A 57,671-nucleotide genomic window follows, 5' to 3' on the forward strand; every position below is an offset into this window, starting at 1 on the left:
ATCGAGCACGTCGAGCTGCCGCTTCGCCTCCATCGCGTAGCGGTCGATCGCATACTCGATCTTGGTCGGGGCATAGGCGTAGAAATGGCCGAAGCCGCCGCCCAGCAGCGGCCCCGCGCCCATCTGCCAGAACAGCCAGTTGAGCGTCTCCGTGCGCCCGGCATGGTCGGCCGGCAGAAACGCGCCGAACTTCTCGGCGAGGTAGAGCAGGATCGCACCCGATTCGAACACGCGCACGGGTGTGGGATCACTGTGATCGACCAGCGCCGGGATCTTGGAATTGGGATTCGCGCCGACGAAGCCGCTGCCGAACTGATCGCCCTCGCTGATGCGGATCAGCCAGGCGTCGTACTCCGCGCCGGCGTGGCCGGCGGCGAGCAGTTCCTCCAGCATCACCGTCACCTTGACCCCGTTGGGCGTCGCCAGCGAGTAGAGCTGGAGCGGGTGCTCGCCCAGCGGCAGCTCGCGGTCGAAGCGCGGCCCCGCGGTCGGCCGGTTGATCGAGGCGAAGGCGCCGCCGTTCTCGCCGGTCTGCCGCCACACCGTCGGCGGCTGGTAACCCTTGTTGCTCATACCCGTGCACTCCCGTGTGGCGGCGGTGCCCGCTTGCGCGCGCCGCCGATATCTGGTCCCGTCCGCCCCAAGATCAGGAGAGAGAAGCCCATGAACAAGATGTTCGCCGCGCTCGTCGTCACCGCGCTCGCCATGCCCACCGCCGCGGTCGTCGCGCAGAAGGCCTCGCCCGCGATCGCCGCGGCCGTCGCCGACGCCCACCGCACCCCCGCCAACCGTGCGCGCGACCGGTATCGCCACCCGGCCGAGACGCTCGCCTTTTTCGGCATCCGCCCCGACCAGACGGTGGTCGAGTTCCAGCCTTCGGGCGGCTGGTACACCGAGATCCTGGCACCGATGCTCAGCGCCAAGGGCCGCTATATCGGCCTGACCGGCACCTCGCAGCGCGCGCGCGACGGCTTCGCCGCCGTGCTGGCGAAGGGAGGCGACCGCTACCGCGGCGCCACCGCGGCGACACTGGACGCAGGCGCGGGCACCTCCACCGTTCCCGACGGATCGGCGGACGTGGTGTTGACCTTCCGCAACGTCCACAACCTCATCATGGCCGGCGGCGGCAACGCGGAGAATGCGTTCAAGGCGTTCTACCGCATGCTGAAACCCGGCGGCACGCTGGGCGTCGTCGACCATCGCCTGCCCGAGAATGCCGATGCAGCGGCCGAGATGAAGAGCGGTTACCTCAAGCGTTCCACCGTCGTGCGGCTGGCCGAGCAGGCCGGATTCCGCTTGGCGGGCGAGAGCAAGGTCAACGCCAACGCTCGCGACACGCACGACTGGCCGGAAGGCGTGTGGACGCTGCCGCCCTCGCTGCGGCTGGGCGACAAGGACCGGGCCAAGTACCTCGCGATCGGCGAGAGCGACCGGATGACGCTGCGCTTCGTGAAGGCGCGCTGAACGTTCCCATCTCGGTCACCCCGGGCTCGATCCGAGGTCCAGGGTCAAGCAGCGGCGGCGCTTGTGGCTCTGGATGCCGGGACGAGCCCGGCATGACGGGAGTGTCAGCTGGTGTCCTTCGCCAGCGCTGCCCTCACCAGCGGCGCCACCCGATCGGCGATGCGGTCCACCCCCGTCGCGTTGGGATGCACCCGGTCGGCCTGCATCAGCGCCGGATCGCCGATCACGCCGTCGAGGATGAACGGGTACAGCACGCCGTCGTACCGCTTGGCGAGGTCGGGCCAGATCGCATCGAACGAGGCGACGTAAGCCGGCCCCAGATTCGGCGGCGCCTTCATCCCCGTCAGCAGCACCGGGATCTTGCGCCGGCGCAGCTCGTCCAGCATCGCGGTCATGTTGGCCCGCGTCTCCGCGACCGGCAACTGGCGCAGCACGTCGTTGCCGCCGAGACCCAGCATGACCAGTTCGGGCGGCTTGTCCATGTTGTCGAGCACGAAGGCGAGCCGCTGCCGCCCGGCCGCAGTGGTGTCGCCCGACACGCCGGCGTTGACGACGCGCGCGTTGATCCCCTCGGCGCGCAGCCGTGCCTCGATCACCGCCGGCAGGCTCTGCCCACGGTCGAGCCCGTAGCCGGCGTAGAGGCTGTCGCCGAACGCCAGCACCTCTCGCTCCGGCCCGATCGGCGTTGCCGCCGCCGCGGGCGTCGCCGTCCCGCTCGGGACGTCGCTCGCCGCGGGGAGCGGTTGCGACGGCGGCGCGTTGCACGCCGACAGCGCCAGCGATAGCGCCATGACGGTTGCCGCATCGCGGCGCATCCTCTCGACCAAGGCAGACCCTTTCCCAATGACCACGTCCGACATGGTGATCGACGCGCACGATGTCACGCTGACGCTGGGTGAGACCGCCATCCTGCGCGGCGTCGATCTGGCCGTCGCGCGCGGCGAGAGCGTCGCGCTGCTCGGCGCGTCGGGATCGGGCAAGTCGTCGCTGCTCGCGGTGCTGACGGGGCTGGAGCGCGCGAGCGGCGGGCAGGTGACCGTGGACGGGCTCGATCTCGGCATCCTCGGCGAGGATGCGCTGGCCCGCGCGCGGCGGGGGCGGATCGGGGTCGTGCTCCAGGCCTTTCACCTGCTGCCGACGATAACCGCGCGCGAGAATGTGGCGGTGCCGATGGAACTCGCCGGCCACGACGACGCGTGGGACCGCGCAGGCGAGGAGCTGACCGCGGTCGGCCTCGCCCACCGGCTCGACCATTACCCCGCGCAGCTGTCCGGCGGCGAGCAGCAGCGCGTCGCGATCGCCCGCGCGCTCGGCTCCCGGCCGCCGCTGGTGTTCGCCGACGAGCCGACCGGCAACCTCGACACTGCGACGGGCGAGGCGATCATGGACTTGCTGTTCGAACGGCAGGCGGCGCTGGGCACGACGCTGGTCGTCATTACACACGACCATGCGCTGGCAGCGCGCTGCGGCCGCGTCGTGACGCTGGTCGACGGGCGGGTGGCATGAGCGGCTGGGCGCTGGCGTCCCGCTGGGCGCGGCGTGAGCTTGACTGGCGGTTCCGGGGCCTGCGGCTGCTGGTCGCCTGCCTGTTCCTCGGTGTCGCGGCGCTGGCGGCGATCGGCGGCCTGGCCGACGCGGTCGGCGGTGAGCTGGCGGCGCGCGGCGCGACGATCCTGGGCGGCGACCTGGAACTCGCCACCTCGCAGCGGCTGGCGACCCCGGCCGAGCGCGCCGCCTTCGCGCGCGTCGGCACCGTGTCGGAGACGGTGCGGATGCAGGCCAACGCCGTCGCCGGCACGCGCGCGGCGCCGATCCAGCTGAAGGCGGTGGACGGCGCCTATCCGCTCACCGGCGCGCTGACGCTCGCCGATGGTCGCCGCGTCGGCGCGCCGCCGGTGGGACAGGTGTGGATCGCGCCGGCGCTCGCCACCCGGCTAGGGCTGGCGAGCGGCGGACGGCTGGCGATCGGCGGCGCGGCGCTGACCGTCGGCGGGATCATCGCCGACGAGCCGGACCGGCTGGGCGAGGGTTTCACCCTGGGGCCGCCCGCGATCGTGTCGATGCCCACGCTGAAGGCGACCGGGCTGGTCCAGCCGGGCAGCCTGTTCGAGGCGAAATACCGGCTGCGACTGCCGCCGCATGCCGACCCGGCCGCGAGCGGCCGGCGCCTGACCGCCGCCTTCCCGGCCGGCGGGTGGGAGGTGAAGACGCGCGACCGGGCATCGCCGGGGGCGTCGCGCTTCGTCGACCGGATGGGCGAGTTCCTGACGCTGGTCGCGCTCGCCGCGCTCGCCATCGCCGGCATCGGCGTGGGCGGCGGCGTCACGTCGTTCCTGGCGGCGCGGCGGGGGACGGTGGCGACGCTCAAGGTACTCGGCGCCTCGACGGGTGACATCGCCCGGCTCTACGCGATCGAGATCGGCGTGGCGGCGCTGGTCGGAATCGGCACGGGGCTGGTCGCGGGCGTGCTGGCGGTGCCGCTGCTGGTCGGGCTGCTCGGTGACGTGTTGCCGGTGACGGCGACGCTGTCGGTCGCGCCGTGGCCGCTGGTGCGCGCGGCGCTCTACGGCGGGCTGATCGCGCTCGCCTTCGCTGCAACGCCGCTCGCCGCGGCGGGGGCGACGCCCGCGGCGGGGTTGCTGCGCGGGGCACTGGCGCCGCTTCGCCCGGCGACGTGGCGGGCGCGGATCGTGTCGCTGCTCGCCGGCGGGGCGGCGGTGGCGCTGGCGATCGGCACCGCGCGCCAGCCGATGCTCGCCGCGGGCTTCCTGCTCGCGGTCGCCGGGGCGCTGCTGCTGCTCGCCGGCATCGGCCGCGCCGTGGCCGCGCTCGCCGCCCGGGCGCCACGCGCGCGGCGGCCGCTCGTCCGGCTGGCGGTGGCGGCGCTGCACCGGCCGGGCGCGCACACGACCGCTCTGGTGGTCGCGCTCGGCCTCGGCCTGACGCTGTTCGTTCTCCTCGCCGGCATCCGAACGAGCATCGACGCCAACATCGCCACCACCGTGCCCGCGCGCGCGCCGGCGCTGTTCGTGCTCGACGTGCCGCGCGACCGCGAGGCCGAGTTCCGCCGGGTGGTCGCGCACGCCGTGCCCGGTGCCGACGTGCGCACGGTGCCGCTGCTGCGCGGCACGATCACCGCCTACGGCACGACCCGCGTCGCCGACCTCAAGCAACTGCCGGAAGGGGCGTGGGCGCTGCGCGGCGAGCGCGGCCTGACCTACGCCGACGCGGTGCCCGACGGCAGCACCGTGACCGCCGGCCGCTGGTGGCCGCGCGGCTATGCCGGGCCGCCGCTGGTGTCGGTCGACGAGCGGCTGGCCAAGGCGCTGTCGCTCAGGATCGGGGACCCGCTCACCGTCAGCCTGCTCGGCATCGAGCGCACCGCGCGCGTCACCTCGTTCCGGCGGATCGACTGGGACACGCTGGGCTTCAACTTCGTGCTGGTCTTCTCGCCCGGCACGCTGCGCGGCGCGCCGCACAACCTGGCCGCGACGATCGACGTGCCGAGCGGGCGCGAGGAGGCGGTCACCGCGGCGCTGCTCGGGCCTTTCCCCTCGTCCTCAGCGATCGAGGTGCGTGGCGTACTCGGCCAGGTGCGCACCATCCTGGGCCAGGTCGCCGCCGCCATCGCTGCGGCGGGCGGCGTGGTGGTGGTCGCCGGCATCGCAGTGCTGGTCGGCGCCATCGCCGCCGCCCGCGAGGCGCGGACCTACGACGCGGTGGTGCTGCGGATGCTCGGCGCGACGCGCGGGCAGCTGCTCGCCGGGCAAGCGATCGAATACGCGCTGCTCGGCGCGGTGGTGGCGGTCGTCGCGATCGTATTGGGCCTGACCGGCGCATGGTACGTGGTGACGCAGAGCTTCGATTTCATCTGGGCGCCCGACTATGCCGCCGTCGGGGTGACCGTCGCGGTGGGCCTCGGCGCGCTGATCGCCATCGGCTTGGCTGGCGCGTGGCCGATCATGAGCATCCGGCCGGCACGCGCGCTTCGCTCGATCTGACCGCCGCCGCCTTGGCCCGCGCGCGGAAGGCGTGGAGCAGCGGTTCGGTATAACCGTTCGGCTGCTTCGCGCCCTCGAACACCAGCGCGCGGGCCGCCTGGAAGGCGAGGCTGTCGGGCGTCAGCGGCCGGTACTCGGGATCGCCCGCGTTCTGCCCGTCGACGACCGCCGCCATGCGGGTGAGCGCGGCATCGACCTCCGCGGCCGAACACACGCCGTGCATCAGCCAGTTGGCGAGGTGCTGCGAGGAGATACGCAGCGTCGCACGGTCCTCCATCAGGCCGATATCGTCGATGTCGGGCACCTTGGAACAGCCGACCCCTGCGTCGATCCAGCGGGCGACATAGCCGAGCAGCCCTTGCGCGTTGTTGTCCAGCTCGCGCGCGACCTCCTCCGCGGACCAGTTGGTGCCGCCTGCGAGCGGGATCGTCAGCAGCGTCTCCACCGCCGGCGCCGGCGTCGCGGCGATGGTGGCATGGCCGGCGAACACGTCGTGCGCGTGATAGTGCATCGCGTGAAGCGTCGCCGCAGTCGGGCTCGGCACCCAGGCGGTGGTGGCGCCGGCGCGCGGGTGTGCCGCCTTCTGCGCGACCATCGCCGCCATCAGGTCGGGCGCCGCCCACATGCCCTTGCCGATCTGCGCACGCCCGCCGAGCCCGCAGGCGAGGCCGATGCGCACGTTGCGATCCTCGTACGCGCCGATCCACGCCGACACCTTCATGTCCGCCTTCCTCACCATCGGCCCGGCGCGCATCGACGTATGGATCTCGTCCCCCGTGCGATCGAGAAAGCCCGTGTTGATGAAGGCGATCCGGTGTCGCACCGCGTGGATGCACGCGGCGAGGTTGGCGGACGTGCGCCGCTCCTCGTCCATCACCCCGATCTTGATCGTATGACACGGCAGGCCGAGCAGGTCCTCCACCGCGTCGAACAGCCGGTCGGTAAAGGCGCACTCGTCGGGCCCGTGCATCTTGGGCTTAACGATGTAAACGGAGCCGGCAGCACTGTTGCGCCGCGCGACTTTGACATCGTGGAGCGCGATCAGGCTGGTCATCACCGCGTCGAGGATGCCTTCGGGTGCCTCACCGCCGTCAGGCAGCCGCACCGCCGGGGTGGTCATCAGATGGCCGACGTTGCGCACGAAAAGCAGGCTGCGACCGGATAGGGTGAGGCGATCGCCGTCGGGCGTCGTCCACGCGCGATCCTCCGCCAATCGCCGCGTCAGCGAGCGATCGTTCTTGTCGAACGTCTCGACCAGGTCGCCCTTCATCAACCCCAGCCAGTTGGCATAGCCCGCAACCTTGTCGTCGGCGTCGACCGCCGCGACCGAATCCTCGAAATCGATGATCGTGGTCAGCGCCGATTCGAGGATCACGTCGGCGAGGCCCGCCGGATCGGTGCGCCCGATCGGGTGGTCGCGATCTACAATCAACTCAATGTGCAGGCCGTGGTGGCGGAGCAGCAGGCTCTCGCCGCGCGTACCGACCAGCTGCGACGGATCGCGCAAGCTCGGACGGCCGCCGGTCCAGTCGGCCCAACGGCCAGTGGCGAGCGGCACTGCCTCGTCGAGGAACGCCTTGGCGCGCGCGACCACCGCTGCGCCGCGATCGGCATCGTAAGGCCCCGGCGGCAGCGGCGGCGCGAGCGCGTCGGTGCCGTAGAGCGCGTCGTAGAGGCTACCCCAGCGCGCATTCGCCGCGTTGAGGACGAAACGGCGGTTGAGCACCGGCACCACCAGCTGCGGCCCGGCGATCGTCGCCACCTCCGGATCGACGCCGGTCGTGTCGATCGTGAACGGCGCGGGCTCGTCGACCAGGTAGCCGATCTCGCGCAGGAAGCCGACATAGGCCGCCTGGTCGATCGGCTGCCCCGTGTGCTCGTCGTGCCACGCATTGATCGCGGTCTGGAGCGCATCCCGCCGGGCGAGCAATGCCGCATTCTCCGGCGCGAACCGGGCGAACAGCGCGGCGGTCCCCCGCCAGAAGGCGTCCGCCGCGATCCCCGTTCCCGGCAGCACCTGCTCCTCCACGAAGGCGGCGAGCGGGGACGCGACCGTCAGGCCAGCGCGATCGACTGTCGTCATGCCGTCAGCCGAGCCGACCGAGGCGGTGGTATAGATTGCTGTACTGGACCGACGCCGGATCGTCCTCGATCGTGCGGAGATGCGTCAGGACGGCGGTGCGCAGCAGCGCGAAGTCGGCGGTGGAGAAGATCGGCCGCGCCGCGGCGGGGCTGCCGCGCTTCAGGCCGTCGGTCGCGGTATCGGCGGGGCGGGTCTGGGTGTCGATGGTCATGATGCTCTCTCCTCCAAATGGGTTCAGGCGAACTGGTTCATCGTGTTGTGGACGCCGCCGGCCTTCAGCGCGGCCTCGCCGGCGAAATATTCCTTGTGGTCGTCGCCTAGGTCCGAGCCCGACATGTTCTGGTGACGGACGCAGGCGATCCCCTCCCGGATCTCCTTCCTTTGCACGTCGCGGACGTAGCCGAGCATCCCGGCCTCGCCGAAATACTCGCGTGCCAGATTGTCGGTCGACAAGGCCGCCGTGTGATAGGTCGGCAGCGTAATGAGATGGTGGAAGATGCCGGCACGCGCCGCCGCGTCGCGCTGAAAGGTGCGGATACGCTCGTCGGCCTCCGCCGCCAGTTCGGTCGTGTCGTAAATGACGCTCATCAGCGCATCCCGGTCGTACGCCGCCACGTCACGACCCGCTTGGCGCCACGCGTCGAACACCTGCTGGCGGAAATTGAGCGTCCAGTTGAACGACGGCGAGTTGTTGTAGACCAGCTTGGCGTTCGGGATCACCGCGCGGATGCGGTCGACCATCGACGCGATCTGCTCGATATGCGGCTTCTCCGTCTCGATCCACAGCAGGTCGGCGCCGTTCTCCAGCGAGGTAATGCAGTCTAGGACGCAGCGGTCGGCGCCGGTGCCGGGGGCGAACTGGTACAGGTTGGACGGTAGCCGCTTGGGCCGCATCAGCCTGCCGTCGCGCTCGATCACCACGTCGCCGCGCAGGGAAGACAGGTCGGTCACCTCCTCGCAGTCGAGGAAGGCGTTGTACCGGTCGCCGAGATCACCCGCCTCGCGGCTATAGGCGATCTGCTTGGTCAGGCCCGCACCCAATGAGTCGGTGCGCGCGACGACGATGCCGTCCTCGACCCCGAGTTCCAGGAAGGCGTAGCGGCAGGCGCGGATCTTCGCCAGGAAGTCCTCGTGCGGCACGGTGACCTTGCCGTCCTGATGGCCGCACTGCTTCTCGTCGCTGACCTGATTCTCGATCTGGAGCGCGCAGGCGCCCGCCTCGATCATCTTCCTGGCGAGCAGGTAGGTCGCCTCGGCATTGCCGAAGCCCGCGTCGATGTCGGCGATGATCGGCACGACGTGCGTCTCATATCCGTCGATCGCGTCGGTCAGTTCCTGCTCCCGGGCCGAGTCGCCGGCCCCGCGCGCCTCATCGAGGTCGCGGAACATCATACCCAGCTCGCGCGCGTCGGCCTGGCGGAGGAAGGTGTAGAGTTCCTCGATCAGCGCGGGCACGCTCGTCTTCTCGTGCATCGACTGGTCGGGCAGCGGCCCGAACTCGGAGCGGAGCGCAGCGATCATCCAGCCCGACAGGTACAGATACCGGCCCTTGGTGGTGCCGAAATGCTTCTTCACCGCGATCATCTTCTGCTGGCCGATAAAGCCGTGCCAACAGCCAAGCGACTGCGTGTAAGCAGCCGGATCGGCGTCGTAGGCGGTCATGTCGGCGCGGATGATCTTGGCGGTGTGGCGTGCGATGTCTACTCCGGTGCGGAAACGGTTCTGGAGGCGCATGCGAGCGACCGCCTCGCTGTCGATCGCCGACCAGGGCGCGCCCGCCCGGCGGATCGTGGCGGCGGCGTCGGACAGCTGTTGTGCGTAGCTCATGTCGATGGTTCCCGTGATGCTGGCACCGGGATAGGTCCGCGTCCGCGCTGCCCGGAAGTGCCCGCACCGTCGAACTGTGGATATTGACAGGTATCCGCTGTAAAGCTGTCGAGCTTTTACAAAGGTAATTGTCGATGGCGATGGAGCGCAGCGTGTACATGGGCCCTCGCCTGCGTCGCCTGCGTCGCGACCTTGGCCTCACGCAGCCGGGCATGGCCGCCGACCTCGACATCTCGGTATCCTACGTGTCGCTGCTGGAGAGCAACCAGCGACCGCTGACCGCCGATCTGCTGCTGCGGCTGGCGCGGACCTACAAGATCGACGTGGCGGATTTCGCGGGCGACGGCGGGGTGGAATATACCGCCCGGCTCCAGGCGGCACTACGCGACCCGCTGTTCGCCGACATCGACCTGCCCGCGCTCCAGGCCGCGGACGTGGCGACCAACTACCCCGGCATGACGGAGGCGTTCCTGCGCCTCCACGCCGCATACGGCCAGGAACAGGCGGCGCTCGCCGATCGCCAGGCGCGCGTGGGTCAGGAGGGCGGCGCGATCGACGCGGTCGCCGATGCGCGCCGCTTTCTCAGCCACCATCGCAACAGCTTCCCCTCGCTCGACGACGCGGGCGAGCGGCTCGCCGACGCGATCGGCGATGCAGGGAGCGGGGGCGGCATGGCGGCGTACATCACCGCGCGCTTCGGCCTGCGCGTCCGGCCGCTGCCGTCGGACGTGATGGCGGGGATGGTCCGCCGCTACGATCCGCATCACCGTGCCGTCTTCCTGGACGAGTCACTCGATCACGCGAGTCGGCAGTTCCAGATGGCGCTCCAGATCGTCTATCTGCAGCTCGGCCGCGATCTCGACCGGGTGCTGGCGGAGGGCGAGTTCGCGAGCGACGACGGCCGCCGGCTCGGCCGCCGCGCGCTCGCCAATTATGCCGCGGGGGCGATCGTCATGCCCTATGCCGCGATCGCCAGGGCGGCGGAGGACAAGCGCTACGACGTGGAGGCGCTCGGCCGGCAATTCGGTGCGAGTTTCGAGCAGGTCGCCCATCGCCTCACCAGCCTCCAGAAGCCGGGGCACGAGCGGGTGCCGTTCTTCTTCATCCGCGTCGACCAGGCGGGCAACGTGTCGAAGCGGCTCGACGGCGCCGGCTTCCCCTTCGCCGGGCACGGCGGCGGATGCCCCTTGTGGTCGGTTCACCACGTGTTCCGCAGGCCGGGCGAGGTGGTGACGCAGTGGCTGGAATTGCCCGACGGCCAGCGCTTCTTCTCGATCGCGCGCAGGGTGGTCGCGGGCGGCGGCGGCGCCGGCCTGCCGCGGGTCGAGCGCGCGGTGGCGCTGGGCTGCGCGGCCGAGCACGCCGAGCGGCTGGTTTACGCGAGCGAGGCGCCGGTGTTCACGCCGATCGGCATCGCCTGCAATTTGTGCCAGCGCGACCGCTGCACCGCCCGCGCGGTGCCGCCGATCGGGCGGCCGATCCTGCCGGACGACGTTCATCGCCGCACGGCGCCGTTCGGGTTCGCGGATAGTTGAAGATGGCTTCTTCTTCGTCACCCCGGACTTGATCCGGGGTCCATGGCTCCACACTCTCGCCGGCCGATTGTCTCGCGGCACGATGGACCCCGGATCAAGTCCGGGGTGACGGATGTGAGGCGGATGCAGTCTACCGAGAAGGTTACGCCGCCCGGCGCTGCGCCTGTCCGAGCCACGCGCGTGCGGCGGCCTGGGCGCAGGCGATCTCGCGCGGGGACATGTCCACGGCGACTTCGGAGCGCGCGTCCTGCGCCTCGACGAAGCCGCGCACGGCGGCGAGATTGAACCATTTGTGCGCCTCGATCAGGTCGATCGCCACGCCGGCGGTGCCGGTCTGGTAGCAGATGCCGAGATCGTACAGCGCGGCGGTGTCGCCGCGGGCGGCATCCGCCAGCCGGTTATCGATCAGGAACGGCGCGTTGGTGATAGTGGTGCCCATGACAATCCCCATTGTTCATGAGGATGTGTCTGAACCGAGTCGCGTCACCAAATGGTTAACGCAGTTAACCTCGTTCGATAGGCACGTTGTCGATCAGCCGCGTCGTCCCCATCCGGGCCGCCGCGAGCAGCCGGCGCGGACGATCGGCGGCGGGGTTGGGCACCAGCGTCTCCGCGTCCGCCACCGCGACGTAATCGACCTCGAACCCCGCCGCGATCAGCGTCGTGCGCGCGTCCTCCAGCACCGCCGCCGCCTCCTCGCCCCGGCCGATCGCGCGCGCCGCGACGCCGAGCGCGCGCGGCAGGGCCACCGCCTTCGCCCGCTGCTCCTCGTCGAGGTAGATGTTGCGGCTCGACAGCGCGAGCCCGTCGTCGTCGCGCTGCGTCGGCACGCCGACCACCTCCAGGTCCATGTCGAGGTCGGCGACCATTCGCCGGATCACCGCCAGTTGCTGGAAATCCTTCTCGCCGAAATAGGCGGCGTCGGGGCGGACCTGGTTGAACAGCTTGCACACCACCGTGGCGACGCCGTCGAAATGGCCCGGTCGCGCCGCGCCGTCGAGATGGTCGGTGATGCCCGCCACGCTCACCGTCGTCGCGAAACCGTCCGGATACATCACCTCGACCGGCGGCATCCACAGCAGGTCGCACCCCGCCTCGGTCAGCAGCCGCGCGTCCGCCGCCTCGCGCCGGGGGTAGCGGGCCAGATCCTCGTTCGGCCCGAACTGCTTCGGATTGACGAAGATCGACGCCACCACGCGCGTACCGGAACGCCGCGCCGCCTCCACCAGCGCCAGGTGCCCGGCGTGGAGCGCACCCATCGTCGGCACCAGCGCGATCCGCGCGCCGCCATTCTGCTCCTTGGCGTCCCGCCATTCGGCCAGCGTTTGCCGCAAGTCGTTCAGATCACGGACGGTACGCAAAGAAAACTCCTCTCGAAACGGCGGGCGCGGGGTTCTATGAAGGGGGTAGCTCCTAATCAATAAGGAAACCATGTTGGCGTCTCCGCACGTTATCGTCTTCGCCAACGAGAAGGGCGGCACCGGCAAGTCGACCACGGCGGTCCACGTCGCCATCGCGCTCGCCGCCAAGGGCGCGGCGGTGTCGTGCATGGACCTCGACCATCGCCAGCGCACCGTCGGCCGCTATCTCGACAACCGGGCGGAGACGATGCGCCGCAAGGGCATCGACCTGCCGATGCCGCGCCACGCCACGCACGACGGCGTCAGCGAGGATTTCTTCGAGGATACGTGGCATGCGCTGGCGGAGGGCGCCGACTTCCTCGTCGTCGACACGCCCGGCCGCGACGACGCCTTCGCGCGCACCGCGGCGACGCTGTCGAACACCCTGGTCACGCCGATGAACGACAGTTTCGTCGATTTCGACCTGATCGGCCAGGTCCATCCCGACACCTATCAGGTCACCCGCCCCTCCTTCTACGCCGAGCTGATCTGGGACGCGAGGAAGCAGCGCGCCCGCGCCGACGGCACCACGATCGACTGGGTCGTGCTGCGCAACCGCCTCCAGCATATCGAGGCGCGCAACATGCGCCGCGTGCAGGACGCGCTCGCCGACCTGTCGAAGCGCGTCGGCTTCCGCATCATTCCGGGTCTCGGCGAGCGGGTGATCTACCGCGAGATGTTTCCGCAGGGGCTGACCATGATCGACGCCAAGCAGTTCGGCGCGATGGGCCTGGGCCATGTCGCCGCTCGGCAGGAATTGCGCGAGATGATGGCCGCGCTCCAGCTGCCCGAAATCGAGCAGCCCACCGGGGTCGCCGCGTGAAGTGGATCGTCGCCGCCCTGCTGATCTGGGCGGCGTGGCATTATCTGAAACCCTCCGGCAAGCGGCGGATGACCGCCGACGAGGCGCGCGCGCGCGAGACGCTGGGCGTGGGGCCGCGCGCCGACGCCGCGGCGATCCGCGCCGCTCACCGGCGGTTGCTGGCGGGCGTCCACCCGGACCGCGGCGGCTCGGCCGAGCTCGCGCGCCGCGTCAACGCCGCGCGCGACCTACTGGTCGGGCGGCGGTCCCCGGACGAGTGAGCCACCGCTTCCACCGCTCGGTGCTTCGCGAGTACGACATTCGCGGCATCGTCGGCCGGACGCTGGGCGAGGACGACGCGGTCGCGGTGGGCCGCGGCTTCGCCACCCGCGTGCGCCAGGCGGGCGGCAGCCGCGTCGCGGTCGGCCGCGACGGGCGCACCACCTCGCCGATGCTGGAGGCGGCGCTGGTCCGCGGGCTGACGGCGGGCGGCGTCGACGCGGTGCGGATCGGCGTCGGCCCCTCGCCGATGCTCTATTATGCCGAGGCCACCCTGGGCGTCGACGGCGGCATCCAGGTGACCGGCAGCCACAATCCGGCCGATCACAACGGCTTCAAGATGGTACTCGGCCACCGCTCCTTCTGGAGCGCCGACATCGCCGGGCTGGCCGCGCTCGGCCCCGCCGGCGACTGGAGCGAGGGCACGGGCGCCGTCACCGACGCCGACGTCCTGCCCGCCTATGTCGAGCGGCTGATGCGCGGCTATGACGGCGGCGCGTTCCGGATCGGCTGGGACTGCGGCAGCGGCGCGGCGGGGCCGGCGGTGGAGGCGCTGTGCGCGCGGCTGCCGGGCGAGCACCACCTGCTCTTCACCACCCCCGACGGCAATTTCCCGCACCACCATCCCGATCCCAGCGACGAGGCGAACCTCGCCGACCTGAAACGGCTGGTCGCGGACGAGCGGCTCGATTTCGGCCTGGCCTTCGACGGCGACGGCGACCGGATCGGCGTGGTCGACGCGCGCGGCCGCGTGCTGTGGGGCGACCAGATCCTGATGCTGCTGGCCGAGCCGCTGCTCGCCGAACTGCCCGGTGCCACGATCATCGCCGACGTCAAGGCGAGCGCCGCGCTGTTCGACCGGGTCGCGGCGCTCGGCGGCCATGCCGTCATGGCGCGCACCGGCCACAGCGCGATCAAGACGCGGATGGTGGAATGCGGCGCGCCGCTCGCCGGCGAAATGTCGGGGCACATCTTCTTCGGCCAGCATTATTACGGCTTCGACGACGCGCTCTACGCCGCCGTGCGGCTGATCCGCGCGGTGCATCTGGCGGGCCGCTCGCTCGCCGAACTGGTCGACGCGATGCCGGTCCTGGTCTCGACGCCCGACCTGCGGATTCCCGTCGACGAGACGCGCAAACTGGCGGTGGTCGAGGAAGTCCGCGCCCGTCTCACGCAGGCGGGCGCGCGGGTCGACGACACCGACGGCGTCCGCGTGACGACCGCCGACGGCTGGTGGCTGCTGCGCTCCTCCAACACGCAGGGCGCGGTGACGGTGCGCGCGGAGGGCAGCGACCAGCCGGCGCTCGACCGGCTGCTCGCCGAGGTGGATGCGGCGCTGGCCGCCAGCGGCGTCCGCCGCTGATCTCGCTTTTGCGGCCGTTCGCCCCCACATGGCGGGGATGCCTGCCCCCCAGCCTTCCATCATCCGCGTCATCGATCTGGAGACCACCGGTAATGCGCCGCCCGCGCACGCCGTGATCGAGATCGGCTGGCAGGACGTGGCCCTCGGCTCCGACGGGCGCTGGGAGCTGCATGGCGAGGGCGGCAACATCATGGTCAATCCCGGCCGCCCGATCCCGCCGATCACCATGGCGATCCACCACATCCGCGACGAGGACGTGGCGGACGCGCGCTGGTGGCATGACGTCGCGCGGCCCGTGCTCGATCCCTGGCCCCGTCGCGTCGCGCTCGCCGCGCATCGTGCCGCGTTCGAGGAACAGTTCTGCACGCCCGCCCTGACCCGCGGTGCCGACTGGATCTGCACGTGGAAATGCGCGCTCAGGCTGTGGCCCGACAGCCCGAGCTTCTCCAACCAGGTGCTGCGCTACTGGCGGAAGCCCGAGGGGATGGTGCACGAGCGCGGCCTGCCGATCCACCGCGCCTTTCCCGACGCCTACGTGACCGCGCACCACCTGCGCGACCAGTTGAACGAGGCGTCGGTCGCGCAGCTGATCCAATGGTCGAACGAGCCCGGCCTGCTGCCGCGCGTCCGCTACGGCCCCGACCGCGGCAAGGAATGGCGCGAGATCGAGGAGGAGAGCCTGGCCGGCTTCCTGACGGATCGCGACCCCGACATCCGCTTCACCGCCGAGACCGAGATGGCGCGGCGCCGGGGCGGCGGCCATGTCGGCCGGCTGACGCCGCAGGAATTGCTGCTGTAGGGGAAAGGCCGTCCCCGCTCCGTCATGCCGGGAAGCCTAACGACCACACCCACCATCGCTCGCCAGCGCCTCCTTCGCCACGCGCTGCAAGGCCGCCGCCCGATCGGGCGACAGGCCCAGATCGGCCGCCGCCTTCTCGTCCCGCCCCAGCGCCGTCGGATCGCGCCCGGTCACCGCGCCGAACACCACCAGCGCCTCCAGGTAATAGCCGGCGGTGCTGCCATGGTAATGATCCCCTCCCCACAAATCGACCTGACCCGCCGCGATTCCGTCATAAGGGTTTGGATCGGCCACGCCGCCGCGGATCGCGCAGGTGAACGCCTCGCCCACCGGCATCACCCGCGCCCGCGCCGCTTCCGCCGCCCTGTCCGCGCCGACGCGCAGGTCGCGCGCCATGCGGTCGATCGGCGTGCCCGACCAGCGGCTGCCCGGCCGATAGACCAGGTCCGGCCGCGACCAGGTCGCGGTCAGCCGCAGGTCGACCCCCGGATTGCGCGCCCGCAACAGCGCCGCCAGCGACTGCGCCGCCGCGATCGTCCGCGCCGGATCGCCCGGCCGGTCGGGGTCGAGCGTGCTGTATTCCTGCAGCACCACATGGTCCCACGCCCGGTCGATCCGGTCGCGGCGCTCCGTCAGGTGCCAGGCCAGGCTCCTGCCCGGCGCCGTTTCCAGCGACACGCGATAATCCAGCCCCGCCTGCTCGGCGAAACGCGCGAACAGCGCGGGGACGCCGCCCACCCCCTCGCCGTTCAGGTCGGCGACGCTGCCCGGCCGATAATCCTGCACTGCCGAGGTCGCGCCGAAGGTGAAGCTGTTGCCGACGAACAGGATCGTCTCCGCCGCGGCGGGCGAGCCGAGCAGGGCGGCGGCGAGGAGCAGCATCCGGATCATCGCGGACTTGTAGCACGGAACGTTCGCCCCCGCTCCGGCGCTTGGCACGGTGAAGAGGAGATCGATGATGGACGACGCACGCGTATGGGCATTCGAGGGCAGCCTGTGGGATGCCAGCGACGAACATTATCAGGAGCGGATCGACGACGAGATCGTCATGGTCCTCCCCCGCCCGCCCTACGTCTTCCAGGGCCAGGAGGCGAAGGACGCGGTGAAGCAGACGCCCGACTGGGACTCGGTCGATCTGTCGGACAAGCGCGTGTCGCGTCCGCAGGAAGGGCTGATCGTCGTCGCCTACACCGCGACTTGCGCCAAGGGCGACGAGAAGTACGAGGCACATTGCACCTCGACGCTCCGGATGCGCGGCCATGACGACTGGCTGGTCGTCCAGCACCAGCAGACGCCGCCCCTGACCGCCGCCGTCGAGAAATAGGCATATTCTGCGCTCGCGTTGCGTGGAGCAAAGCGGCGCGGCATGAAACCTCCGGGCGTGGCCGGAGGTTTCCCCTACGTCGCATCGCAACAGGAGGGAGAGTGCCATGACCGATGATCGCAACGACCGCGTCCGTCGCCGCGCCTACGAAATGTGGGAGCAGCAGGGCGGGGAACATGGTCGTCACGAGGATCATTGGCACAGCGCCAGCGCCGAGATCGACGCTGCGACCCAGGCGGAGGAAGCGTCCACCGCCGCGCCCGACGGCACGACGCTGACCTCCCCGGCCACCGACGAACCCGCCGGCGGAGATGCAGCATCAGCCGCGTCGCCCGAGGAGAAACCCGCGCGCAAGCGGGCGGCGCCCAAGGCGGCCGCCAAGACGTCCCCTGCCGAGAAGGCCCCGGCCAAGCCGCGCAAGGCCAAGTAAGGAACATCATGGTCGACGCTTTCCTCGCCGCCCCCTCCGCGCGGCGCACCGCGGCGGTGCTCGCCCCCGCGCCGGTCCCCGCCGAAGAGTTCGCCACGATCAACCCGCGGCTGGTGGTCGAGGAGGTGTCCCCCACCGTCAACGGTGGCGACTTCGCGGTTAAGCGCATCGTCGGCGAGGTCGTCCATGTCGAGGCGACGGTGTTCACCGACGGGCACGAGCAGCTCGCCGCCGAACTGCTGTGGCGCCCGGTCGACGAGACCGAATGGCGCCGCCAGCCGATGACCGCGCTGCCGACCGACGTGTGGGAGGCCGACTTCGTTCCCGATCGGCTCGGCCGGCACGAGTTCCTGGTCGAAGGCTGGCTAGACCTGTGGGGTGGGTTCCGCCGCGATTTCCGCAAGAAGCTGGACGCCGGGGTCGCGCTCGCGGTGGACGCGACGGAGGGACGCCAGTTCGTCGAGGCCGCCGCCGCGCGCGCGTCCGGCGACCTGGCGACGCGGCTCGGCGACTGGCACGCGCGCGTCGAGGCGAACGCCGACGACCACCGGCTGCTTCTCGACGACGATCTGGCGGCGCTGATGGCCGAGGCGGACGATCGTCCCTTCGCACTCCGCTCCCCCCGCCAACTGCTCGATGCCGAGCGGATCGCGGCGCGCTTCTCCTCCTGGTACGAACTGTTCCCCCGCTCGATCACCGACGACGCGCAGCGGCACGGCACCTTCGACGACGTGATCGGCCGGCTACCGCAGATCCGCGACATGGGCTTCGACACGCTCTACTTTCCGCCCATCCACCCGATCGGCCGCACCAACCGCAAGGGGCCGAACAACACGCTGACCGCCGGCGAGGGCGACCCCGGCAGCCCCTACGCGATCGGATCGAAGGACGGCGGCCACGACGCGGTCCATCCCGAACTCGGCGGCTTCGAGGCGTTCGGCCGGCTGGTGAAGGCGGCGCGCGAGCACGGGCTGGAGATCGCGCTCGACTTCGCCATCCAGGCGTCCCCCGACCATCCCTGGCTGACCGAGCACCCGGGATGGTTCGCGTGGCGGCCTGACGGGTCGATGAAATACGCCGAGAACCCGCCCAAGAAGTACCAGGACATCGTCAACGTCGACTTCTACGGCCCCGACGCGGTGCCGGGCCTGTGGGTGGCGTTGCGCGACGTCATCCTCACCTGGATCGATCACGGCGTGAAGGTCTTCCGCGTCGACAATCCGCACACCAAGCCGCTGCCCTTCTGGGAGTGGATGATCGCCGACGTGCGCGCGAAACATCCCGACGCGATCTTCCTGGCGGAGGCGTTCACCCGGCCGACGATGATGTACCGGCTCGGCAAGATCGGCTTCTCGCAGAGCTACACCTATTTCACCTGGCGCGACACCAAGGCGGAGCTGACCGACTATATCGAGGAACTGACGACGGAGGCGCCGCGCGAATTCTACCGCCCGCACTTCTTCGTCAACACGCCCGACATCAATCCGATCTTCCTCCAGACATCCGGCCGCCCCGGCTTCCGCATCCGTGCCGTCCTCGCGGCGACGCTGTCGGGCCTGTTCGGCGTCTATTCCGGCTTCGAGCTGTGCGAGGCCGCCGCCATTCCGGGCAAGGAAGAATATTACGACAGCGAGAAGTACATCGTGAAGCCGCGTGACTGGAACGCGCCCGGCAACATCATCCTCGACATCGCCATGCTCAACCGCATCCGGCGGCAATATCCCGCGCTCCAGACGCACCTCAACACGCGCTTCTTCGTGGCGGAGGACGACAACATCATCTGGTACGGCAAGCCCGATCCCGACGGCCGCGGCATCATCTGCGTGATGGTCAACATGGACCCGCACCATGGCCACGAATGTGGCTTCCACGTGCCGCTATGGGAACTCGGCCTGCCCGACGACGCCACCGTCCAAGTCGAGGACTTGGCCGAGGGCTATCGCTTCCAGTGGCACGGCCGCGACCAGTGGATCAGGATTGAGCCCGACCAACCCTATCGCATCTGGCGCCTGACGCCTGGAGGAGCCGCGTGAGCGCGACCAGCATGGACGAAATCACCGGCAACCACGACGGCGAGCCCATCACCGACACCGATGCGGGGCAACCCGACCAGAACCCGCTCTGGTACAAGGACGCGGTGATCTACCAGGTCCACGTCAAGTCGTTCTACGATTCGAACAACGACGGCATCGGCGACTTCAAGGGCCTGCTCCAGAAGCTCGACTATATCGCCGATCTGGGCGTCACCTGCATCTGGCTGCTGCCCTTCTACCCCTCGCCCCGCCGCGACGACGGCTACGACATCGCCGAGTATGAAGGCGTGTCGCCCGATTACGGCACGATGGAGGACGCGCGCGCCTTCATCGCCGCGGCGCACGAGCGGGGCATCCGCGTCATCTTCGAACTCGTCATCAACCACACGTCGGACCAGCATCCCTGGTTCCAGGCGGCGCGCAAGGCCCCCCCCGGCTCGCCCGAGCGCGACTTCTACGTCTGGTCGGACGACGACAAGCTCTATTCCGGCACGCGCATCATCTTCCTCGACACCGAGAAGTCGAACTGGACGTGGGACGAGGAGGCGGGCGCCTATTTCTGGCACCGCTTCTACAGCCACCAGCCCGACCTCAATTTCGACAACCCGGCGGTGCTGGCCGAGGTGCTGCGGGTCATGCACTTCTGGCTCGACATGGGCGTGGACGGCCTCCGGCTCGACGCGATCCCCTATCTGATCGAGCGCGACGGCACCTCCAACGAGAACCTGACCGAGACCCACCAGGTCCTCCAGAAGATCCGCGCCGACCTCGACGCGCATTATCCCGACCGGATGCTGCTCGCCGAGGCAAATATGTGGCCGGAGGACACGCAGCAATATTTCGGTGGCGAAGGCGTCGGCGACGGTGGCCCCGAGTGCCACATGGCGTTCCACTTCCCCTTGATGCCGCGCATGTACATGGCGGTCGCGCAGGAGGATCGCTTCCCGATCACCGACATCATGCGCCAGACGCCCGACATTCCGCCGGAGAACCAGTGGGCGATCTTCCTGCGCAACCATGACGAGTTGACGCTCGAGATGGTCACCGATGCCGAGCGCGACTATCTCTGGAACACCTACGCCGCCGACCGGCGCGCCCGCATCAACCTGGGCATCCGTCGTCGCCTGGCACCCCTGATGCAGCGCGATCGCCGTCGTGTCGAGCTGATGAACGCGCTGCTGCTGACGATGCCCGGCACCCCCGTCCTCTATTACGGCGACGAGATCGGGATGGGCGACAACATCCATCTCGGCGACCGCGACGGCGTCCGCACGCCGATGCAATGGTCGCCCGACCGCAACGGCGGGTTCAGCCGCTGCGATCCGCCCGAGCTGACGCTGCCCGTGATCCAGGACCCGCTCTACGGCTACGAGGCGGTCAACGTGGAGACGCAGGAGCGCGACCAGCACTCGCTGCTGAACGCCGTCAAGCGCATGCTCGCCGTCCGTCGCGAACACCCCGCCTTCGGTCGCGGCAGCCAGCGCTTCCTGCGCCCCGCCAACCGCAAGATCCTCGCCTATCTGCGCGAACAGGGTGAGGACACGATCCTGTGCGTCTTCAACCTGTCGCGCACGGCGCAGGCCGTCGAACTCGAACTTCCCGAATTCGACGGCCGCACGCCGATCGAGCTGACCGGCGGCACCCCCTTCCCGGCGATCGGCGCGTCCCCCTATGTGCTGACGCTGCCGCCCTACGGCTTTCTCTGGTTCGCGCTGTCGACCCAGGCCGACGCGCCGAGCTGGGCGACGCCGCCGACTGCGCTGGAGGCCGATCGCTACACCTTCGTCCTGCGTCCCGATTTCGCCGACATCGCGGTCGGCTCGAACCGGTCGGTGCTGGAGCGCGACGTGCTGCCCGCCTATGTCGCGCAGCGCCGCTGGTTCGGCGCCAAGGACGAGGGTGTCGAGAGCGTCAGCCTGCTCCGGCTGGACCCGCTGCCCGGCGTCGACGACCTGCTCCTCACCGAGATCGAGGTCGCGACCGATGCGGGCACCTACCGCTACGCGCTGCCGCTCGGCATCGCCTGGGAGGGCGACGCGCAGAGCCGCTTCGCCGGCGGCCTCGCGCTCGCCCGCGTCCGCCGCGGCCGCCAGGTCGGCCTGCTTACCGACGGCTTCGCGGTGCCCGACTTCGCACGCTCGGTGATCGCCGCGATGCACGGCAACGTCACGGCGGGCGACGGCGACGCCGCCCTCGCCTTCTCGTCCGACGGTCTCGACATCGAGGCCGATGCCGAACTGGAATGGCTGACCGCGGAACAGTCGAACAGCTCGATGATCCTCGGCCAGTCGGTCGTCCTCAAGCTCCTCCGCAAGCTGGAGGCGGGCATCCACCCGGACGCCGAGATGGTCCGCCACCTCGTCGCCGGCGGGTTCGAGGCGGTGCCCCCGGTGCTCGGCGAGGTGCGCCGGATCGCCGACGACACGCTGGTGATGCTGGCGCAGCGCTTCGTCCACAACCAGGGCGACGCGTGGAGCTGGACGCTTGCCGCGCTCGACCGGATGGCGACCAACGAGGAGGGGACGTTCGCCAACTACGCGCACTTCGCCGAGACGCTGGGGCGGCGCCTCGCCGAGATGCACGCCGTGCTGGCGGCGCCCACCGACGACGCGGCGTTCGCGCCCGAGACGATGGACGCCGACGCGGCCACCCGCCTCGCCGCCGACGTGCGCGGCGACGTCGACCGTGCGCTGCGTCACCTGGACGGGATCGAGGGGGAGGCGGCCGAGTGGCTCGCCGCGCACGGCGATGCCGTCGCCGCACGGATCGACGCGGTCGCCGCCGCCGCGACGGGCGAGCGCATCACGCGTATCCACGGCGATCTCCACCTGGGGCAGGTGCTCGTCACCGGCGGGGACGTGATGCTGATCGATTTCGAGGGCCAGCCCGCGAAACCGCTCGCCGAACGCCGCGCCAAGGATTTGCCGCTGCGCGACGTCGCCGGCATCCTGCGCTCGTTCGACTACGCCACCGCCGTCGCCGACCGCGCCCGCCCGCCCGGCCCGGATACGGAGGCCCTGCGCGCCGAGCGCCGCTACCTGCGCTTCTGCACCGACGCGCGCGCCACCTTCCTCGACGCGTACCGCGCGGCGAGCGACACGGAGGTATCGCCCGAGCTGCTCGACCTGCTCCTCGTCGCCAAGGCGGCGTACGAGGTCGGCTACGAGGCGGCCAACCGCCCCGACTGGATCGAGGTGCCCGTGGACGGCCTCTACCGCGCGGCCAAGAGGTTGGTGGGGGAATGATCGTCACGCCGGGCTCGTCCCGGCATCCAGGGTAACGAGACGCATCTCCCGTAACTCTGGATGCCGGGACGAGCCCGGCATGACGTGCATTGCATACGCATGCATTCCCGTCCGATCCGGGAACATCGCAGGCCGCGCCCGGTTCATCTCCCCGCAACCAACGGGGCTCTCCACCACATGTCACTTCCCGACCGGCTCGAAGCCGGCTCGCCTTATCCGCTCGGCGCGACCTGCGTGGGCGAGGGCGTCAACTTCGCCGTCTTCTCCGCCAATGCCGAGAAGATCGAGCTGTGCGTCTTCGACAGCCAGGGCAAGCGCGAACTGAAGCGCTATCCGCTGACCGAGTGGACCGACGAGGTCTGGCACGGTTACCTGCCCGATGCCGGTCCCGGCCTGGTCTATGGCTACCGCGCCTACGGCCCCTACGAGCCCGAGCAGGGCCACCGCTTCAACCCCAACAAGCTGCTGCTCGACCCCTATGCCAGGAAGCTCGTCGGCCAGATCAAATGGTCCGACGCGCTGCACGGCTACAAGGTCAAGGACCGCCGCGAGGATCTGAGCTTCGACAAGCGCGACTCCGCGCCCGCGATGCCCAAGGCGATGGTGGTCGACGATCATTTCGACTGGTCGGGTGACCGCCGCCCCAACACCGCCTGGTCCGACACCGTCGTCTACGAGGCACACGTCAAGGGCCTGACCAAGCTGTTCGAGCTGGTGCCCCCGCAGGAGCGCGGCACCTACAAGGCGCTCGGTCACCCCAAGGTCATCGATCACCTGAAGCGCCTGGGCGTCACCGCGCTGGAGCTGATGCCGATCCACGCCTTCACGCAGGACCGTTTCCTGACCGAGAAGGGCCTCGCCAATTACTGGGGCTACAACACCCTCGCCTTCTTCGCGCCCGAGCAGCGCTATTTCGCGACCGACAGCCAGGACGAGCTGCGCCGCGCGGTGCGGAAACTGCATGCCGCCGGGATCGAGGTGATCCTCGACGTCGTCTACAACCACACGTGCGAGGGATCGGAGAAGGGCCCGACGCTGTCGTGGCGTGGCCTCGACAACGCGACCTACTATCGCAGCGTGCAGGACAATGCGCGCTACTCGATCAACGACACCGGCACCGGCAACACGCTCAACACCGACAAGGCGCGCGTCATCCAGATGATCGCCGACTCGCTGCGCTACTGGGCGACGAGCTACGGCGTCGACGGCTTCCGCTTCGACCTCGGCCTGACGCTCGGCCGGACGGCGGAGGGGTTCGACCCCGGCCACGCCTTCTTCGACGTGCTGCGCCAGGACCCCGTTCTCGGCCGCCTCAAGCTGTCGACCGAGCCGTGGGACATCGGCCCCGGCGGCTACCAGCTCGGCAACTTCCCGCCCGGCTTCGCCGAGTGGAACGACAAGTACCGCGACACCGTGCGCAAGTTCTGGCGCGGCGACCCGTCGCAGCGCGGCGACCTTGCCGCCCGCCTGTCGGGATCGGGCGACCTGTTCGACCGGCGCGCGCGGCGTCCGTGGGCCAGCGTCAACCTGCTCGCCGCGCATGACGGCTTCACGCTGGCCGACACCGTCGCCTACGAGGAGCGCCACAACGAGGCGAACAAGGAGGACAATCGCGACGGCCACTCGGAGAATTACTCGCGCAACTGGGGCGTCGAGGGCGAGACCGACGATGAGGGCATCCTTGCGACCCGCGCCACCGTTGCGCGGTCCATGCTGACGACGCTGTTCACCTCGCTCGGCACGCCGATGCTGGTCGCAGGCGACGAGTTCGGCCGCAGCCAGGGCGGCAACAACAACGCCTATTGCCACGACGACGCGATCAGCTGGCTCGACTGGTCGAAGATGGACACGCCGGAAGGCAAGTCGCTCTTCGCCTTCACCTCGCGCCTGACCGAGCTCCGCCGCCGCTTCCCCGTGCTCCGCTCCAAGTCGTTCCTGTACGGCGACGGCATCGCGGCGCAGTCCGACGTGTCGGTCAACGACATCGAATGGTGGGACGAGCGCGGGCAGCAACTGTCCGGCGACGACTGGAACAATCCGGAGGGCCGCGCCCTGCTGATGCGCCGTGCGAGCACGCTGGAGGATGGCCAGGTCGAGGCGGTGTCGCTGCTCCTCAACGGATCGGACGACGCGATCACCTTTCACCTGCCGCCGCCGCACGCCGCGCGCACGGTGCTGATCGATTCGACCAAGCCCGATCAGGGCGAGGTCGACTTCGACGATGCGTACGAACTCGGCGCGCACGGTGCCGCGCTCGTCGTCTGGCGGGCGGCGGCGGAATGACCGTGCGCTGGGGGCCGGAACGGCATGGGGACACCACGACCTTCCGGTTGTGGGCGCCCGATCGCGATGCGGTGACGCTCGAGATCGACGGCGGCGATCACGTTACCATGACGGCGGGGGATGGCGGCTGGTTCACGGCCGATGCGCCCGCGGGTGCCGGCACCCGTTACCGTTTCCGGCTAGGCGACCTCGCGGTGCCGGACCCGGCCTCCCGCGGGCAAGACGGCGGCGTCAACGGGTGGAGCGTAGTCGTCGACCCCGACGCCTATCAATGGCGTACCGAATGGGACGGCCGCCCATGGGAGTCGATGGTAATCGAGGAGGTCCATGCCGGCCTGCTCGGCGGCTTTACCGGCGTCGCCGACCATCTCCCCCACCTCGTCGACCTGGGCGTCACCGCAATCGAGCTGATGCCGGTCAACGCGTTCGGTGGAACGCGCAACTGGGGCTATGACGGCGTCCTCCCCTACGCGCCGGCCGAGAGCTACGGCACGCCCGACGAGTTGAAGGCGATGGTCGACCGCGCGCACCAACTCGGGATCAGCGTGTTTCTCGACGTCGTCTACAATCATTTCGGCCCGGACGGTAACTATCTCGGCGAATACGCGTCCGCCTTCTTCCACCCGGAGGTGAAGACGCCCTGGGGCGGCGCCGTGGCCGTCGACGAGGAGGCGCCGCGCCGCTTCTTCATCGACAACGCGCTGATGTGGCTGGAGGATTATCGTATCGACGGCCTCCGCTTCGACGCTGTCCACGCGATCGCCAATAACGGCTTCCTCGACGCCATGGCCGCCGAGATCCGCGAGCGGGTCAAGCGCCCCGTCCACCTCGTCCTCGAGAACGAGAAGAACGACGCGGCGCGGCTCGCCGAGGGCAAGTACGACGCGCAGTGGAACGACGATTTCCACAACGTCCTCCACGTCCTGCTGACCGGTGAGACCGACGCCTACTACGCCGACTTCGCCGACCGCCCCGCCGATCGCCTCGCCCGCTGCCTGGCCGAGGGGTTCATCTACCAGGGCGAAGGATCGGCCAATCACGACGGCGAGACGCGGGGCACGCCCTCCGCGCACCTGCCGCCGACCCGCTTCGTGTCGTTCCTCCAGAACCACGACCAGATCGGCAACCGCGCCTTCGGCGAGCGGCTGACGAAGCTCGCCGATCCCGCCAAGCTCGCCGCCGCCACCGTGCTGTGGGCGCTGTCGCCGCAGATCCCGCTCCTGTTCATGGGCGACGCGGCGGGATCGGAGAGCCCGTTCCTGTTCTTCACCGATTTCCACGACGAGCTGGCCGACGCCGTGCGCGAAGGTCGCCGCGGCGAGTTCAAGAAGTTCGCCGCCTTCCAGGACGAGGCGAAGCGCGAGACGATTCCCGATCCCAACGCGAAGAGCACGTTCGACCGGTCGCGGGCCGAGGACGGGCCGGACGCCGACCACTGGCGCGACCTCTACGCCCGCCTTCTCAAGCTTCGTGCCGAGCGCATCGTTCCCGTCCTCGCCGGCGCATCGTCGCTCGGCGCGGAGGCGGTCGGCGACGCCGCGGTGGTCGCGCGCTGGCGGATGGCGGACGGTACGACGCTGACGATCGCGCTCAATCTGAGCGACGAGGCGGTGGCCGCGACCATCCCCGACGGTCCGCTGCTGTTCGCCGCCGGCCGGCCGCTGGCTCCTTCCAGCTGTGCGGTGTGGCTCGCATGACCATGCTCCACGACCTCGCCACCGCCGCGGGGCTCCAGATCGACTGGACCGACGCGAGCGGCCAGGCGAAGCGGGTCGCCGACGACGCGCTCGCCGACGTGCTCGCCGCACTCGGCTACCCCGACGATGGCACGTCGCTCAATCGCCTCCGTGCCGATCAGGCGGCCGCCGCCCGGTCGTTCGTGTCGGGCGAGCAGGGGCAGGCGATCGCACTGCCGGACGGCGGCCGCGGCACGCTGCACCTGGCAGGCGGCGGCGCGGTCGACGTGGACGGTATCGTCCCGCCGCTCGACGAGTTCGGCTATCACCGGCTCGACCTCGGCACGCACGTGATGACCGTGGCGGTGGCGCCGCCGCGCTGCTTCACCGTCGCGGATGCCGCCCCCGGCCGCCGCTCCTGGGGCCCGGCCGTGCAGATTCCTGCCCTGCGCGACACGCGGGCCACCGCCTTCGGCGATTTCACCACCCTCGCCCGCTCGGCGACGGCCCTCGGCGCCGCGGGTGCCGATCTCATCGGGATCAGCCCGGTGCACGCGCTCTTCCCTGCCGATCCCGGCCGCTACAGCCCCTATGCGCCGTCGAGCAGGCTCTTTCTCAACATCCTCTACGCCGACCCTGCATTGGTCGGGCATCCGATCACGGGCGAGGCCGCGCCCGACTTGATCGACTGGGGTGCCGCCATCCCCCAGCGGATCGCCGCCCTGCGCGCCGCGTTCGACGCACGCCCCGACGCCGTCTCGGATGCCGTCGCGCGCTTCGCCGAGCAAGGCGGCGCGGCGTTGCAGCGCCACGCCCGCTTCGACGCGCTGCACGCGCGTTTCTTCTCCCAAGGCGCGCATGGCTGGCAGGACTGGCCCACCGCCTATCGCGATCCCGCCGGCGACGCGGTCGCGCGGTTCGCGCGCGAGCACGCGGACGAGGTCGATTTCTACCTGTTCTGCCAGTGGCTCGCCGATCGTGGTCTGGCGGAGGCGCAATCCGCCGCCAAGGACGCCGGCATGGCGCTCGGCTTGGTCGCCGACCTCGCCGTCGGCATGGACGCGGGCGGCAGCCACGCGTGGAGCCGCCCGCAGGACCTCATCACCGGCCTCTCGGTCGGCGCGCCGCCCGATCTGCTCGGGCCCGCGGGGCAGAATTGGGGCATCACCGGCTTCTCGCCGCTCGGCCTCGCGCGCTCGGCGTTCGAGCCGTTCATCGCCACCATCCGCGCCGCGCTGGCGCACGCGGGCGGCATCCGCATCGATCACGCCATGGGGCTCCAGCGCCTGTGGGTCGTGCCCGACGGCAAGTCGGCCGCGGACGGCGCCTATCTCTCCTACCCGGTCGACGACATGCTCCGCATCCTGGCGATCGAGAGCCAGACCGCCGGCGCGATCGTCATCGGCGAGGATCTAGGCACCGTTCCCGAGGGCTTCCGCCCCAAGCTCGACCAGCGTCACGTCCTCGGCATGCGCGTGATGCCGTTCGAAGCGGACGGCGACCGGCTGAAGCCCCCCGCCGCCTACGACGCTGCCGCCGCGGTGATGACCGGCACGCACGACTTGCCGACGATCGCCGGCTGGTGGCGCGGCCGCGACATCGAGGTGAAGGAGGAAGCGGGCGTCTTCGCCGAGAGCATCGACGACCGCGCCCGCCAGCGCACCGGCTGGTGGCGCAGCTTCGTCGAGGCGGGCGTCGCCACCGGCGACCAGCCCCCACCGGACGATCCCGCTCCCGTGGTCGCCGCCGCGCTCGCCTTTGTCGGCCGAACCCCCTGCGACGTCGCGGTGATCCCGCTGGAGGACATCGCCGGCCTGGTCGAGCAGCCCAACCTGCCCGGCACCACCATCGAACATCCCAATTGGCGCCGCCGCATGCCCGCCGACACCGCCGTCATGCTCGACGACGCGGTGACCGCGGCGAACGTCGCCACGCTCAAGGAAGCCCGTTCCCGATGACCCGCCCTCCCGTTCCGGTCCGCGCCACCTACCGGCTTCAGCTCCACGAGAAGTTCACCTTCGCCGATGCCGAGGCGATCGTCCCCTACCTCGCCGATCTCGGCATCAGTCACGCCTATCTGTCGCCGATCACCACCGCCGCCAGGGGCTCGACCCACGGCTACGACGTGGTCGATCCGACCGCGATCAACCCCGAACTGGGTGGCGAGGAAGGCTTCCGCTCGCTCGTCGCCGCCCTGCGCGCGCGGGACATGGGCGTCGTCATCGACATCGTTCCCAACCATATGGGCGTGGCCGGCGGCGAGAACGCCTGGTGGAACGACGTCCTCGCCCGCGGTCGCGACAGCGAGTTCGCCACCGTGTTCGACATCGACTGGTCGACGCCGATCGTCCTTCCCATCCTCGGCGATCCGCTGCCCAAGGCGCTCGCCGACGGCGCGATCGCGGTCGATGGGGACGAGATCGTCGCCTATGGCGAGCATCGCTTTCCGCTGCGCCCCGAAGACCGCGGCACCACCGACCCGGTCGCCGACTTGCTCGACCGCCAGCATTATCGGCTCGCCTGGTGGCGCACGGCCGACGACGAGCTCAACTGGCGCCGCTTCTTCACCGTCAACGAACTCGCCGGCGTCCGCGTCGGCGATCCGGCGGTGTTCGAGCGCACCCACGCGCTGATCCTGCGCCTGTGGGAGGAGCGGCTGATCGACGGCGTCCGCGTCGACCATGTCGACGGCCTGACCGACCCGGCCGGCTACTGCCGCACCTTGCGCGAGCGGATGGGCCCCAATGCGATCATCTGGATCGAGAAGATCCTGGGCGCCGGCGAGCCGCTCGCCAAGGATTGGGGCGTCGACGGCACCAGCGGCTACGACTTCATGGAGGAAGTGTCCGCCCTCCTCCACGATCCCGCCGGCGAGGCACCGCTCGGCGAGGCTTGGGCAGCGCTGTCCGGCCGTCCCGCCGATTTCGCGCCCGAGGAGTTGCAGGCGCGCCAGGACGAGCTCGCCTGGCAGTTCGAGGGCCAGCTGAAGGGCTGCGTTCGCGCCTTCGTCCGCCTTGCCGAGAGCGATCCCGACAACGTCCTGACGCCCGAGATGCTGCGCCGCGCCGTGCAGCGACTGCTCTGGATCTTCCCCGTCTACCGCACCTACGGCACCGGCGATGGCGCACCGGCGAGCGACGCGGCGATCCGCGCGCTCGCGCGTGAGCGGGTCGCGCCGCTGATCCCGCCGGGCGAGGACTTCGTGGTCGACGCGGTGCTCGCCTGGCTGGCGGGCGAGGGGCCGGGCGAGGCGGCGCTGGCGGCGGAGGCGGTCCGCCGCTTCCAGCAGCTCTCCGCCCCGGTCGCCGCCAAGGGCGTCGAGGACACGGCCTTTTACCGCTACGGCCGCCTTCTCTCGCGCAACGACGTCGGCTTCGACGCCGAGCGCTTCGCGATGACCGCCGACGAGTTCCACGCGCGCATGGCCGCGCGCGCGGCCGACTGGCCGAGGGCGCTGCTCGCCACCGCCACCCACGACCACAAGCGCGGCGAGGACGTGCGCGCGCGGCTGGCGGTGCTGAGCGGCATGGCCGACACGTGGGCAGCGCACGTCGCCCGCTGGAACGACCTCGCCGCGGACGCGCTCGACGGCGTCGATCCGGCGGACGCGTACATGCTCTACCAGACGCTCTACGGCGCCTGGCCGGAAGGCTTGGCGACCGACGATGCCGACGGGCTCGCCGCCTTCGCGGAGCGGGTCAACGCCTGGCAGCAGAAGGCCCTGCGCGAAGGCAAGCTACGCTCTTCCTGGGAAGCACCGCAGGAGGATTATGAAGCACGCTGCGCCGCGCTGACGAAGGCGCTGCTCGATCCCGCCCGCTCCGCCGCCTTCCTGGCCGACCTCGCCGCGCTCCGTGACGAGGCCGCGCCGGCCGCCGAGGCTGCGACGCTCGTCCAGATGGCGCTGCGGCTGACCGTACCGGGCGTGCCCGACACCTATCAGGGCACCGAGTTCGCCGATCTCAGCCTGGTCGATCCCGACAACCGCCGCCCGGTCGACTACGCCGCCCGCGTGAAGGCGCTCGCGGACGGATCGTCGGCCAAGCTCGCGCTGATGGCCGAATTGCTGACGCTCCGCCGCGACCACCCCCAGCTGTTCGCGACCGGCGACTACCGGCCGGTCGCCGCCAACGGCACCCGCGCCGCCGACCTGCTCGCCTTCACCCGCTCCGCGGGCGACGAGCGCCTGTTCGTGGCCGTCGCGCTGCGCGGCGGAGACGATTGGGGAGACACGGCGCTGTCCCTCGATGGCGAAACGATGTCGGCGAGCGCCTTGTTCGCGAACAGCCCGGTGACGACTCGCATCGGCTGATCCACGCGCCCCCCGTGCTCCCGCTCATGCAGGAGCACGGATCGTTCGACCGACCGCCGCTAGAACAATCGCCCGCCATCCGGCACCGGCCGTTCCGGCGATACCAGCACCACCTCGCCGTCCGCATCGGGAAAGCCGAGCGTCAGCACCTCCGACATCATCGGCCCGATCTGCCGCGGCGGGAAGTTGACCACCGCTGCGACCTGCCGTCCGACCAGCGTTTCGGGCGCGTAATGCCGCGTGATCTGCGCGGATGATCGCTTGCGCCCGATCTCCGGCCCGAAATCGATGACCAGCTTGATCGCCGGCTTGCGCGCTTTCGGGAAAGGTTCGGCGGCGACGATCGTGCCGACGCGCACATCGACCTTCAGGAAATCGTCGAAGGCGATCGTCGGCTCGGGCATCAGAAATCCGGATTGTCGTAGTGCGAGGGCGGGCTGACCAGCTCCATCCGCTCGGCGAGCAGCGGCCGGAACGAGGGGCGGCTCTTCAGCCCGCGATACCAGCGCGCCGTCTGCTCATGCCCCTTCCAGTCGATGCCGCCGAGATAGTCGGTGATCGAGATCTGCGCCGCCGCCGCCAGATCGGCGAGCGTCATCGTCGCCCCCGCCAGCCACTGCCGGTGGTCGAGCAGGTAATCGACGTAATCGAGGTGCGTGATCGCCGCCTTCATCGCCTCGCGCAGCGCGCGGGCATCCGGCGCGGCGCGGTGGGCGACCCGCTTCTCCATCCGTTCGTAGAGCAGTGGGCCGGTCACCTCGCGGAAGAAATTGTCGTCGAACCAGGCGACCAGCCGGCGGATCTCGGCGCGGCTGGTGGCGGTGCCGCTGATCAGCGACGCCTGCTCCACCGTCTCCTCGAAATACTCGCAGATCGCCGTCGAGTCGATCAGCAGGATGTCACGGCCGGCATCCACCATCACCGGCACCTGGCCGGCCGGGTTCATGTCCAGGAACTCGTCCCGCCGCGCCCAGGGCGATTCCCGCACCAGCTCGTAGCCGACACCCTTCTCACCCAGCAGCAGCCGAAGCTTGCGGCTGAACGGGCACAGGGGAAATTGGTAGAGCTGCCACATGCTTGCCTGTTAGGCTCCCTGCCGCCCGTCTGTCACCCCTACTCCGCCGCGATCGGCTCCGCGTCGGTCAACGGATAGGCGAGCCGCGTCAGCATCTCCCTGGGCACCACCTGCCAGAAATCGCCGACGATCCGGTCCCAATCGTCGAGCAGCCCGCGCGACCAGCGGCTGTCGGTCGCCGCGGCGTGCGCCGCGACATGGTCGCGCAGCACCGCGTCCCAGTGCGCGGTCGACACGCGCTGCCAGACGATGCTCTCACCGTTCGCCCGTCGGTCGAAGCGGCCGTCGGGATCGTAGACGAAGGCCATGCCGCCGGTCATGCCCGCGCCGAAGTTCTGCCCGACCTCGCCCAGCACCACCGCCGTGCCGCCGGTCATATATTCGCAGCCGTTGGCGCCGCAGCCCTCGACCACGACCGTCGCGCCCGAATTACGAACGGCGAAGCGCTCGCCCGCCTGCCCCGCAGCGTAGAGCCTGCCGGAGGTGGCACCGTACAGCACCGTATTGCCGACGATCGTATTGTCCTGGCTGACCAGCGGCGACGACACCGCCGGCCGCACGACGATGACGCCGCCCGACAGGCCCTTGCCGACGTAATCGTTGGCGTCGCCGAACACCTCCAGCGTCACGCCCTTGCACAGGAAGGCGCCGAGCGACTGGCCGGCGGAGCCGCGCAGCCGAATTGTCACGTGCCCGTCGGCGAGCGCCGACATGCCGAACGCGCGCGTGATCTCGCTCGACAGCCGCGTGCCGACGGCGCGGTGCGTGTTGCGGACGGAGTAAGTGAGCTGCATCTTCTCGCCGCGGCCGAACACGGCAGCGGCATCCTTGATGATCTGCGCGTCCAGGCTGTCCGGCACCTCGTTGCGGAAGGTGCTGAGCGAGAAGCGCCGCTCCGCATCGGTCGCGTCGACCTTGGCGAGGATCGGGTTGAGGTCGAGATCGTCGAGATGCTCGGCCCCGCGGCTCACCTGCCGCAGCAGTTCGGTCCGCCCGATCACCTCGTCGAGGCTACGGACACCGAGGCGGGCGAGGATGTCGCGCACCTCCTCGGCGATGAAGGTCATCAGGTTGATGACCTTCTCCGGCGTGCCGGTGAACTTGGCGCGCAGCCGCTCGTCCTGCACGCACACGCCGACGGGGCAGGTGTTGGAATGGCACTGGCGCACCATGATGCAACCCATCGCGACCAGGCTGAGCGTGCCGATCCCGAACTCCTCCGCCCCCAGGATCGCAGCGATCACGATGTCGCGCCCGGTCTTGAGGCCGCCGTCGGCGCGCAGACGGATGCGCCCGCGCAGGCCGTTGAGCGTCAGCGTCTGGTTGACCTCCGACAGCCCCATCTCCCACGGCGTGCCGGCGTATTTGATGCTGGTCTGCGGGGAGGCGCCGGTGCCGCCGACATGGCCGGACACCAGGATCACGTCCGCGTGCGCCTTGGCGACGCCCGCCGCGACCGTGCCGATGCCCGCCGACGAGACAAGCTTCACGCACACCCGCGCGCGCGGGTTAATCTGCTTGCAGTCGTAGATGAGCTGCGCGAGGTCCTCAATCGAGTAGATGTCGTGATGCGGCGGCGGCGAGATCAGCGTGACGCCCGGCGTCGCGTGGCGCAACTTGGCGATGAACTCCGTCACCTTGAAGCCGGGCAGCTGCCCGCCCTCGCCGGGCTTGGCGCCCTGCGCGACCTTGATCTCGATCTCCTCGCAGGCGTTGAGATATTCGGCCGTCACGCCGAACCGGCCCGACGCGATCTGCTTCACGCCCGAATTGCCGTTGTCGCCGTTGGCGTAGGGCTTGAAGCGGATCGTGTCCTCGCCGCCCTCGCCCGAGACCGCCTTGGCGCCGATCCGGTTCATCGCGATCGCCAGCGTCTCGTGCGCCTCGGGTGACAGCGCGCCGAGCGACATGCCCGGCGTCACGAACCGCTTCCTGATCTCGGTGATCGCCTCGACCTGGTCCTGCGGGATGCCCTCGTCGGGAAAATTGAACTGGAGCAGATCGCGCAGATATACCGGCGGCAGGTCGCTGACCCCCCGGCTGAACTGGAGGTAGCTCGAATAGCTATCCGTCGCGACCGCCGTCTGGAGCAGGTGCATCAGCTGCGCCGAATAGGCGTGCGTCTCGCCGTCGGCGCGCTGGCGGTAGAAGCCGCCGATCGGCAGCGTCGCAACGCCCTCGTCGAACGCCTTCTCGTGCCGCAGCGTCGCGTTGAGGTGGAGCGAGGCGTAGCCCTCACCCGAGATCTTGGCGGGCATGCCGGGAAACAGGTCCGCGACCAGCGCGCGGGAAAGCCCCACCGCCTCGAAATTATAGCCGCCGCGGTAGGAGGAGATGACCGCGATCCCCATCTTGGAGATGATCTTGAGCAGCCCCTCCTCCACCGCCACGCGGTGGCGGGTCAGGCACTCGTCGATCGTCAACGCCCCGAACAGCCCGCGCGCGTGGCGGTCGGCGATCGCGGCCTCCGCCAGATAGGCGTTCACCGTCGTCGCGCCGACGCCGATCAGCACCGCGTAGTAATGCGTATCGAGGCACTCGCCCGAGCGCACGTTAATCGACGCGTAGGAGCGCAGGCCCCGCCGGACGAGATGCGTGTGGACCGCCGCCGCCGCGAGCACGCCGGCGATGGCGACGCGATCCTCCGACACGTGCTCGTCGGTCAGGAACAGTTCGCTCCGTCCCTCGCGCACCGCCTGTTCGGCCTGGTTGCGGATACGCTGGATCGCGGCGCGCAGCGTTTCCGGCCCGCCCTCCACCGCGAAGGTGCAGTCGATCTCCGCCGCCGACCGGCCGAAATGCGCGCGCAGCCGGTCCCAATGCCCGCTCGTCAGTACCGGTGAGTCGAGCACCAATACGCGCTCGCGGCTGTCCTTCACGTCGAGGATGTTGGCGAGATTGCCGAACCGCGTCTTCAGCGACATCACGTGCCGTTCGCGCAAGGAGTCGATCGGCGGGTTCGTCACCTGGCTGAAATTCTGACGAAAGAACTGGCTGATGATCCGCGGCTTGTCGGAGATGACGGCGAGCGGCGTATCGTCGCCCATCGACCCGATCGCCTCCTTGCCGCCCTCCACCATCGGCGCCAGGATCAGCTCCATGTCCTCCAGCGTCTGCCCGGCGGCGACCTGCCGCCGCGCGAGTTCGGCGCGCGGATAGCGCAGCGGCTCGGCGGTGGCCTGCGGCAGGTCGTCGAGCGTCAGGAACTCGCCGGTCATGGCGGCATAATCCTGCTCGCCCGCGATCCGGTCCTTGATCTCGCGATCGGTGAAGACGACGCCCTCGTCCAGGTCGATCGCGATCATCTGCCCCGGCCCCAGCCGCCCCTTCTCGACCACGGTCGACTCGGGCACCGGCACCATGCCGCTCTCCGACCCTACGATCAGGAGGCCATCGGCGGTGCGGGTGTAGCGCAGCGGGCGCAGCGCGTTGCGATCCATCCCCGCCACCGCCCAGCGCCCGTCGGTCATGGCGAGCGCCGCCGGCCCGTCCCACGGCTCCATGACGGACGCGAGATAACGGTACATCGCCGCGTGCGGGGCGGGCGTGTCGCCGCCCTCGTCCAAAGCTTCCGGCACCAGCATCAGCTTGGCGGTCGGCGCGTCCCGGCCGGAGCGGCAGATCGCCTCGAACACCGCGTCCAGCGCGGCGGTGTCGGACGCGCCCGCCGGGATCACCGGCTTGATGTCGTCGCCGTGGTCGCCGAACGCGATCGAGGCCATCCGGATCTCGTGGCTGAGCATCCAGTTCTTGTTGCCGCGGATCGTGTTCACCTCGCCGTTGTGGGCGAGGCAGCGGAACGGCTGCGCCAGCCACCATTGCGGGAAGGTGTTGGTCGAGTAACGCTGGTGGAAGATCGCGACCCGGCTCTCGAACCGCCGATCGGTCAGGTCCGGGTAGAAGACCGACAGGCTCTCCGCCAGGAACAGCCCCTTGTACACGATCGAGCGGCACGACAGCGAACAGACGTAGAAGCCGCTGATCTGCGCCGCGATCACGCGCTTCTCGATCCGCCGTCGGACCAGGTACAGGTTCTTCTCGAACTCCGCCGCGCTCTGCTCGTCCGGCAGCGGGCCGGCGATCATGATCTGCTCGATCTCCGGCCGCGTCGTCTGCGCCTTCAGCCCGATCACCGACACGTCGACGGGCACCTGCCGCCAGCCGTAGATCGTGTACCCCGCCTCGATGATGACCGACTCGACGATGGTCCGGCACGTCTCCTGCGCGCCCAGATCGGTGCGCGGCAGGAAGATCATGCCCACTGCCAACCGGTTGTCCTTGGGCTTGTGCCCCGAGGCCGCGATGCAATCGTCGAAGAACCGCACCGGGAGGTCGAGGTGCAGTCCCGCGCCATCGCCCGTCTTGCCGTCCGCATCGACCGCGCCGCGGTGCCACACCGCCTTCAACGCGTCGATCGCCGACTGGACGACGCGGCGCGACGGCGTGCCGTCGGTCGCCGCGACGAGCCCGACGCCGCACGCGTCGCCCTCGAAATCGAGCCGGTACATGCCGTGTTCGGCCAAGTAACTGCGCTGGTCCGTCATGCCGCCACCTTCTCAGCCCGTGCCTTCGCCTTCAGCCACTTGTGCATGCTCGCCGCCACGTCGCGGCCGTCGCGGATCGCCCACACCACAAGGCTCGCGCCGCGGACGATGTCGCCCGCCGCGAACACGCCGTCGAGGCTGGTCATCAGCGTGGTGCCGTCGACCAGCACCGTGCCCCATCGGCTCACCGACAGGTCGGGCGAACCCCACAGCGTCGGCAACTCCTCCGCGTCGAAGCCCAGCGCCTTGATGACGAGATCGGCCTCGATCGCGACGTCGCCGCCGGGATCGCGCTCGGGACTGCGCCGGCCGCTGGCATCGGGACGGCCGAGCCGCATGCGGCTGGCGCGCACCGTGCCGGCCTCGATCGCCAGCGGGGCGGAGAGCCAGACGAATTCGGCCCCCTCCTCCTCGGCGTTCGCCACCTCGCGCTGGCTGCCGGGCATGTTGGCGCGGTCGCGGCGATACAGGCATTTCACCGATGCCGCCCCCTGGCGGATCGCGGTGCGGACGCAGTCCATCGCGGTGTCGCCGCCGCCGATCACCACCACGCGGCGACCGGCGGCATCCAGCGTGCCGTCGTCGAACGCCGCTACCGCGTCGCCGAAGCCCTTGCGGTTGGAAGCGGTAAGGAAATCGAGCGCCGCGACCGCGCCGTCCGCGCCCGGCACCTCGACCTGCCGCGCCTTGTACACGCCGGTCGCGATCAGCACCGCGTCGTGGCGCGCGCGCAGCTCGTCGAGCGATGCGTCCTCGCCCACTGCGAAGCCCTCGTGGAACACGATCCCGGCCGCCTTCAGCCGGTCGACCCGGCGCATCACCACCGGCTTCTCCAGCTTGAAGCCGGGAATGCCGTAGGTCAGCAGCCCGCCGGCCCGGTCGTGCCGGTCATAGACGTGGACGTCGTAACCGTGGCCGCGCAGATATTCCGCCGCGGTCAGCCCCGCCGGCCCGGCGCCGATCACCGCCACTGATTGCCCGCGCGAGCGGCCGACGGCGACCGGCTCGACCCAGCCTTCCGCCCAGGCGGTGTCGGTGATGAACTTCTCGACCGACCCGATCGTCACCGCGCCGTGGCCGGAGAACTCGATCACGCAATTGCCTTCGCACAGCCGGTCCTGCGGGCAGATACGGCCGCAGATCTCCGGCATGGTCGAGGTGGCGTTGGACAGTTCGTACGCTTCGCGCAGCCGCCCCTCGGCGGTCAGCCGCAGCCAGTCGGGGATGTGGTTGTGCAGCGGGCAATGCACGGAGCAATAAGGCACGCCGCACTGCGAGCAGCGCCCCGCCTGCGCCTCGGCCGCCGGCACGGCGTAGCGGTCGGCGATCTCCTGGAAGTCCTGTGTACGGGCATCCGCGTCGCGCTTGCCCGGATAGGCCTGCGCCCGATCGACGAACTTCAGCATCGGCATCTCGGCCATGAGCAATCCCGCACGATTATTTCGTGCGGCAGCCTCTACACGTCGAGAAGACGATCTCAAGTCAGCTTTGCTGACCTATTTACGACAAACTTTGTTGCTTCGTGGCTAGCCAGCCGTTCCCAGCAGAGAAGAAGGTCCGCTTCAAACCCTATCGGCCATAGAGCCAGATCAGCGCCACCGCGCCCGCCACGATCCGGTACCAGGCGAACGGCGCGAACCCGTGCCGCGTCACCACCGCCAGGAACGCCTTCACCACCGCCAACGCGACCAGGAACGCGGTGACGAACCCGATCGCGATCAATCCCATGCCGTCGGCGGTGATCGCGTCGCGATGCTTGAACAGTTGCAGCACCGTCGCCCCCGTCAACGTCGGCAGCGCCAGGAAGAAGGAGAAGTCGGCCGCCGTCCGCCGATCGATGCCGAGCGACATCGCCCCCATGATCGTCGCGCCCGAACGGCTGACGCCCGGCACCATCGCCAGGCACTGGACCAGCCCGATCTTGACCGACTGGCCGACGGTCACGCCGGCGATGCCGAGCACATTGTGCGTCCGTGCCAGCCGCTCCACCACCAGGATGCCGATGCCGCCCGCGATCAGCGCCCAGGCGACCACCGTCGCATTCTCCAGCAGCGCGTCGATCTGGTCGGCGAAGGCGAGGCCCAGCACCACCGCCGGCACGAACGCGATCAGCAGGTTGCGCACGAACGCCACCGAGTTTGCCTCCCACCGCGTCAGGCCGACCGCCACCGCCCAGAAGGTCCGCCAGTACAGCGCCACGATCGCCAGGATCGCGCCCGGCTGGATCGCGATGTTGAACACCGCCCAATCCTCCGCGCGAAAGCCGAGCAGCTCGGTGGCGAGCACCAGATGGCCGGTGGACGACACCGGCAGGAATTCCGTCACCCCCTCGACGATGCCGAGCAGGATCGCGACCAGCCAATCGCTCATGTGCGTCAGGCGGCCTGTTCGCGCGCGCGGCGGCCGAAGCGGCCCTGCCGGCGGAACCGCACCAGCCACTCGGGCGCCACCGCCGCCATCGGCGTCGGCGCGATGCCCAGCGCCGTCAGCCCGTCCTCGCCCGCGACGACGTTGTCGTGCTGCAGCATCAGCCACTGGTCGCGGTCGATCGGCGTGCCCGGCAATGCGGCGAGCAGCGCGCCCGCCATGTCGGGCAGCGCCACCAGCCGCGGCGAGCGGTCGATCGCGTCGGCGAGGAACCGGTGCAGTTCCATCATCGTGACGATGTCGGGCCCGCCCAGTTCCAGCACCTGTCCGCCGAACCGACCCGGATCGGCCGCCGTCGCGGCGACCGCCTCGCCCACGTCGCCCGCGAACACCGGCTGGAAGCGGGTGTCCGCGCGCAGCACGGGAACGATCGGGCTGGTCGCGATCATCTGCGCGAAGCGGTTGAGGAACTGGTCCTCGCGTCCGAACACCGTGGAGGGCCGCAGGATCGTCGCGGTCGGGAAGGCGGCGCGTACCGCCGCCTCGCCCTCGCCCTTGCTGCGGCCGTAGGCGGAGGCGGCGCCCGCGTCCGCGCCGATCGCGGAGACGTGGACCAGCGCGCCGGCGCCCGCCTGCGCCGCCGCCTCGGCGACGACGCGCGCGCCGCCCACCTGTACCCGCTCCATCGACGGGCCGAAGGTGCCGACCAGGTTCACCACCACGTCCGCCCCTGCCACGGCGCGCGCCACGGTGTCCGGCCGGGTCACGTCCGCGGCGACGAACTGCGTCTGGCCGAGGCCGCCTTGCGTCTTCAGGAACCACGCGTCACGCGGATCACGCTGCGCGATCCGCACGCGCGCGCCCGCGCCGAGCAGCGACCGCACCGCGTATCGGCCGAGAAAGCCGCCGCCTCCGATCAGCGTTACCAGCTTGTTCTTCATGGGGTGTCCGTTTCGCCAATCCGTGTCGCCACGCCTTTGCCCCTCGCACCGGCTGTTGACAAGGCTCCGCCCCACCCCCTAAAGGCCGCCGCCTACCCCGTGCCCAGATGGCGGAATTGGTAGACGCACCAGCTTCAGGTGCTGGCGATCGCAAGGTCGTGGAGGTTCGAGTCCTCTTCTGGGCACCAACACCCTCTTGAGGGTTGTTTATCAAGGATTTCAGCAGGTTTCGGCAGTCGGTGGCACATAAACCAGCCACAGACGAGGCTCCCGAGATGGCCCGCACTTCCAACCTGATCCAGCGCGGTGGACGCTGGTATTTCAACAAGGCGTACCCGAAGGAGCTATGGCCAGTCGTGGGCCGCGCGCCCTTTCGTATGGCCTTGAACACCGATGCGCTTGAACAGGCGCAGCGGATGCGAGGCCATGCGGAGCAACGCTACTGGGCGGCGGTGGACGCGGCGCGGAAGAAGCTGGGCGAGGTTGCTCCAAGGGCTTTGACGGAAGTCGAGGCGGTCGCCATCGTGTCCCGCTGGTTTTTACAGCGGAACGAGGAGCTGGATCGCAGCCACCTTCACCAGCCCACGCCACCCGAAGGCCTCGAAGATGCGCGGCAGGAGCTTGCGGATATCGAACGCTTCACCTCCGACAAGCTCTCCCGGAGCGCCGTGGAGGGTTTTGCCCCGCTCGCTGCGCGCGTTTTGGAAGCGGAGGGCATCAAGGCCGATCCGGCAGGCGGCGGTTACCGAACCATGCTTCAGCTGTTGGCGCGGGCGAACAAGGAGCTGGGCCGGATCGACCTTGCGCGCCTCCAAGGCGACTTCGGTTACCGCCCGACGGATCCGGTGTTCCTGTCCGCCCTAATCGCACCTTCAACAGCGAAGCGAACCATCAACGACCTCATCGACGCTTACGAACGCGAGAAGGCACCGGGCTGGTCTCCGTCTACCAAGGCAGCCCACGGCCCTGTCTGGCGTGTCCTGCGGGATGTCCTGGGGTCATCGCGCGATGTGGCCACGCTAACACGGGACGACGGTCGTCGTCTGTTCGAGACCGTAAAGGCTCTTCCGAAGGGGTTGGCCAAGGTCAAGGAGCTGGCCGGCCTTTCGGTGCCCGTGGCGGTCGAGAGGGCCGCGAGGCAGGGAATGGCGACCATCGGCCCGAAGACTGTCAATGGCAGTTACATGGCGTTCCTGTCGTCGATGTTCGGCTGGGCGGTTAAAGAACAGTGGCTTAAGGCCAACCCTGTCGCAGGCTTGACGGTCGTCGATGCCGTCGATGCGGCGGACAAGCGAGACCCGTTCTCCGTCGAGCAACTGAAAGCGATCTTCAGGGGCGCGCCTTGGTCTCCTCGCGATCCCGCCCCGCGCGGCAAGCCGCTGCATTACTGGGGCCCTCTCCTCGCCCTGTTCCACGGCATGCGGCGAGGGGAAATTGCCCAGCTGCGCACGTCAGACGTGCTGATGGTGGACGGCATTATGGTAATGCGTGTCCGAAAGGATGCGGAGACCGGCAGGCGAACCAAGACGATGTACGCCCGTCGAATCATCCCCGTGCATCCCCAGCTTGAGAGGATGGGCTTCCTGGCCTTCGTCGATGAGCAGCGGCGCGGCGATCACGCAGAACTGTTCCCTGGCTCCGAGCCCAACGCCAACGGACAATGGGGCGACAATTTTTCTGACTGGTTCACGCGCCTAGTCGCGTCTCATCGGCTGACTGGCCAGCGCCTCGGCCTCCACTCGTTCCGCCACAACTTCGAGGATGCCTTAAGGGCGGCTGGATTGAAAGGCAGCGACATCGGCAGGGCTCTAGCCGGTCGTGCCCGGCAAGGGGGCAACGACAGCGGGGACACCTACGGCAGCGGATACCCAGCGACGCAGCTCGCGGACGCGCTGGCGCTAGTCACATATCCCGGACTGGACCTCTCGCACCTGCACGTCGTCCAGCTCCGGGAAGACGCCTCGGGCAATTAACACCCATCCTCGGGGGTGGGTTATACCTATAGGTGCACCTTCAGGCGCTTTCGGCACCTCTCCCCCGTCCCTCGACTTAGGAAAGCCGAGCGTGACCAACATCAGAATCCTGACCGCTTGGGCCCATGCCCTCGCGTATATCACACGGGAGACGCCAGTCCGGTTGTCTGTAGCGCAGCTTGCGGTCTTCGCCCTGGCTGCGCTTGGTGATCGCATGGGGACGCCCGTGACATTCACCCAACTGCACGATGCGCTCGACGGCGCTCCGGGTGGCGCAATCCACACGACCTACGGCGTTTTCTTCGAAGAGAGACGCGGAGTCAGAAACTTGGGCTGGCTGCGGCAGGAACGCTCTGTCGATGATCTTCGTATCAAATGGCTCCGCCTGACCCCCAAGGGAGCCGAGGTGTTGGATGCAGTGTTGCGTCACCTAGAAACAGGTGAGCAAGATTGACCATTCCTGGCGCAGGATGTTCCGGCGAATTAACACCCACCCTTGGAGGGAGGAAACTCTCTAAGGTAAACCTAGGGCCACCTTCAGGCCTCTCGCACCTCCCCACATCCCCAGACAGGTGACCTCCCCGCCGACGTAGCGGGTCGAGGTCCCTTGTGGTGCGCCTTGCTGACCAGCGGGGCACGGCAGGGCGCACCATCCTCATCCCGTTTTACTCATCAGTGAGTAAAAGACCCGTCGTGCCCCGCAAGGCCCGATGGCCCGCTGCTGGCGTCCCACCAGCACCCTAGCGCCCCGCTGGCGCACCCCCACGAAAGCTCACTATGTCCGACATCTCAACCCCCAGCTTTGACGCGCTCCCCGTTCCCAGTGTCGAGGAGCTTGCCTCCTTTGACCCGCAATCCTCGCCTAGCCCTGTCGTGGCGGGCGACAGCGTCCGCATCACCGCCGAACCGTCCTTCGCCATGCTGTCGCCGGAGATGAAGGCGAGAGTTACGGACAAGCTGACCAGCGTTCCCGCCGCCCGTCATGATGAGATGATGCCCAGCCTGATCATGGACGAACTTCGCCAGCACTCGCTTGCACTGCGGGTGAAGATGGGTCTGAAGGCAGCCGCTACTGCTTCGGCTGCAAAGAGGTACTCCCTCTCGCGGACTTCGATGCCCGACCCGCGCGACACGACGGATTGCGACTTGAGTGCCGCGCTTGCGAGCGCACGGCTCGCGCCGCCCGTGCCAGACAACGCCGCCGTCATCTCGCTTTGAAACGAGATGGACTTCTATGCCGGAGGCCTGCGAGCTGACCGTGGGTATGCTGGCCGTAGTGGCCCGTGAGGAGCGTAAAGCTATCTCGGAGCGCACGAAGGCAGCCCTAGCGGCAGCGAAGGCCCGTGGGGTGAAGCTGGGGAACCCGAACGGTACTGCGGCACTCCAGAGGGCTGCCAAGGGCAACGGGGCGGCAGTCGCTGCGATCCGCGCGGATGCCCAGGACCGGGCGGCAGACCTGTCACCGATCATCTCTGACATTCGGGCGACCGGAGCCACGTCCTTGCCCGCCATAGCGCGGGAGCTGAACAGCCGTGGCATCGTGACCCCAAGAGGCGGCGCGTGGCACCCCTCGTCCGTCCGAAATCTGCTGATACGCCTAAACACCGCACGGTGACCGGCGCTCGGTTGGCTTAAGCGGGTCCATTGCCCTGCTTTTTTGAACTCACCGATGCGTTGCCTACCGCCGCTGTGGAGGAGGAAGGCTCTACCGTTTCTTCCGCGCCGCAGGGGAGTCCTCTGCCAACCCTAAGGCCACCTTCGCAGGTTCAGTTGCCGACGCTTTGAGCGCGCGCATGAGCGCCGCCTGTTCAAAGTCATCCATCTTCGCAGCTATCTTTCGCAGGCGCAGAGCCGCTATCTCGGTCTGACTAGAGGCAGTCGTCAGAGCTTTGCTAATATCCCGCAACCCCTCAAGGTCAGCTTCTGAAAGCCCTTCACTAAGCCCACAAATCTCCATTATGCTTTGTATTTCACGCTCGACCCACGGCATCGCCGCTCCGCACGAGTCACAGAACTTGTCGGGTATTTGAGAACTAGGATAGTACACCCCTGGCATATGGTGGTAGCCTCTGATGCGCACATTACAGCTCGGACAAGCCGTTATAGTCGCCTCGCCGCAGATCGCACATCTCTCCCGCCGCCCGTCAGGCTTACTTTCCGCATAGTTGGTGACTATATGGCCCGTCACGCAAACTTGCTGAAGGTCATACCAGTCGCGCTCATCCTCGTAGCCGTATCCGTAGCCTCTCATTTCCTCAAACCACCTTTATAGTTCTCTTGAGCCCAGAGGTTTTGCTGAATAATATCGTGTCTTTACCTCTACGCTCAACTTCATACCGCCAGCGTTTAGCGGCTTCCTCGATATAACGTTCCGCAGAACCAGGAACGAGCTTCAATTCGCGGTCTACGTCAGAGTACCTGATCGCTCTTCCATTCTCTTGGGATGAACGGGAGCCCATCCAAGATTGAATTAAGCTCAAACAGTCGTCAGGGTCTTCGGTCAAGTCGCCTGCTTCTTGAACTGTCGTGAGCGCGGCTGCGTTCTCGGTAGTAGGAATCTGCAATCGACCGAGCGCCTTAACGGAACGCCGAACCCGCTGACACGCGGGACCAAGAGCCGCCAAAAGGTTACCATCTTCACGTTCTGGTTCGTACTGCCCTGGAGTTATGCCCAGAAGGTCAGTGGGAAGATGGAAGTTGTCCACCCCACGCGGCATTACCAAGAAGCAACGCTCTTTGCCGATCCTGCCGATAAATAGCCCAAGCTCAAAGATAACGTTGTCGCGTACTGCCTGCTTCTCTGCGTCGCGAAGCTGGACCACGTCGTCGGGTTGAAGAACGAAGAGCGCAAAGTCACTATCCGCGAGAGCATCAATCAACGCTTCCAACGTGTAGCGCGACAGCTCGAAAACGCCTTGATTCCATACGGTAGCCTCGACGTCATGTTCCAAAGACTCTTGGATGCTGTACGCCACCGATAGGCCTTCAACTGATGAGCCGATGAACATCCGTGGTTTTGGTTCTGTCGCCTTCGCCAACTCGTCGGCTCCTCTCGCTACATTCAGCGCAAGCGGTGAAGGACCACATGCACCGTCTGGCCAAGCGCTGCTGGCGTCTTGCCCGCCAATCGCAGGCCCTGGCCGTCTGCTTGGCCCGAGAACTGAAGCTCGAAGCTCGTCAGGCCCGCAAAAACGTTCGGAACAGTCGCGTCCCACTGAACGACGCTCAAGGTGCCTTCAACGGTCCCGCCGTTGTCCTGGTATTGCCCCTCGTAAGTGAAGCCGTAATCACCGCCGCCTAGGTAGCCGTCCCGCATAACAACGATGCCCTCTCCCGCGTTTGGCCCAACCGCGAAAGAGGCTTTGTAAATACCGTTTTGCAATTCCACCTCCTGTTACGCACCCTTGTCAAATGTGGGTGCGCCGCAGGAGACCTGCAAGCATCATGGTGGCTGGTCACGAATGCCGCGCGTCACTCGGCGGCTGGGCGTCAGCCGCGCCACTGTGTACCGCGCGATTGCCCCGAAGGAGCCGTGATGGCCCTCACGGGGCGTAAGCGTGACCGATGCCCTGCTTTTTGCCGAGCTGCCTTAAGAGGGGTAAAGCATTGGTAGACGGCTTCTTCCTAAGCATGCCATGTGTCGGGATCGAAGCGCCGTAAAGGCGTGAGAGGTGCAGGGGTGAGAGCTTGGTCGAACCGCAGAAGAAGCGAACTCGTCGGAAAGCGACCAGTCAGCCGGGCAAATCGACGCGTAGCTACTCGCAGAAGACTTTGGGTCTCCTTTGGGGGCTCGCCGGAAACCAGTGCGCCTACCCGAGTTGCGGACATGAGCTGATCGCAGACGCAACCGACTTTGATCCTGCCGCAATCCTTGGCCACATCGCTCACATCTATAGTTCCAGTGACAAGGGACCTCGGGCCAATCCCGGCCTAACCCCCGCACAGCGCGACGACGCGCGCAACCTGCTGCTACTCTGTCGGCACCACCACGGCTTGGTGGATGTCCAGGACAGCACTTACACTGCGGAGCAGCTGATCGGGTGGAAGAAGGACCACGAGGCGGTCGCATGGGCGAAGAAGCGCACAGAGGCGGCTGCCCAGATGAACCGGGTTAGCTTCCCGGAGCTTGAGGCCGTCGCCTCCGGCCTGCTTGCTCTTCGCGGCGCGCCTGGAGGAACGCTGGTGACGGTTCCCCCGGCGGACAAAATGAGGCTCAACGATCTAGGCATGGAGGCCGAGTTCAGCCTCACCATTGGTGCCTCTAAGTCGCAAGAAGTTGGCCGCTTCATCGCGCTTCAGTCCCAGCTCGACGACGATTTTGGGAGGCGGCTGCGATCCGGGTTTGTACATGAGTACCAGCGGCTAAGGGCAGTAGGCTGTTGGGGCGACGATCTGTTTGACGGGATGTTGAGCTTCGCCCATGGGCGGCGCGAGCCGAGTGAGGGCCGTCGCTACGCCGGTTTGGCCATCCTCTCTCATCTTTTCATCCTGTGCGACGTGTTTGAGACTAGCCTTCCATGAACATCCTGCCGGACAAGTACACTCCTGAAGAGTTCACTCTCCTGGGTGCGTCGGCGGCGATTATGGAGTGGATTGACCGTCCCGTGTCTATCTCCAGTCTTTGGCAGAACGTGCGGGCGGACCTAAGAGTTCGTTCGTTCGACCGCTTCGCAGACAGCCTCTCACTGCTTTACGCCACCAAGGTTATAGATGCGCAGGACGGGCGCATCTTCCGGGCGCATCCATGATCTATCGCGTTTGGAGCACCCTGCCGACTTTCCGGGAGGTTGTGCTTGCTCCTGGGATGAACGTCATCCTTGCTGATCGAGCCGACGAGTCGAGTGACAAGGAAAGTCGTAACGGCCTTGGCAAAACCACGCTCCTGCGCATCATCCACTTTTGCCTTGGTTCCGACTTTTCTCGCGAGAAGGTGCTTACACACCCCAAGCTGAATGGTGTCGGATTTGGCCTGGAGATCGAGCTGTTTGGCCAGCGCGTTAGTGTCCTGCGTAGCACCAGCGACGCTAAATGGGTGACGGTGACGGAAGGGGCAAATCTGATACCGGAGCTGACCCAAGCTTGCGATCTTACGGGAGAGGCAAGAATACCGGTCCAATATTGGACTGACCTATTAGGGCGCGCGATGTTCGGGCTGCCGGAAAAGGAGGTTGAGCAAAGCGCGCCTACATTCCGAGGGTTGATCGGGTATTTCGCGAGAGTAGGGCGGCAAGCCTTCAACGATCCTTTCGATTACGTTGGAAAACAGAAGGCTTGGGTAAAGCGAACCCAGATCGCGTACTTGCTTGGATTGAATTGGCGTCAAACCTATCAGTGGCACATTCTGCACACACAGCTGACGGACTCCAAGAACCTGATTGCGGCGCTAAACGCAGTAGAGGACTCTCATGGGCGCGAGTCCTTAGGAGACTTGGAAGCAACCAGCGCCGCTCTGCATCTCCGATTGGAAGGAAAGAGCCAACAGATAGCATCGTTCCGCGTCCGCGACGACTACCACTACATTGAACGTCAGCTTGGACAGACAGACCGTCAGATACATGCGCTAATCAACGAAAACTTCACCGATAGGCGTCTACTTGATCATTATCGGGAGAGCATGGACGAGCTGGGCAGCTACGTTCAAGGCACTGCAACCAACCTTTTGAGGCAAGCAGGGGCGGTATTCAAAGAGGAGAGCCTAAGAAGCATCGAGGATGTGGCCGCCTTCCATCACACGGTGTATGAACACCGGCGACAATTTCTTGAGAGCGAAACTTCTCGCATTGCAGAGCAGATTGAGGCGAGGTCGCTCCAGATCGAACGGCTATCAGCGCGAAAGACGGAGTTCTTAAGCATCCTTTCAAAAGAGGGCGCTTTAGACACGTTCCTCGCAATACAACAGGAATACCGCGACCTGACGGCAGAGTGCGAGCGCGTGGATGCTCAACTAGAAGAACGGCGCAGATATGAGCGGCAGCGTGACTTTATCGAGCTACAAATTAGTCAACTGCGCATTGACATCCGAAATGATTTCGAGGGTCGTCAGGAAGTCACGGACGCAGCTCGTCGGTCTTTCTCGACCTACACGGGGGCGCTCTACGATCAGCCAGGGCTTCTGATCATCGAACTATCGAAGGCAGGATTGAAATTCGACGTCGCAATCAATCGGGAGGGCAGTGACGGCGTCGACCAAATGACGGTTTTTTGCTTTGACCTAACACTCGCAAACGCGTGGCGGGCTCATGCGATGAGCCCCAGCTTTCTAATACACGATAGCAGCCTATTTGCGGACGTAGACGCTCGCCAGAAAGCGCGCGCCTTGAAGCTCGCTGCGGCGGAAGCGGAGCGACTGGGCTTCCAGTACATTTGCTGCCTGAACTCTGACACGCTTCCAGTGGAGCACTTTGAAGACTTCCAAATAGAGCAGTTCGTACGCCTCCGGTTGTCCGATGCCAGCCCATCGACTCGTCTGCTTGGGATCGAATTGCCGCCGCACCTGTCCGAGTAGCCGCAGTCCATGGGGCCCTTGCGCCCAGACCCTCGGGCTGGCACATACGGGCACATACCCGACGGCTGAAACCCGCAGAAATCTTTGAGTGCCCGTGGCGCTGCCACAATCCTCTTCTGGGCACCATTTTCTATGCAAGCGCATCCACACTGATCGAGAAAGCCGCTGACAAGCGGCGCGGCTTGCGGACGAGCCTCCGCGCCCTCGCGTGCAGGCCGGCGCGCTCGAGCGGGTCGACGATGGGAACCGCGATCTCCTACAGCGCCAGCAACCGCGGATCCCTACAACGTCGCGGCGGCACGGGCCGCCTGATTATACTGGCCCGATAGGCGGCGCAGCAGGTCGGCCGTCGCGGACAAGGCCGCGCTGTCCGGGCCGTCGCTCTCGACCGCGGTCGCCAGCAGGCGTTCACGGATGTCGCGATACGCCGCGCAGAAGGCACGCCCGGCCTCGGTGGCGGCGACCAGCTTCTCCTTGCCCGCACGGCGCGTGGCGATCAGCCCCGCCTTTTCCAGCTTGCGGATGGCGTAGGTGACGAGGTGCGTATCCTCAATGTCCAGCACCAAGGTGATGTCGGCGATCCGCTTTGCACGATCGCGGTGGCGCACGGTGTGGAGGATCAGCACCTCCAGCGGTGCGAGCGGCTGCCCGGCGGCGGCCGCACACCGCGTCATCCAGCGCTGGTAAGCCGAGGCCGCCAGCGTCAGGCTGAATTCGAGCTCGGACAGCGCCGGAGCCGACCCGTCGGCGAGATGCGCCGAGGAAACGATCGCACGCAGTTCCGTCATTCCCGCCCCCTCCGTCCTGGCGCGAAGCTCACCTTGGCATCGGCATGTGCCGGCATGTATATAACGATTCGTCGATGATTTGTAGATGAGGTGATCGCAATGGCGGGTTGGTCGTTCTGGATCGATCGCGGCGGTACGTTCACCGACATCGTCGCGCGCGCGTTCGATGGATCGCTGACCACCGCCAAGCTGCTGAGCGAGAACCCGGACCAATATGCCGATGCCGCGATCGCGGGCATTCGCCGCATCCTGGGGCTGGCAGAGGGCGACGCGCTGCCCACCGATCTGATCGCCGAGGTGAAGATGGGCACGACCGTCGCGACCAACGCGCTGTTGGAGCGCAAGGGCACGCGGACGCTGCTGGTGGTCGACCGCGGCTTCGCCGACCTGCTCGCGATCGGCAACCAGGCCCGGCCGCGGCTGTTCGACCTGGCCATTCGCCTGCCGACACCGCTGTACGACGACGTGATCGAAGTCGGCGGACGGATCGACCGCGACGGCAGCGTGGTAATGCCGCTCGACGAGGCGGAGACCGCCGCGCTGCTCGGGGAAAAGCGCGCAGAGGGGTTCGAGGCCGTCGCTATCGCGCTCACCCACGCCTGGGCGCATCCGGCGACCGAAGCGCGGGTGGCGGCGCTGGTGCGGGCGGCCGGCTTCACGCAGGTGTCCGCCAGCCACGCGGTCAGCCCGCTGATCGGTCTCATCGCACGCGGCCGTACTACCGTGGTCGACGCCTATCTGTCGCCGGTGCTGCGCCGCTACGTGGACCGGGTCGCGGGCGCGCTGGGCGACGTGCCGCTGCACTTCATGCAATCGAGTGGCGGGCTGGCCGACGCGCGCGCGTTCGGCGGCAAGGACGCGATCCTGTCCGGCCCGGCCGGCGGCGTGGTGGCGGCGGCGCGGACGGCGGAGGCCGCCGGGATCCACCGCGTCATCGGCTTCGACATGGGCGGCACCTCGACCGACGTCGCGCTCTATGCCGGGCGGTTCGAGCGCGTGCTCGACGCCGAGGTCGCCGGCGTCGAGATGCGGGTGCCGATGATGGCGATCGAGACGGTCGCGGCGGGCGGCGGATCGATCCTCCACTATGACGGCGCGCGCTTTCGCGTCGGGCCCGACAGCGCCGGCGCTAATCCGGGTCCCGCCTGCTATCGCCGCGGCGGGCCGCTGACCGTGACCGATGCGAACGTGCTGGTCGGCAAGATCCAGCCCGCACATTTCCCTGCGGTGTTCGGCCCCGACGGCGACCGGCCGCTCGATGCGGCGGCGGTTGCGCGCGGCTTCGCCGATCTCGCCACGACGATCGGCATGGACGATCCGCGCCGCGTGGCCGAAGGATTCTTGGACGTCGCCGTCGCCAACATGGCCGCGGCGATCAAGCGTGTCGCGCTGGAACGCGGAGAGGACGTTGCCGGCTTCGCACTCCAGTGTTTCGGCGGCGCGGGCGGCCAGCACGCATGCCGGGTGGCGGAGGTGCTGGGGATGAGCCGCGTCCTCATCCACCCGCTCGCCGGCGTGCTGTCGGCCTATGGCATGGGGCTGGCCGACCGGGTGGCGATCCGCCAGCGCTCCGTCGAACGCCCGTTGGGCGAGCCGCTCGCCCAGCTCGCCGCGGCGCTGGGCGACGAGGCCGCGGCGGAGGTCGGCGACGGTGCGCGCCGGGTCGCGATCGCGAACCTGCGCTATGCCGGTACCGATACCGCGCTTGGTGTCGATCTCGGCTCACCCGAGACGATGCGAGCGGCGTTCGAGGAGGCGCACCGCGCCCGCTTCGGCTTCGTCAGCCCGGACCGCGACATCATGGTCGAGAGCGTGGTGGTGGAGGCGATCCTGCCCGGCGATCCGGTGACGCCGCCGTCGCTGCCGCCGCGCGATGGCCCACTTCCCGCGCCGCTCGCCACGGTGCCCGTCTGGACCGGCGGGGCCGAGCACGCGACCCCCGTCCACGACCGCGACGGTCTGCGCCCCGGCGACCGCATCGCCGGCCCGGCGCTGATCCGCGAGGCGATCGCGACGACGATGGTCGAGCCCGGCTGGGTGCTGGCGGTCGGCAAGGGCGGCGAGCTGCTGCTCGCCCACACCGGCGCCACCGCGCGCGCCGATGCCGACGCAGGCGTGGCCGACCCGGTCCAGCTCGAACTCTTCAACACCCAGTTCATGGGCATTGCCGAGCGGATGGGCGTGGTGCTGCGCAACACCGCGAGCAGCGTGAACATGAAGGAGCGGCTCGACTTCTCCTGCGCGCTGTTCGACGCGGCGGGCCGGCTGATCGCCAACGCCCCCCACGTCCCCGTCCATTTGGGCGCGATGGGCGAGAGCGTGCGCGCGGTGATCGCCGCACGCGGCGCGACGCTGAAGCCGGGCGACGTCGTCGCGCTCAACGACCCGTTCAACGGCGGCACGCACCTGCCCGACGTCACCGTCATCGCACCGGTGTTCGACGCGGATGGCCGGGAACTGCGCTTCTTCGTCGCCAATCGCGGCCATCATGCCGATATCGGTGGGCTGACGCCCGGATCGACCCCGCCCGATTCCACCGCGCTGGAGCAGGAAGGCGTGGTGATCGACGATTTCCTGCTGGTCGACGGCGGACGCCTGCGCGAGGACGCGTTCCGTCGCCTGCTCGCCGCTGCCCGCTACCCCGCACGCAGCCCCGACACCAACGTCGCCGACATCAAGGCCCAGCTCGCCGCCAACGCGACTGGGATCGCCGAGCTGAACGCGCTGGTCGCCGCGCGCGGCTGGCCGACCGTGCGGGCGTATATGGGACACGTGATGGCCAATGCGGAGGAGAGCATCCGCCGCGTGCTCGGCCGCCTGTCGGACGGGGCGTTCGACTATATAATGGACGACGGCACGCCGCTGATGGTCAGCGTCACGATCGACCACGCGAACCGCGCCGCGACGATCGACTTCACCGGCACCGGCCCGGCCAGCGCGGGCAATTTCAACGCGCCGCCCGCGGTGACCCGCGCGGTCGTACTCTACGCCTTCCGCTGCCTCGTGGGCGAGGATCTGCCGCTCAACGAAGGCTGCCTCGCGCCGCTTACGATCGTGATCCCGCAGGGTTCGTTCCTGTCGCCGCCGCCGGGCAGCGCGGTGGTGGCGGGCAATACCGAGGTCAGCCAGGCGGTGTGCAATGCGCTGCTCGGCGCGCTGGGCGCCTCGGCCGCGTCGCAGGGGACGATGAACAACTTCCTGTTCGGCAACGACCGCCACCAATATTACGAGACGATCTGCGGCGGTGCGGGCGCAGGGCCAGGGTTCGACGGCGCCTCCGCGGTGCACACGCACATGACCAACACCCGCATCACCGATCCCGAGATCCTCGAGCTGCGCTACCCGGTCCGGCTCGATCGGTTCGCGATCCGGCGCGGCACGGGTGGCGCAGGCCGGCACCGCGGCGGCGACGGCGCCATCCGCGCGATCACCGCGCTGGAGCCGATGACCGCGACGATCGTCGCCTCGCGCCGCACCGTCCCGCCCTTCGGTCTCACCGGCGGCGGCGACGGTGCGGCGGGTGTCCAGCATGTCGAGCGCGTCGATGGCCGCCGCGACACGCTCACCGGCACCAGCCGGACCGAGCTGATGCCCGGGGACCGGATCGTCATCGGCACGCCGGGCGGTGGGGGACATGGCGGCCCATCTCACGCCGTCACGGCCGAATGATCGCCGGGCGGGCGGCCGGCCGTCACCTTCCCTGCCGGTGCGATCCCGGCTAACGCGGCGCGGTGAGCACGCCACCCGCACAGCCGACCGGATCGGGGCAACGCCCGCTGCGCATCGGCGACGTCGCACCGGGCTTCTCGGCGCGGTCGACCATGGGCGACGTGTCGCTGCGCGATTATCGCGGACGATGGCTGATCCTCTTCTCGCACCCCGCCGATTTCACGCCGGTCTGCACCAGCGAGTTCGTCGCCCTCGCCCGCGCTGCCGATGCCTTCGCGGCGCAGGATTGCGCGCTCCTGGGCCTGTCGGTCGACAGCCTCTACTCGCACCTCGCCTGGATCGCGGCGATCCGCGAGCGGTTCGGCGTCGCGATCCCCTTTCCGATCGTCGAGGACCCCTCGATGGCGGTCGGCGCGGCCTATGGGATGATCGAGACGGGCGCCGCCGACAGCGCCTCGGTCCGCGCGGTCTATTTCATCGATCCCGAGGGCGTGATCCGCGCGATGACCTGGTATCCGCTGTCGGTCGGGCGCTCGGTGGAGGAGATGCTGCGGCTGCTGTCGGCGCTGCGCCGCACCGCCGCGGGCGACGTGCTCGCGCCCGAGGGTTGGCGACCGGGGCAGGATCTGCTGCTGCCGGCTCCACAGGATGCGACGGCGCTCGCCGACCTCCACGGCGACGAACCGTGGTTCTACCGCCGCCGACCGGACGCATGACGGTCCCGCTGTCCCGCGACCGTGCCGCAGACGCGGCCGAGCGGTTGCGCGCCTTCGCCCAGCCGCAGCGGCTGATGATCCTGTCGGCGCTGGTCGGCCGCGAGCTGGCGGTGGGAGTGATCGACGCCGAGACCGCGATCGGCCAGCCCGCGCTCAGCCAGCAGCTCGCCGAGTTGCGCCGCGCCGGCCTGGTCGCGACCCGGCGGGAATCGAAGCAGGTGCTGTATCGCCTCGCCGACGATCGCACCGCCGCGATCGTCCGCTTCGTCGCGGCGGTCTTCGGCGGCGACGCCGCACCGCACGACGCGATCGACGCACCCGCGCAACCGGCGCCCGGCGGCACCCGCTCCGCCGCCATGTTCGCGGTCATCGACCGGTAGAGCGCCACAGGATATAGCCGGCCACCGTGAAGACCAGGCACGCGAACAGCGTCCGCAGGCGCCCCGTCGTGTCCGACAGCCGCCGTGCCGCGGCGACGCCGGCCACACCGCCCATCACGCCGCCGCACACGAAGATCGCGGCCAGCGGCCAGTCGATCCAGCCCGACAGCGCGTAGTTCACCGCCGTGGTGACGCCGAACGCCGTCACCGCGACGAGCGAGGACCCGACCGCGTTCAGCATCGGCATTCCCGTCGAGGCGATCAGCCCCGGCACGATCAGGAAACCGCCGCCGATCCCGAAAAAGCCCGACACCGCGCCCGTGCCGAATCCGTAGCCGAGCACGCGCGGCGCATTGTCACGGTTGCAGTCCGCGCCGGGATCGCCTGCATTGCCGCGCCCACGCAGCATCAGCACCCCGACGGCCACCATCACCAGCGCGAACAGCGCCAGCAGCCGCTGCCCGTCGATCTGCTTGCCCAACGTCGATCCGCCCAGTGCTCCCACCACGCCCGTTCCGGCATAGAGCGCGGCACAGCGCCACTTCACCGTCCCTGCCCGCGCGTGCGCGATCAGGTTGCCACCGGCATTCGCCGCCACCGCCAGCGCGCTCGTGCCGATCGCGACGTGCGGGTTGGCGACACCGACAACGTACACCATCAGCGGCACCGCCAGGATCGACCCGCCGCCCCCGACCAGCCCCAGCGTGAAGCCGACGCCGCTGCCCGACAATGCGCCGAGCAGCAGCTGGGTCACGCGCCCCGCCCCGGATGCGCGGCCGGTGCGGCGAGCCACTCCCGCCCCTTCAGCATCGCGTTCCAGTACAGCCACGGCAGCAGCCGGCTCTTGAGCTGCCACGCCAGCCGCGTCGGCCGCGTCCCGTCGAGCAGCCAGCGCGGGAAGGACGGCGTCAGCGTGCCGCCATAGCCAAATTCGGCCAGCACGATCCGTCCACGCTCCACCGTCAGCGGACAGGAGCCATAGCCGTCATAGGCGGCCGCGGGCCGGTCGCCGTCGAGCAGCGCCAAGACGTTGGCGGCGGCGACCGGCGCCATCTTGCGTGCGGCGGCGGCGGTCTTGGCGTTGCTGGTGCCCGCGACGTCGCCGACCGCGAACACGTTGGCGAAGCGCGGATGCGCGAGGGTCGCGGGATCGACGTCCACGAAGCCGCCCGCCCCGGCCAGCGGACTGGCCGCGATCACCGCCGGCGCGACCTGCGGCGGGCAGACGTGGAGCATGTCGAACCGCTCTTCCGTCCGCTCGACCGCGCCGTCGGCGCCGGCCCGCTCGAACGTCGCGACCCTGGCGGGGCCGTCCACCGCCACCAGCTTCGATCCCAAGCGCAGATCGATGCCGTAGCGCTCGACGTAGCGCATCAGCGCGGGGACAAACGGCCGGCGTCGATGTTCACCTGCACCGCGGCGAGCATCAGCGCCGGCATCTTCAGCGTCGCGTCCCGCGCCTGCCGCATCGCGACGAACTCGTCCTCGCCGCGATCGCCCCCGACGTGCAGGTTGTCCGCGCGCTGCTGCGCGACGGTCGATTCCCACGCCGGTCCCCGGCCCTCGGGCGGGTAGTCATGGCAATGCAGCAGCCGCGTCTCCGCCGGCAGCGACAGCAGCCGCCGGATCGAGCGGTAGAGCGCATGCGCGTCGCCGCCGGGAAAGTCGGCGCGCGCCGTTCCCACGTCCGGCATGAACAGCGTGTCGCCGGTCAGCACGACGTCGCCGACCACGAAGGCGGTGTCCGCCGGCGTATGCCCGGGCACGTGCATCGCCATGCCGTCGAGCGTGCCGAGCGCGAAACGGGCGCCGTCCGCGAGCAGGACGTCGAAGTCGGCCTCGCCCTCCGCGTCGCGGCCGTACAGGTCGGCGAACCGGCGCCGCACCTCGACTACCCCCGCCCCCATCACGATCCGGCCACCCAGCCGCTCGCGCAGCAGCGTGGCAGCGGAGAGGTGATCGGCATGGACGTGGGTCTCGACGATCCACCCGACGGTCAGGTCGTGCTCCGCGACATAGGCCGACAGCACGTCGGCGCTCGCGGTCGAGACCCGTCCCGCCGCCGCATCGAAATCGAGCACCGGATCGACGATCATCGCCGCGCGGGTCGCTCGGTCGTGCAGCACGTGGCTGACGCTGGCGGTCGCGGAATCGAAGAAGCTGGCGACGGCCGGCCGTTGTGGAAGGTCGTCCAGAGCGGCACGGACAATCGCGGTTGCGGCTTGCAGCGGATCGGCAGGGGTCATAACTTTTATTTACGTAAATGTGTAACTATGTAGATAGTTCAGTGAAGGGGAGGGATGGATGCACGGCGAGGTCCTGATCCTGGGCTCGGGCCCGGCGGCGCACATGACAGCCGTCTGCACCACGCGCGCGGTGCTGGAGCCGCCGCTGGTCACGGACATGCAGCCGGGCGGCCAGCTGACGATCGCGACCGATGTCGAGAACTGGCCGGGCACGTCAGCGTCACCGGCCCCGCGCTGATGGCGCGAATGGGCGCCCACGCCGACTCGGTCGGCACGCGGACGGTGACGGACACGTCGTCCGCGTCTACCTGGGCCAGCGGCCCATTATCGCGATCGGCGACGGCGGCACGGGTAACGCCGGCGACGTGCTGGTGATCGCGACGGGCGCCACGCCCCCAGCGCGGGCGGCGTCCCCACCCAGCCGCTCGGCGTGGCGGTGGAGATCGATGCGGTGGTCGCCGTCCGCTGAGCGGAGGAACGGCGGACAGGCTTGGAGAGGATGACAAAGATGACGACGATTGTTTTCGACGACCCGCGGGCGCTCTCGCCGTTCGACGCGATCACGCCCGATACGATCGGCTCCGCCCTCGATGCCGCGCTCGCGGCGCACGCGCTCGTCGTCGACCGGCTGGTGGGCGAGCGCCCGACGGACTTCGCCACGGTCTGGCTGCCGCTGGAAGCGGCCGACGACCGGATCAGCGCCGTCTGGTCGGCCGCCAGCCATCTTCATCGCGTCGCGAATACCCCCGAGTTGCGCGCAGCCTATGCCGCCGGCGAGCAGCGGCTGACGGACTATCAGACCAATGTCGGCCAGAACCGCGCGCTCTACGACGTCCTGGTCGCACTGACGGCGACGCCCGGCTTCGCCGACCTGCCGGTCGCGGATCGCGTCGCCGTCGAGCATTCGGTCCGCGATTGCAAATTATCGGGCGTGGCGCTGGACGATGACGCGCGCGACCGGTTCAAGGCGATCGTCGTCGAGCTGGCCCAGATGCAGACCGACTTCGATGCCGCGGTCCTCGACGCCACCGAGGCGTGGAGCGAGCTCGTGACCGACGAGGCGATGCTGTCCGGGCTGTCGGATGCCAGCAAGGACATGCTGGCGGGTGCGGCGAACGCGACGGGAAAGAAGGGGTGGCTGGTCACGCTGCAAGGGCCGAGCGTCGGCGCGATCATGGCGTTCGCCGAGGATCGCGACCTGCGCGCACGGGTCTATCGCGCCTACGGCACCCGTGTCTCGGACCAGGGCCCCGACGCGGGACGCTTCGACAACGGTCCGCGGATCGCGCGCATCCTCGAACTCCGCCACGAGGCGGCCCGGCTGCTCGGTTTTCCCGACCCAGTCGCCTGGTCGCTCGAGACCAAGATGGCGCCGAACGCGGGCGAGGTCCTCGCCTTCCTGCGCGACCTCGCGGCCCGTGCCAAGCCGGCGGCGACGCGCGACCATGAGGACCTGAAGACCTTCGCCGCGCAGGAGCTGGGCATCGCCGACCTCCAGCCCTGGGATGTCGGCTTCGCCGCCAACCGGCTGCGTCAGGCGCGCTACGACGTCGACGAGCAGGCGGTGCGCGCCTATTTCCCGGTGGAGCGGGTCATGGCCGGCTGGCAGGT

The 57,671-nt window shown here is 68.8% G+C and carries 48 protein-coding genes, 1 tRNA gene and 1 pseudogene (2 of these 50 only partly in view); 29 read left to right on the forward strand and 21 right to left on the reverse strand.

The window, feature by feature from the left end:
* Positions 1–573, reverse strand: partial view of a glutathione-dependent disulfide-bond oxidoreductase gene (yghU, locus tag BM145_RS04730; protein ID WP_093331967.1) — the 5' portion only. It extends 279 nt beyond the left edge of the window; 573 of the gene's 852 nt are visible here — the first part of the coding sequence; its start codon is at positions 571–573; its stop codon lies off the left edge, out of view.
* 90 nt (positions 574–663) lie between these two features.
* Between yghU and BM145_RS04735 the strand changes: the two genes are divergently transcribed.
* Positions 664–1,464, forward strand: a complete 801-nt coding sequence (locus BM145_RS04735) for a class I SAM-dependent methyltransferase (protein ID WP_093331970.1) — start codon at positions 664–666, stop codon at positions 1,462–1,464.
* A gap of 104 nt (positions 1,465–1,568) precedes the next feature.
* Here BM145_RS04735 and BM145_RS04740 read toward each other — a convergent pair whose 3' ends face one another.
* On the reverse strand, positions 1,569–2,255 hold the full coding sequence (locus BM145_RS04740) for an arylesterase (protein WP_245739074.1): 687 nt from the start codon (positions 2,253–2,255) through the stop codon (positions 1,569–1,571).
* Positions 2,256–2,307: 52 nt separating this feature from the next.
* Between BM145_RS04740 and BM145_RS04745 the strand changes: the two genes are divergently transcribed.
* Complete coding sequence (locus BM145_RS04745) at positions 2,308–2,970, forward strand: ABC transporter ATP-binding protein (protein WP_093331975.1); 663 nt, start codon at positions 2,308–2,310, stop codon at positions 2,968–2,970.
* Positions 2,967–5,465, forward strand: coding sequence for an ABC transporter permease (locus BM145_RS04750; RefSeq protein WP_093331977.1), 2,499 nt, complete (start codon positions 2,967–2,969; stop codon positions 5,463–5,465). The genes BM145_RS04745 and BM145_RS04750 overlap by 4 nt, the downstream gene beginning before the upstream one ends.
* Here the strand turns inward: BM145_RS04750 and BM145_RS04755 are convergent.
* From BM145_RS04755 to BM145_RS04765, 3 genes are read right to left on the reverse strand one after another with little or no spacing between them, the layout of a single operon-like run.
* On the reverse strand, positions 5,425–7,548 hold the full coding sequence (locus tag BM145_RS04755) for a malate synthase G (protein ID WP_093331979.1): 2,124 nt from the start codon (positions 7,546–7,548) through the stop codon (positions 5,425–5,427). The genes BM145_RS04750 and BM145_RS04755 overlap by 41 nt on opposite strands.
* Positions 7,549–7,552: 4 nt before the next feature.
* A complete protein-coding gene (locus tag BM145_RS04760) occupies positions 7,553–7,759 on the reverse strand; it encodes a hypothetical protein (RefSeq protein WP_093331981.1) in 207 nt (68 codons plus the stop codon).
* 23 nt (positions 7,760–7,782) lie between these two features.
* Entirely contained in the window at positions 7,783–9,375 is a 1,593-nt protein-coding gene (locus BM145_RS04765; protein ID WP_093331984.1) for an isocitrate lyase, read from the reverse strand.
* A 134-nt stretch (positions 9,376–9,509) separates the two neighbouring features.
* On the opposite strand from BM145_RS04765, the gene BM145_RS04770 reads away from it, so the two are divergent.
* Positions 9,510–10,910, forward strand: coding sequence for a helix-turn-helix domain-containing protein (locus tag BM145_RS04770; RefSeq protein ID WP_093331986.1), 1,401 nt, complete (start codon positions 9,510–9,512; stop codon positions 10,908–10,910).
* Between the two features lie 142 nt (positions 10,911–11,052).
* Here BM145_RS04770 and BM145_RS04775 read toward each other — a convergent pair whose 3' ends face one another.
* The gene (locus BM145_RS04775) at positions 11,053–11,349 is read right to left on the reverse strand and encodes a sel1 repeat family protein (RefSeq protein WP_093331989.1); all 297 of its coding nucleotides are present in this window, start codon (positions 11,347–11,349) and stop codon (positions 11,053–11,055) included.
* A 64-nt stretch (positions 11,350–11,413) separates the two neighbouring features.
* A complete protein-coding gene (panC, locus tag BM145_RS04780) occupies positions 11,414–12,271 on the reverse strand; it encodes a pantoate--beta-alanine ligase (protein ID WP_093331991.1) in 858 nt (285 codons plus the stop codon).
* Between the two features lie 70 nt (positions 12,272–12,341).
* Between panC and BM145_RS04785 the strand changes: the two genes are divergently transcribed.
* Genes BM145_RS04785 through BM145_RS04800 form a run of 4 tightly spaced genes read left to right on the forward strand, consistent with a single transcriptional unit; the run spans position 12,342 to position 15,553 of the window.
* Positions 12,342–13,133, forward strand: a complete 792-nt coding sequence (locus tag BM145_RS04785) for a division plane positioning ATPase MipZ (protein ID WP_093331993.1) — start codon at positions 12,342–12,344, stop codon at positions 13,131–13,133.
* On the forward strand, positions 13,130–13,393 hold the full coding sequence (locus tag BM145_RS04790; RefSeq protein WP_093331996.1) for a molecular chaperone DnaJ: 264 nt from the start codon (positions 13,130–13,132) through the stop codon (positions 13,391–13,393). Before BM145_RS04785 ends, BM145_RS04790 begins: the two co-directional genes overlap by 4 nt.
* Positions 13,390–14,754: a phosphoglucomutase/phosphomannomutase PgmG gene (pgmG, locus tag BM145_RS04795; RefSeq protein WP_093331998.1), complete on the forward strand. Its 1,365-nt coding sequence runs from the start codon at positions 13,390–13,392 to the stop codon at positions 14,752–14,754. The genes BM145_RS04790 and pgmG overlap by 4 nt, the downstream gene beginning before the upstream one ends.
* A gap of 37 nt (positions 14,755–14,791) precedes the next feature.
* Positions 14,792–15,553: an exonuclease domain-containing protein gene (locus BM145_RS04800; protein WP_093332399.1), complete on the forward strand. Its 762-nt coding sequence runs from the start codon at positions 14,792–14,794 to the stop codon at positions 15,551–15,553.
* Between the two features lie 36 nt (positions 15,554–15,589).
* On the opposite strand, the gene BM145_RS04805 is transcribed toward BM145_RS04800, so the two are convergent.
* Positions 15,590–16,444: a PEP-CTERM sorting domain-containing protein gene (locus BM145_RS04805; protein WP_093332001.1), complete on the reverse strand. Its 855-nt coding sequence runs from the start codon at positions 16,442–16,444 to the stop codon at positions 15,590–15,592.
* A 67-nt stretch (positions 16,445–16,511) separates the two neighbouring features.
* Between BM145_RS04805 and BM145_RS04810 the strand changes: the two genes are divergently transcribed.
* The 8 genes from BM145_RS04810 to treY all read left to right on the forward strand — a co-directional run bounded on the left by BM145_RS04810 (position 16,512) and on the right by treY (position 30,856).
* Positions 16,512–16,877 (forward strand): DUF4440 domain-containing protein, encoded by a 366-nt coding sequence (locus BM145_RS04810; RefSeq protein ID WP_093332004.1) that lies wholly within the window; start codon positions 16,512–16,514, stop codon positions 16,875–16,877.
* 106 nt (positions 16,878–16,983) lie between these two features.
* A complete protein-coding gene (locus tag BM145_RS04815; protein ID WP_093332007.1) occupies positions 16,984–17,307 on the forward strand; it encodes a DUF2934 domain-containing protein in 324 nt (107 codons plus the stop codon).
* Between the two features lie 8 nt (positions 17,308–17,315).
* On the forward strand, positions 17,316–19,340 hold the full coding sequence (locus tag BM145_RS04820; RefSeq protein WP_093332011.1) for an alpha-1,4-glucan--maltose-1-phosphate maltosyltransferase: 2,025 nt from the start codon (positions 17,316–17,318) through the stop codon (positions 19,338–19,340).
* Entirely contained in the window at positions 19,337–22,585 is a 3,249-nt protein-coding gene (gene treS / locus BM145_RS04825; protein ID WP_218149611.1) for a maltose alpha-D-glucosyltransferase, read from the forward strand. The genes BM145_RS04820 and treS overlap by 4 nt, the downstream gene beginning before the upstream one ends.
* 177 nt (positions 22,586–22,762) lie before the next feature.
* Positions 22,763–24,868, forward strand: coding sequence for a glycogen debranching protein GlgX (gene glgX / locus BM145_RS04830; RefSeq protein ID WP_093332013.1), 2,106 nt, complete (start codon positions 22,763–22,765; stop codon positions 24,866–24,868).
* Positions 24,865–26,565, forward strand: coding sequence for a malto-oligosyltrehalose trehalohydrolase (gene treZ / locus BM145_RS04835; RefSeq protein WP_093332017.1), 1,701 nt, complete (start codon positions 24,865–24,867; stop codon positions 26,563–26,565). The genes glgX and treZ overlap by 4 nt, the downstream gene beginning before the upstream one ends.
* The gene (gene malQ, locus BM145_RS04840; protein WP_093332020.1) at positions 26,562–28,502 is read left to right on the forward strand and encodes a 4-alpha-glucanotransferase; all 1,941 of its coding nucleotides are present in this window, start codon (positions 26,562–26,564) and stop codon (positions 28,500–28,502) included. Before treZ ends, malQ begins: the two co-directional genes overlap by 4 nt.
* Positions 28,499–30,856 (forward strand): malto-oligosyltrehalose synthase, encoded by a 2,358-nt coding sequence (gene treY, locus BM145_RS04845; RefSeq protein ID WP_093332022.1) that lies wholly within the window; start codon positions 28,499–28,501, stop codon positions 30,854–30,856. The genes malQ and treY overlap by 4 nt, the downstream gene beginning before the upstream one ends.
* 59 nt (positions 30,857–30,915) lie before the next feature.
* Here treY and BM145_RS04850 read toward each other — a convergent pair whose 3' ends face one another.
* The 6 genes from BM145_RS04850 to BM145_RS04875 form a co-directional block, all read right to left on the reverse strand.
* Positions 30,916–31,260 (reverse strand): tRNA-binding protein, encoded by a 345-nt coding sequence (locus BM145_RS04850; protein ID WP_093332025.1) that lies wholly within the window; start codon positions 31,258–31,260, stop codon positions 30,916–30,918.
* Entirely contained in the window at positions 31,260–31,931 is a 672-nt protein-coding gene (locus BM145_RS04855) for a glutathione S-transferase family protein (protein ID WP_093332027.1), read from the reverse strand. Before BM145_RS04855 ends, BM145_RS04850 begins: the two co-directional genes overlap by 1 nt.
* Positions 31,932–31,969: 38 nt before the next feature.
* Positions 31,970–36,475 carry a glutamate synthase large subunit gene (gltB, locus tag BM145_RS04860; protein ID WP_093332029.1) on the reverse strand — a complete coding sequence of 1,502 codons (4,506 nt, stop codon included), beginning with the start codon at positions 36,473–36,475 and terminating at the stop codon, positions 31,970–31,972.
* On the reverse strand, positions 36,472–37,896 hold the full coding sequence (locus BM145_RS04865; RefSeq protein WP_093332032.1) for an NAD(P)-dependent oxidoreductase: 1,425 nt from the start codon (positions 37,894–37,896) through the stop codon (positions 36,472–36,474). The genes gltB and BM145_RS04865 overlap by 4 nt, the downstream gene beginning before the upstream one ends.
* Before the next feature lie 148 nt (positions 37,897–38,044).
* On the reverse strand, positions 38,045–38,845 hold the full coding sequence (locus BM145_RS04870) for an undecaprenyl-diphosphate phosphatase (RefSeq protein ID WP_093332035.1): 801 nt from the start codon (positions 38,843–38,845) through the stop codon (positions 38,045–38,047).
* A gap of 5 nt (positions 38,846–38,850) precedes the next feature.
* Positions 38,851–39,783, reverse strand: coding sequence for a complex I NDUFA9 subunit family protein (locus BM145_RS04875; protein ID WP_093332037.1), 933 nt, complete (start codon positions 39,781–39,783; stop codon positions 38,851–38,853).
* A gap of 101 nt (positions 39,784–39,884) precedes the next feature.
* Between BM145_RS04875 and BM145_RS04880 the strand changes: the two genes are divergently transcribed.
* The 5 genes from BM145_RS04880 to BM145_RS04895 all read left to right on the forward strand — a co-directional run bounded on the left by BM145_RS04880 (position 39,885) and on the right by BM145_RS04895 (position 43,371).
* A tRNA-Leu gene (locus BM145_RS04880) sits at positions 39,885–39,971 on the forward strand.
* Positions 39,972–40,058: 87 nt separating this feature from the next.
* Complete coding sequence (locus BM145_RS04885) at positions 40,059–41,756, forward strand: site-specific integrase (protein WP_143090105.1); 1,698 nt, start codon at positions 40,059–40,061, stop codon at positions 41,754–41,756.
* Between the two features lie 91 nt (positions 41,757–41,847).
* Positions 41,848–42,210 carry a helix-turn-helix domain-containing protein gene (locus BM145_RS15595; protein ID WP_143090106.1) on the forward strand — a complete coding sequence of 121 codons (363 nt, stop codon included), beginning with the start codon at positions 41,848–41,850 and terminating at the stop codon, positions 42,208–42,210.
* A 323-nt stretch (positions 42,211–42,533) separates the two neighbouring features.
* Positions 42,534–42,974 carry a hypothetical protein gene (locus tag BM145_RS04890; protein WP_093332042.1) on the forward strand — a complete coding sequence of 147 codons (441 nt, stop codon included), beginning with the start codon at positions 42,534–42,536 and terminating at the stop codon, positions 42,972–42,974.
* Positions 42,975–42,990: 16 nt separating this feature from the next.
* Positions 42,991–43,371: a recombinase family protein gene (locus tag BM145_RS04895; protein WP_093332045.1), complete on the forward strand. Its 381-nt coding sequence runs from the start codon at positions 42,991–42,993 to the stop codon at positions 43,369–43,371.
* A 90-nt stretch (positions 43,372–43,461) separates the two neighbouring features.
* Here the strand turns inward: BM145_RS04895 and BM145_RS04900 are convergent, their stop codons facing one another.
* Genes BM145_RS04900 through BM145_RS04910 form a run of 3 tightly spaced genes read right to left on the reverse strand, consistent with a single transcriptional unit; the run spans position 43,462 to position 45,138 of the window.
* Positions 43,462–44,007, reverse strand: a complete 546-nt coding sequence (locus tag BM145_RS04900; protein ID WP_093332047.1) for a DUF2321 domain-containing protein — start codon at positions 44,005–44,007, stop codon at positions 43,462–43,464.
* A gap of 4 nt (positions 44,008–44,011) precedes the next feature.
* On the reverse strand, positions 44,012–44,794 hold the full coding sequence (locus BM145_RS04905) for a TIR domain-containing protein (RefSeq protein WP_143090107.1): 783 nt from the start codon (positions 44,792–44,794) through the stop codon (positions 44,012–44,014).
* 23 nt (positions 44,795–44,817) lie between these two features.
* Positions 44,818–45,138 carry a GrlR family regulatory protein gene (locus tag BM145_RS04910; RefSeq protein ID WP_177200084.1) on the reverse strand — a complete coding sequence of 107 codons (321 nt, stop codon included), beginning with the start codon at positions 45,136–45,138 and terminating at the stop codon, positions 44,818–44,820.
* A 305-nt stretch (positions 45,139–45,443) separates the two neighbouring features.
* Between BM145_RS04910 and BM145_RS15600 the strand changes: the two genes are divergently transcribed.
* From BM145_RS15600 to BM145_RS04925, 3 genes are read left to right on the forward strand one after another with little or no spacing between them, the layout of a single operon-like run.
* On the forward strand, positions 45,444–46,277 hold the full coding sequence (locus BM145_RS15600) for an HNH endonuclease (protein WP_143090108.1): 834 nt from the start codon (positions 45,444–45,446) through the stop codon (positions 46,275–46,277).
* Positions 46,274–46,504, forward strand: coding sequence for an ABC-three component system middle component 6 (locus BM145_RS04920; RefSeq protein WP_093332058.1), 231 nt, complete (start codon positions 46,274–46,276; stop codon positions 46,502–46,504). Before BM145_RS15600 ends, BM145_RS04920 begins: the two co-directional genes overlap by 4 nt.
* Positions 46,501–48,261 (forward strand): DUF2326 domain-containing protein, encoded by a 1,761-nt coding sequence (locus tag BM145_RS04925; protein WP_093332060.1) that lies wholly within the window; start codon positions 46,501–46,503, stop codon positions 48,259–48,261. Before BM145_RS04920 ends, BM145_RS04925 begins: the two co-directional genes overlap by 4 nt.
* 281 nt (positions 48,262–48,542) lie before the next feature.
* On the opposite strand, the gene BM145_RS04930 is transcribed toward BM145_RS04925, so the two are convergent.
* Positions 48,543–49,049, reverse strand: coding sequence for a winged helix DNA-binding protein (locus BM145_RS04930; protein ID WP_093332063.1), 507 nt, complete (start codon positions 49,047–49,049; stop codon positions 48,543–48,545).
* 99 nt (positions 49,050–49,148) lie between these two features.
* Between BM145_RS04930 and BM145_RS04935 the strand changes: the two genes are divergently transcribed.
* From BM145_RS04935 to BM145_RS04945, 3 genes are all read left to right on the forward strand, one after another.
* Positions 49,149–52,718, forward strand: a complete 3,570-nt coding sequence (locus BM145_RS04935; RefSeq protein WP_093332065.1) for a hydantoinase B/oxoprolinase family protein — start codon at positions 49,149–49,151, stop codon at positions 52,716–52,718.
* Positions 52,719–52,780: 62 nt separating this feature from the next.
* Positions 52,781–53,434, forward strand: a complete 654-nt coding sequence (locus BM145_RS04940) for a peroxiredoxin (protein WP_281244344.1) — start codon at positions 52,781–52,783, stop codon at positions 53,432–53,434.
* On the forward strand, positions 53,431–53,814 hold the full coding sequence (locus BM145_RS04945; protein ID WP_093332068.1) for an ArsR/SmtB family transcription factor: 384 nt from the start codon (positions 53,431–53,433) through the stop codon (positions 53,812–53,814). The genes BM145_RS04940 and BM145_RS04945 overlap by 4 nt, the downstream gene beginning before the upstream one ends.
* Here BM145_RS04945 and BM145_RS04950 read toward each other — a convergent pair.
* The 3 genes and pseudogenes from BM145_RS04950 to BM145_RS04960 all read right to left on the reverse strand — a co-directional run bounded on the left by BM145_RS04950 (position 53,801) and on the right by BM145_RS04960 (position 56,060).
* Positions 53,801–54,568 (reverse strand): sulfite exporter TauE/SafE family protein, encoded by a 768-nt coding sequence (locus BM145_RS04950; RefSeq protein WP_093332407.1) that lies wholly within the window; start codon positions 54,566–54,568, stop codon positions 53,801–53,803. The genes BM145_RS04945 and BM145_RS04950 overlap by 14 nt on opposite strands.
* Positions 54,565–55,203 (reverse strand): annotated as a pseudogene (locus BM145_RS04955) (NAD(P)/FAD-dependent oxidoreductase); the annotation flags it as partial. The pseudogene BM145_RS04955 and the gene BM145_RS04950, both read right to left, overlap by 4 nt.
* Positions 55,188–56,060: an MBL fold metallo-hydrolase gene (locus tag BM145_RS04960; protein ID WP_093332071.1), complete on the reverse strand. Its 873-nt coding sequence runs from the start codon at positions 56,058–56,060 to the stop codon at positions 55,188–55,190. The pseudogene BM145_RS04955 and the gene BM145_RS04960, both read right to left, overlap by 16 nt.
* 58 nt (positions 56,061–56,118) lie before the next feature.
* Here BM145_RS04960 and BM145_RS04965 point away from each other — a divergent pair, with 58 nt between their 5' ends.
* Both BM145_RS04965 and BM145_RS04970 read left to right on the forward strand, forming a co-directional pair.
* Positions 56,119–56,298: a hypothetical protein gene (locus BM145_RS04965; protein ID WP_093332073.1), complete on the forward strand. Its 180-nt coding sequence runs from the start codon at positions 56,119–56,121 to the stop codon at positions 56,296–56,298.
* A gap of 261 nt (positions 56,299–56,559) precedes the next feature.
* On the forward strand, positions 56,560–57,671 hold the 5' portion of the coding sequence (locus tag BM145_RS04970; RefSeq protein WP_425441081.1) for a M3 family metallopeptidase. It continues 916 nt past the right edge of the window; 1,112 of the gene's 2,028 nt are visible here — the first part of the coding sequence; the start codon lies at positions 56,560–56,562; its stop codon lies off the right edge, out of view.

Origin of the sequence: Sphingomonas rubra, assembly GCF_900115745.1 — a bacterium.
Lineage (GTDB): Bacteria > Pseudomonadota > Alphaproteobacteria > Sphingomonadales > Sphingomonadaceae > Sphingomonas > Sphingomonas rubra.

Bases quoted from the DNA above. Each gene is read 5' to 3' on its own strand.
- BM145_RS04735 (WP_093331970.1), top strand. From the start codon at position 664: ATGAACAAGATGTTCGCCGCGCTCGTCGTCACCGCGCTCGCCATGCCC.
- BM145_RS04740 (WP_245739074.1), bottom strand. From the start codon at position 2,255: ATGGCGCTATCGCTGGCGCTGTCGGCGTGCAACGCGCCGCCGTCGCAA.
- BM145_RS04745 (WP_093331975.1), top strand. From the start codon at position 2,308: ATGACCACGTCCGACATGGTGATCGACGCGCACGATGTCACGCTGACG.
- BM145_RS04750 (WP_093331977.1), top strand. From the start codon at position 2,967: ATGAGCGGCTGGGCGCTGGCGTCCCGCTGGGCGCGGCGTGAGCTTGAC.
- BM145_RS04755 (WP_093331979.1), bottom strand. From the start codon at position 7,548: ATGACGACAGTCGATCGCGCTGGCCTGACGGTCGCGTCCCCGCTCGCC.
- BM145_RS04760 (WP_093331981.1), bottom strand. From the start codon at position 7,759: ATGACCATCGACACCCAGACCCGCCCCGCCGATACCGCGACCGACGGC.
- BM145_RS04765 (WP_093331984.1), bottom strand. From the start codon at position 9,375: ATGAGCTACGCACAACAGCTGTCCGACGCCGCCGCCACGATCCGCCGG.
- BM145_RS04770 (WP_093331986.1), top strand. From the start codon at position 9,510: ATGGCGATGGAGCGCAGCGTGTACATGGGCCCTCGCCTGCGTCGCCTG.
- BM145_RS04775 (WP_093331989.1), bottom strand. From the start codon at position 11,349: ATGGGCACCACTATCACCAACGCGCCGTTCCTGATCGATAACCGGCTG.
- BM145_RS04785 (WP_093331993.1), top strand. From the start codon at position 12,342: ATGTTGGCGTCTCCGCACGTTATCGTCTTCGCCAACGAGAAGGGCGGC.
- BM145_RS04800 (WP_093332399.1), top strand. From the start codon at position 14,792: ATGCCTGCCCCCCAGCCTTCCATCATCCGCGTCATCGATCTGGAGACC.
- BM145_RS04805 (WP_093332001.1), bottom strand. From the start codon at position 16,444: ATGATCCGGATGCTGCTCCTCGCCGCCGCCCTGCTCGGCTCGCCCGCC.
- BM145_RS04810 (WP_093332004.1), top strand. From the start codon at position 16,512: ATGGACGACGCACGCGTATGGGCATTCGAGGGCAGCCTGTGGGATGCC.
- BM145_RS04815 (WP_093332007.1), top strand. From the start codon at position 16,984: ATGACCGATGATCGCAACGACCGCGTCCGTCGCCGCGCCTACGAAATG.
- BM145_RS04820 (WP_093332011.1), top strand. From the start codon at position 17,316: ATGGTCGACGCTTTCCTCGCCGCCCCCTCCGCGCGGCGCACCGCGGCG.
- glgX (WP_093332013.1), top strand. From the start codon at position 22,763: ATGTCACTTCCCGACCGGCTCGAAGCCGGCTCGCCTTATCCGCTCGGC.
- treZ (WP_093332017.1), top strand. From the start codon at position 24,865: ATGACCGTGCGCTGGGGGCCGGAACGGCATGGGGACACCACGACCTTC.
- malQ (WP_093332020.1), top strand. From the start codon at position 26,562: ATGACCATGCTCCACGACCTCGCCACCGCCGCGGGGCTCCAGATCGAC.
- treY (WP_093332022.1), top strand. From the start codon at position 28,499: ATGACCCGCCCTCCCGTTCCGGTCCGCGCCACCTACCGGCTTCAGCTC.
- BM145_RS04850 (WP_093332025.1), bottom strand. From the start codon at position 31,260: ATGCCCGAGCCGACGATCGCCTTCGACGATTTCCTGAAGGTCGATGTG.
- BM145_RS04855 (WP_093332027.1), bottom strand. From the start codon at position 31,931: ATGTGGCAGCTCTACCAATTTCCCCTGTGCCCGTTCAGCCGCAAGCTT.
- gltB (WP_093332029.1), bottom strand. From the start codon at position 36,475: ATGACGGACCAGCGCAGTTACTTGGCCGAACACGGCATGTACCGGCTC.
- BM145_RS04865 (WP_093332032.1), bottom strand. From the start codon at position 37,896: ATGGCCGAGATGCCGATGCTGAAGTTCGTCGATCGGGCGCAGGCCTAT.
- BM145_RS04870 (WP_093332035.1), bottom strand. From the start codon at position 38,845: ATGAGCGATTGGCTGGTCGCGATCCTGCTCGGCATCGTCGAGGGGGTG.
- BM145_RS04875 (WP_093332037.1), bottom strand. From the start codon at position 39,783: ATGAAGAACAAGCTGGTAACGCTGATCGGAGGCGGCGGCTTTCTCGGC.
- BM145_RS04885 (WP_143090105.1), top strand. From the start codon at position 40,059: ATGGCCCGCACTTCCAACCTGATCCAGCGCGGTGGACGCTGGTATTTC.
- BM145_RS04890 (WP_093332042.1), top strand. From the start codon at position 42,534: ATGTCCGACATCTCAACCCCCAGCTTTGACGCGCTCCCCGTTCCCAGT.
- BM145_RS04895 (WP_093332045.1), top strand. From the start codon at position 42,991: ATGCCGGAGGCCTGCGAGCTGACCGTGGGTATGCTGGCCGTAGTGGCC.
- BM145_RS04900 (WP_093332047.1), bottom strand. From the start codon at position 44,007: ATGAGAGGCTACGGATACGGCTACGAGGATGAGCGCGACTGGTATGAC.
- BM145_RS04920 (WP_093332058.1), top strand. From the start codon at position 46,274: ATGAACATCCTGCCGGACAAGTACACTCCTGAAGAGTTCACTCTCCTG.
- BM145_RS04925 (WP_093332060.1), top strand. From the start codon at position 46,501: ATGATCTATCGCGTTTGGAGCACCCTGCCGACTTTCCGGGAGGTTGTG.
- BM145_RS04930 (WP_093332063.1), bottom strand. From the start codon at position 49,049: ATGACGGAACTGCGTGCGATCGTTTCCTCGGCGCATCTCGCCGACGGG.
- BM145_RS04935 (WP_093332065.1), top strand. From the start codon at position 49,149: ATGGCGGGTTGGTCGTTCTGGATCGATCGCGGCGGTACGTTCACCGAC.
- BM145_RS04945 (WP_093332068.1), top strand. From the start codon at position 53,431: ATGACGGTCCCGCTGTCCCGCGACCGTGCCGCAGACGCGGCCGAGCGG.
- BM145_RS04960 (WP_093332071.1), bottom strand. From the start codon at position 56,060: ATGACCCCTGCCGATCCGCTGCAAGCCGCAACCGCGATTGTCCGTGCC.
- BM145_RS04965 (WP_093332073.1), top strand. From the start codon at position 56,119: ATGCACGGCGAGGTCCTGATCCTGGGCTCGGGCCCGGCGGCGCACATG.